Source organism: Bacillus sp. FF-1 (genome assembly GCF_028548245.1).
Classification (GTDB): Bacteria; Bacillota; Bacilli; order Bacillales; family Bacillaceae_G; genus Bacillus_A; species Bacillus_A paranthracis.
On record NZ_JAQQGG010000002.1, the window covers coordinates 57,672 to 115,342 of the forward strand.

A 57,671-nucleotide genomic window follows, 5' to 3' on the forward strand; every position below is an offset into this window, starting at 1 on the left:
ACTATATAAATTCAAAAGACTTCGATATTACGGATATAAAAAAATCGTATACGGCTGAAGAATTTGTAAAGATGGGGATTTCTCTTCCCCCAGACTTTGCCCCGGGAAAGGGTTGGTCTTATTCAAACACAGGATACGTATTACTGGGGATCCTTATTGAAAAAGTAACTGGCAACAGCTATGCGGAAGAGGTTGAAAATCGGATTATTGAACCGCTTGATTTGTCAAATACATTCCTACCTGGTAATTCAAGCGTGATTCCAGGCACTAAGCATGCCCGTGGCTATTTCCAACTAGACGGAGCAAGTGAGCTAAAAGACGTTACATATATGAACCCAGGTAGCTCGGATGGAGATATAATTTCTACTGCTGACGATTTAAATAAATTCTTCTCTTACTTACTTAGTGGTAAATTACTGAAGGAACAGCAACTAAAACAAATGCTTACTACAGTTCCTACAGATAGAGAAGGAGCGGGATATGGTCTTGGAATCGTTGAATTTAAGCTTCCGAACGGTGTCTCGGTATGGGGACACAGAGGTAGCGTTCTAGGGTTTTCCACTTTTGTTGGTGGAACACTTGGAGGCAAGCATACATTGGCCGTCAATTTGAACAGCTTTAACTTTAGTAATCCTGATCCTTTTAAAAGTATTTTACTTGCTGAATTTAGGAAGTAGGCAAAAAGGCGAAATGGATAAGTTTTGTCATAGGTTTATAGTTTAAAATATATCATTTTGGTGCAAAAAACAACTTGCTCTAAAAAAATTTAATAATCGTAATTAAGTATAAAAGAACGCTATCGTTTTAAGTAAATATTTCAGGAGGGTTTTATGAAAAAGAAAATGATTACTGCACTTGGTGTTTCTGCTATAATACTGACTAATTTTGTAGGAAGTACTTATGCAGACTCTAAAACAGGAGTTTCTGTTACAGCTCCCTACAATAAAAATCAAATAGCGGAATGGTTAGAAATGCACGCGAAGCCTTTAAAAACAACAAATCCAAATACACCTTTTAATGATTTAAAACCATTTAAGAATATGGTGGGTTCAGCTTCAATTGTAGGTTTAGGTGAAGCTACACATGGGGCTCATGAAGTTTTTACGATGAAAAACCGTATTGTAAATTATTTAGTATCTGAAAAGGGTTTTACCAACCTAGTTTTAGAAGAGGGGTGGGACAGAGCTTTAGAACTTGATCGATATGTTCTTACTGGTAAGGGAAATCCAAGCCAGCATCTATCACCTGTATTTAAGACGAAAGAAATGTTAGATTTACTTGATTGGATTCGGCAATATAATGCTAATCCAAAACATAAATCTAAAGTGCGTATCATCGGGATGGACATTCAATCAGTAAACGAGAATGTTTATAATAATATAATAGAATATGTTAAAAGAACCAATTCAAAACTTGTGCCGAGGATAGAAGAGAAGATAAAAGGTCTTATTCCTGTAACAAAGGATATGAATACTTTTGAAAGCCTTACGAAAGAAGAAAAAGAAAAGTATATTTCAGATGCTAAACAAATTAGTGCTTTATTAGAGGAAAATAAAAGTTATTTAAATGGGAAATCTAAAGAGTTCGCATGGATAAAACAAAATGCTCGTATTATTGAACAGTTTACTACAATGTTAACGTCACCTCCTGATAAACCATCTGATTTATATTTGAAACATGATATCGCAATGTATGAAAATGCAAAGTGGACTGAAGAACATTTAGGAAAAACTATTGTATGGGGGCATAATGGCCACGTTTCGAAAACAAATATGCTTCCTTTTGTATACCCTAAAGTAGCTGGGCAGTATTTAGCAGAGTATTACGGAAAACGGTACGTATCTATTGGAACATCAGTTTATGAAGGACAATACAATGTTAAGAATAGCGATGGTGAATTTGGCCCAAATGGAATATTAAAATCGGATGATCCAAACAGTTATAACTACATCTTTGGACAAGTTAAAAAAGATCAATTTTTTATTGATTTACGTAAGGCAAACGGTGTGACAAAAACTTGGTTGAACGAACAACATCCAATTTTCGCTGGAGTAACTACCGAAGGGCCTGATATACCAAAAACAGTTGATATATCATTAGGTAAAGCGTTTGATATACTTGTTCAAATTCAAAAAGTGAGTCCATCTCAACTACATCAATAAATTTAGAATAATGTACCTTAATGAAGTGTAGTGTTAAGTGTCAATAGAGTTGTTTGAATATGTCAGTTAGGTTATTTTCATTAAAGGATTATTAAATGGAATAAATGTTTTCAAATTAGAGACGATGTGGGATAGAAGCACAGTATCATCAAGTTAACAAAATAAAATTCTACCTAAAATGAAAAAAACGCTATTCTTTCTATAGAATCATAGGAAAGGATGGCGTTTTTTGATCTAATCTATTACTACAATTTGCTCATGAAATTTAAAACTTTTTGTCCCCTAACACCTTACGAAATCTTACTAAAAATGTTGAGTTTGTACAACAAACCACATACCTATTAAGCTAAATAACAAGTTACTCAAAAACTAGAAAAAGAATTTGTTTCGAAACGGATATTATGTAACTTTACCGAACGGATCCGTTATCCGTGGTTGGTTAATGGACTTAACTGAAAAATCATTTGCAGAAGGTCCGAAACTAGATGGCATTAAAGGTGTAATGAACTCTTCAGGAGAAGGAAAATGGACTGTTGAAACGGAACTTGAACTGCAAGCTGCAGCACCAGTTATCGCTATGTCATTATTTATGCGCTATCGTTCTCAGGAAGATGATACATTCCATGGAAAAGTAGTTTCAGCATTACGTAATCAGTTCGGTGGGCATGAAGTTGTGAAAAAATAGAGGATGATTTTTGAAAAGAAACTTGTGCATAAGCGCAAGTTTCTTTTTTATAGTTTAAGAAATTACTAATTTAAAAATACCAATCAATCATCGTTTTTTTGTCACAAATGACAGCTTCAACGTTCATTGATTGAATAATATATTCTATATTTTCTTCTTTAGCTAATAATAAGGTTGTAAAGGAATCGAATATACTCATAAACGCATACTCATTGTCTTCGCTAGTAATAATTAACTCATTATTGCTAATGTCCCAAATATCTAATGGAGTAGTATTATCTACTTCTAATAATCCGTTTGTATCAAGAATTGGTTCAGAGAAATATAAATTTTTTGCACCTTTAGAACCGAGGAGTTTAAGTAATTTATGTAATAAAAATATAGACGTATAATCTTCTGTTGGATAATAAAGATCTTCTTTTAAGTTTGAATGTAGTTTTTCAGCTAAATCCTCTCTTTTATATTCTTCTGTAAAAGCACCAATGGAAGTCAACATGGCCATTGCTAATTCTGCGTATGAATGTAATCCACTATAAGACATCATTTCCTTCCAAGAAACGGATTTCCCATTATGAATGATTTCTTCAGCGCTAGGATAGATGTGCTCATATAGTTTTTTTCTCACAGACTTTTCCCATTCTAAAGGCATTTGGACAAAAGGGTGTAGCAATATAGCTGCAGATTTAAAGGTGCTTGGTAGTTGTTCTAAAATTGGTGATTTGTCATCTAGCCAAATGTAATCCAACAAAATATAACCTCCTCTTAGACTTTGAAATGTACGGATTCCCGCATTATGTTTTTTGTATTGGTTGTATTAAGTATAAAGCGCTGCATGAAATATGTCCCAACATAAAAATAAGAATAAATAAAATGAAGTTTTCATAAATAGTAAAAGAATGATTATGTCATCAGTGTAGCTAAGAAATGATGTTACATATGGAGAGAGCGTGTTAAAAAAATATGAGGTGGTTAAATGGGAAATGAGCAAGTGAAGAATGTAGGGGAAGAAAAAAAGTTATGTCTTTGTATGATTGTTAAAAACGAATCTAGAATTATGGAAAGATGTTTAAATGCTACGAAATCAATTGTAGATTTTGTTTCTATTTGTGATACTGGATCAACTGATCATACGCCTGAAATTATTGAAAATTGGTGTAAGGAAAATGAGATACCTGGGACGGTTCATCATGAGCCGTTTAAAAACTTTGGTTATAACAGAAGCTTAGCTGTTTCGTTAGCGCAAAAAACATACCCAGAAGCAGATTATTTATTAATATTAGATGCGGATATGATTTTAGAGGTTGATCCGAATTTCGATAAAACGAGCTTAACGGAAGACCATTATCTTACATTACAATATGATATTCATATTAAGTATTGGCTTACACGTCTTTTAAAAGCGTCTTTACCATGGAAATCAGTCGGTGTTACTCATGAGTATTGGGATATAGATCGTTCCAAAGTTGGAGAGGATTACAATACGAGAGTAGCTAGACTGGAGACGCTTGTCGTTAATGACCCTGGTGATGGTGGGAGTAAAGCGGATAAATTTGAAAGAGATGAGAGGCTGTTGTTACAAGGGCTGAGTGATCCAGAAACTACGCCAGATTTGCATATAAGATATTTATTTTATTTAGCCCAAACGTATTTTCATTTAAGTCAATTTGAAGATTCGATTAAATGGTATAAAAAACGAGTGGAAGCAGGGGGATGGGTTGAAGAGGTATTTTATTCGTTATTGCGAATAGGATTTTGTTATGAACAATTAGCAACTCGTTCAGCAAATAAACAACTTGAAGTAACAGAAGTGGATGAAAAAGAAAATGCTAAGAAACAAGAAGAGCAATATACAGCATTAGCTGTTCTTTATTTTCAAAAAGCGTGGGAATATAGACCAACTAGGGCTGAGCCATTATATCAACTTGCAAGAATGTATCGATTAAAATCTCAAAATAATATTGCTTTGATGTATGCCCTGCAAGGGAAGGAAATTCCTTTTCCGAAAAATGATCTTCTATTTGTAGATTATCATGTGTATGATTACTTATTTGACTATGAGATTTCTATAAATGCTTTTTATATACCACATAAAAAGCATTTAGGTGCAGTGTCACAAAAATTTTTGGAATCGAAAAAAGATGAGTTACCGTTGCATATAGCAAATATGGTAGAAAGTAATGCGAAATTTTATTAAATACAATTTCGGTTAAAGGAGTAGTGGAGTAATAATGGAATTAATACGATGGGCGCTAGAACTAGGAGAATCTGTGCATGGAAATACGTATGAAGAATTGTTGCCACTACTAGATTATTATTATGATCGTGATCATTTAAAAGCGTATTGTATCGCAAATCTTCTGTTAAACATGGACGTATCAGATGAACATCAGCAAAGAATTGAATTAAGAAGGTGCATTGCTGCTTATTATGCTGGACTATATAAAGTAGCAAAAAAACATGCAAAGGATCTTTTACTGAAATATCCGGATGTAGATTTATATAAGAATAATTTAAGGCTAATGGAAGCTTATTTGAATAAAGAATATGATTATTGTTTGTTTATATGCCCAAAGACGTATGGTAGTTTTATAGATGTTGCGCGAGCTTTGAAATGGCGATTGGAGCAAGAGGGAAATACAGCAATCATATCAGAAACAATACTCGAAAATGTGGGGAATACAATTGTTTTTGGAGCGCATACATATGCACATAGCCCACATCTCCTTCCGAAAAATGCAATTATTTATAATTTAGAACAGCTATATGAAGGAAGCCCTTATGCGCATCCTCTTTATTTAATGTTATTAAAAGATAAGGAAATTTGGGATTATAGTAAACAAAATATAGAATGGTTAAAACAAAGAGGAGTAGGAAAAGAAATAAAACATGTAGGCATGAACTATGCACCAACTTTAGAAATAAAAAAAGATGCATTTGATGAAGAATTAATTGAAGACATTGATATACTGTTTATAGGTGCTCTTAACCCAAGGCGGCAAGCTATATTGGATCAATTAAAAGTCGTTGCCCCGAATTTAAATATTGTTTTTAAAAATAATGCATGGGGAATTGTTAGAAATGAGTTAATTGCCAGGTCTAAAATTATATTAAATATCCACTTTTACTTATCTGGTATTCTTGAAACTCCTCGAGTTTCTTATGCAGTGGCAAATAAGAAATTTATTATTTCGGAAAATAGCAACCCAGAGGACGAAATAGATTGGCCGGGTATTGTATTTACTCCGTATGAAAAAATAATTGAAAACGTAATGAAATATATAGAATTATCAGAAGAACGGAAAAGATTAGCGGAAAAAGCATATAACCATTTTAAAGCAAATGAAAGTTTAGGTACATTGAGCATGAGAGATGAAACAAAGTAATTGTACGAAACTCATACGAAAGTATGAGTTCTTTTTTGTTTATCATACTATTTTATGAAACAAGTTAACTCTTTATATTGTGTTTTGTGTAGAAATTTCTGATAATATATAAGTAGAAATTGAAAACAAAGGGGAGAAATAATCATGAAACTAGTTGTTATTAACGGTACACCAAGAAAATTTGGTAGAACTCGCGTGGTGGCAAAATATATTGCGGATCAATTTGAAGGGGAATTATATGATTTAGCAATTGAGGAGTTACCTTTATACAATGGAGAAGAGTCACAACGTGATTTAGAGGCAGTGAAAAAATTAAAAACGTTAGTGAAAGCTGCGGATGGGGTTGTATTATGTACACCAGAATATCATAATGCGATGAGCGGTGCGCTGAAAAACTCTTTAGATTACTTAAGTAGTAATGAATTTATTCATAAACCAGTTGCGTTGTTAGCGGTTGCTGGTGGCGGTAAAGGTGGAATAAATGCATTAAACAGCATGCGAACGGTCGCTAGAGGTGTTTATGCAAATGCAATTCCAAAACAAGTTGTTCTTGATGGATTACATGTGCAAGATGGTGAACTTGGGGAAGATGCAAAACCATTAATTCATGATGTAGTTAAAGAATTGAAAGCATATATGAGCGTATATAAAGAGGTGAAAAAGCAACTAGGAGTTGAGTGATATGTCATCTCTTTATAAAGATTCACGCTTGTATTTCATTCTAGGGGCCAATAGTCTATCAGCTATTGGTTCCGGTATTGTAATGATAACGATTCCATGGTTGTTAATTAAAGAGAGTGGAGGAGAGACAACGTTTGGTTATGTTTCCATCATCTCAACACTGATTATGTTTTTGTTAACTCCGTTTATCGGGCAAAGTATTGATCGTTTTTCAAGAAAATCTTTATTATTATGTAATGAAGGTATTGGGATAGCCGTAATCGGAATAATGGTTATATGGGGATTTGCTGGGCAATCCTATCATTCTATTCATTATATTCTTATTTATATAGCGGGCTCTTTTTACTATCTATTATTTTATCCTACAATTTTTGCGTTCAACCAAGAAATTTTTCAAGCAGAACATTATAAAAGTTTAAGTGGAACGATGGAAATACAAGGACAGTTAACACAAGTTATTTCAGGAGCAGCCGCGAGCTTTCTAATTGAAGTTGTGTCTTTGAAGTGGATATTGTTAGTAGATATGTTAACTTTTGTAGGAGCATTTTTGCTGTTTTTATGTATACCGTATGTCAAGAAAAAAGAGATTAAAAAGAAAATAACATTTAAGAAGCAATTGTTCGAAGGAATTCACTTTATGAAAAAACGTCCTAAGCTCTTTTGGTTCTTACTTGCTACTTATATGCCGTTTATAGGTGTCATGATGGCAAATTATTTAATACCAGTTTATATTTCGGATATACTTAAAGCTAATGCCTCTGTATACGCGATAGAGGGAATGATGTACGGTGTTGGAGCTGTTGTTGCAGGAATCTGTATTCCACTCATAATGAAATATGTCAAAACAGAAGTTTCAATCGTTATGACGATGTGCATTTATGTAATTTCAATTACCGCAATGATTATTGAACCTTCCGTAATGTTGTTATATGGACTAGCGATTTTTCATGCGATTGGAAATGCGGGGACAAGAGTGGCGAGAAATGTATTGATGATGGAGGAAATCCCAAACGAAGTAATGGGACGTGTTGACAGCTTATTTCGATTAATTGGTACAGGAATAAGAATTGTATTATTAATGCTGTTTACAGCTGGTGTATCTAAAGCTGGGGTAATGCTCCCGTTTTACGTACTTAGCTGTATATTGATTCTATCATTAGGAATTGCTCTTTATTATGTATATTCACAACGTAAAGTAGGGACGAAAGTTTTTAATAAATCAATCGTTTAAAAAACACTTCTGCCTTCCAATCTTTTTTTATATAATAAAAAGAAAGGGAGTGCAAACATATATATGAACAAATGGATATTACTTATAATCTTATTATTACCACCACTATACATTCTTTATATGACCTTTCGAATGAAGAAAGTTGCTCGTGAAAAGCTGAGCCATCACTCTCCGTACGTTCTTATATTAGGTGCAAAGTTATTTGGAGATAGACCGTCTTTATCTCTTCAAAACCGTTTGGATGTAGCATTGGAATATTTAGTTTCTCATCCTGAAGCGAAAGTAATTGTTTCAGGTGGTCAAGGAGAAGATGAAGATATACCGGAAGCTCATAGTATGAGGAACTATTTAATGGTACATGGTATAGATGAGAGTCGTATTTTAATAGAAGATCAATCTACAAATACGTATGAGAATTTAAAGTTTAGTATAGATTTATATGATGTGAAACATGCGGTAGTTGTAAGCAATACGTATCATTTATATAGAACGAAAATAATTGCAAAGCGTTTAGGCATGAGGATGGAGGCACTAGCTGCTGAAACGCCAATGCGCTCTAAGAGAAAAATGTATGTGCGTGAATACGCCGCTATAATGAAAACAATATTGTTAGACCGTTAGAGCTCAAATGTGAGCTCTTTTTTTGTTGAATAATGCGTATCATTTGAAATGAATTCCATATTCCATCAAAATAAAGGAAACAACGATAAAGGAGTTGTATTTGTGATTCAGTTTAATCAAGTGTCAAAATCATATGAAGATGGCACAAAAGCAGTGGATTCATTGCATTTAGAAATTAAAAAGGGAGAATTTTTTGTTCTCATTGGTCCGAGTGGTTGCGGGAAAACAACGACAATGAAAATGATTAATCGTTTAATTGAAACGACAGAAGGCTCAATTTTAATCGATGGAAAAGATATTCAAGAATACAATATTAATGAATTACGATGGGATATAGGGTACGTGTTGCAGCAAATCGCTTTGTTCCCTCATATGACAATTGCTGAAAATGTTGCAGTTGTTCCTGAAATGAGAAAGTGGAGCAAAGAAAAAATAAAAGCTCGTGTCGATGAGTTGCTCCAGATGGTCGGGCTAGATCCAGACGTATATCGCGATCGCATGCCTGATGAATTATCAGGAGGACAAAAACAACGTGTAGGTGTCGTGCGGGCATTAGCCGCAAACCCGAAAATCGTTCTTATGGATGAACCATTTAGTGCGCTAGATCCATTAAGTAGAGAACAGCTTCAGAAGGATATCGTACAATTGCAAAAGAAGATTCAAAAAACAATTGTATTCGTAACACATGATATGCAAGAAGCATTATCACTTGGAGATCGCATTTGTGTTATGAAAGAAGGAAAAGTTGTTCAATTAGATACGCCAGAAGGAATTATACATAACCCGAAAAATGAATTTGTAGAAGAATTCATTGGAAATCGTGGAAGACCTTGGTATGAGGGGAAAAGTATTGAAGATGTATTGCCACATGATGAAAGTATGCGGATAGAAGGGGAGGCACTATCATTACATTCTTCTTTACAAGAAGCATTAGTTCGCCTGCGAGCTGATGAAGTCGTTCCAGTTGAAGAAAATGGTCGATATGTTGGAGCTTTAACAAGTCGTCATATTGTCAATTATATCGTTGAACAAATGAAGGAAAGAGGCTAAACAGTGACTGATTTTATACAGACGTTCCAAGAACGAAAAATAGAATTACTAACTGCATTAAGTGAGCATTTACAAATATCGCTTATTTCATTATTTTTTGCAGTAATTATTGCGGTACCGCTTGGCATTTTATTAACGAGAAAAGAGCGAATGGCTGAATTTATAATAGGAACTTCTGCAGTAATGCAGACAGTGCCATCACTTGCATTGCTCGGACTATTAATTCCGTTAGTAGGAATCGGAAAACTTCCAGCGATTATCGCATTAGTTGTGTATGCACTATTACCTATTTTACGCAATACATATACAGGAATACGGGAGTTAGATGAATCTTTAATTGAAGCAGCGAAAGCTATGGGGATGAATAGCTGGAGAAGACTGTGGAAGGTAGAGCTTCCTCTTGCGTTACCAATTATTATGGCCGGTATTCGTACGGCAATGGTATTAATTGTTGGAACGGCTACATTAGCAGCTCTTATAGGTGCTGGTGGGCTTGGTAAACTCATATTGCTTGGTATCGATCGGAATGATCATGCGCTTATCATTTTAGGGGCCGTACCAGCCGCGTTACTTGCTTTATTCTTTGATGTAGTACTTCGGGTGCTTGAGAGTCCAAAACGTTCGTCTAAGCGTGTTATATTGACGATATGTATTGTTTGTATAATGGTTGCTTCTCCATTTCTTTGGAATACCGAAAAGAAAGATATTGTTATTGCGGGCAAACTTGGATCAGAACCTGAAATTTTAATTCAAATGTATAAGCAGCTTATTGAACAAGATACCGATTTACATGTACAATTAAAACCAGGTCTTGGAAAAACATCATTTGTATTCGAAGCGTTGAAATCAGGGGAAGTAGATATATACCCTGAGTTTTCGGGAACAGCTTTATCTACATTCGTGAAAGAAGAGCCAAAAAGTACAAATCGGGATGAAGTATATGAGCAGGCTCGCGTTGGAATGGAAAAGAAATATAGTATGGTTATGTTGAAACCAATGGAGTATAACAATACATATGCACTAGCTATGCCGAAAAAAATAGCAGATCAAAAGAATATAAGTACAATTTCTGATTTAGGAAATATTGCACAGGATGCTAAAGTAGGGTTCACATTAGAATTTGCTGATCGTGAAGATGGTTATAAAGGAATGCAAAAATTATATAACTATAAGTTCTCGAATGTTAAAACGATGGAGCCGAAGCTGCGTTATAGCGCAATTGAATCTGGAGATGTTAACGTAATCGATGCATATTCAACAGATAGTGAATTGGAACAGTACGGACTTAAAGTGTTAAAAGATGATAAAGGGTTATTCCCACCATATCAAGGTGCACCGTTATTAAGAAAAGAGACATTACAAAAATATCCTGAACTTGAAAAAGTATTAAATAAATTATCTGGAAAAATTACAGATGAAGAAATGCGAAAAATGAATTATGAAGTAAATGTGAATGGTAAAAGTAGTGAAGAAGTCGCAAAACAATTTTTACAAAAAGAGAATTTACTTCGTTAAATTTACAAAAAATATACAAATTCATATGTATGAAATGACCGTTCATTATAAAATGAACGGTTTTTTGTGCATACTTATACATTTTTTCAAAAAAGTATTCCATTTTTCTTCATTTTCTTTTAGAATAAGTAATGTTTTCCTGAAAAAATATAAGAGAAGCGTCTATTAGAGAAAAAGGTGACTTTAATAGTTGAACGAACATAACACCTAGAATGACAGATGGGGTGGTACAAATAGAAAAGAAGTTAGGATTTTTTCCATTAATTGCATTAGTAGTCGGAACAATGGTTGGTGGCGGTGTTTTTAGTTTACCGCATGATTTAGCAGTAGGAGCAAATAGCGGCTCTATCATAATTGGCTGGTGTATTACAGCGATGGGAATGATTCCACTCGCGCTCGTATATCAAACGTTAGCAAGAAAGAAACCAGAGCTTGAGGGCGGGATTTATAGTTATGCACGTGCTGGTTTCGGTGAATATATCGGATTTAACAGTGCTTGGGGATACTGGTTAGCAGGAATTTTAGGAAACGTTGCAACAATCATGTTACTGTTTAGTACATTAGGTTATTTCTTCCCCATTTTTAAAGGTGGAAATAGTGTTGCGTCTATCGTAGGAGCATCACTTTTATTATGGACACTTCATTTTCTAATTTTATTTGGCATTCGTGAAGCATCTATTATGAATGTGATTGCAACAATAGGGAAATTGGTACCAATCGTATTATTTATTGTTGTAATGGTAACAGCGTTTCGCTGGGATACATTTACACATGATTTTTGGGGAGAAGGAACTATTTCAGTTTCCTCTATACTTGGTCAAGTGAAGAATACAATGCTTGTAACTCTTTGGGTTTTCATCGGGGTTGAAGGAGCGGTAGTATTATCTGGAAGAGCGAAAAATAGTCGAGACGTCGGTAAAGCGACAGTATTAGGACTTATTTTAGTAATGTCTATTTATATTTTAATTTCTGTCTTGTCAATGGGAGCGATGACAAGAGGAGAACTTTCTGTTTTAGAAACGCCGTCAATGGGACATGTATTAGAACATGTTGTTGGGACGTGGGGCGCAGTAGCGATTAACATCGGGTTAGTTGCTTCACTTGTAGGTACATTAATAGGTTGGTTTTTACTTGTTTCTGAAATTTCCCATGTAGCAGGAAAAGATGGCGTGTTTCCGAAAGTCTTTACGAAAACAAATAAAAAACAAACACCGCATATGGCATTATGGATCTCAAATGGCGTTGCCCAAGTTATATTTATAATCGTTCTGTTTTCAGAGTCAACATATCAAATTATGTATTTCATAGCGTCAACATCAATTTTAGTACCATATTTATTATCAGCGTTATTCCAATTCAAATTAGTGATTACAAATGAACTAAAAGATGCAAAAGTGAAAAATGGTTCGCTAGCTTTAATTGCTTCACTTTACTCTATATGGCTTATTTATGCAGCTGGTTTGAAGAATTTATTACTCGTTTCAATCGTATACGGAATTGGGATCATTGTTTATGTGTACGCAAGAAAAGAAAAAGGAAATCGTTGTTTTACTCGTATAGAGAGATATGTAATGTGGGCAATTGTCGTAGCAGCTGTTACATCTCTTTATATGTTATTGACTGGAAATATAAAAATGTAAAAGTCCTTTTCATTTAAAGGGCTTTTTTCTTTGTCTATAGAATATTTAATACATAAGATATTCAGGAGGGATGAAAATGGAAGGAAAAGAACAGTTGAACAGAATTGTTGATTTAGCGAGTGAAGTAAGGAAAGTGTTAGTGCAAGAATCTTTTTTTAATCATCATCCTGAACTGCGAGGAGTGATTGAAAATTTAGCGAGTGCGGTAGAGAATTTGGCGGAATTACAGCAACATAAAGATGAAAACGCTGAAGATCGTTTACGATATGTACTTGCTAAAATGAAAATTGCTCATAATGCCATCTTACAAGAGAAAAACGCATTTCCATCTCATTAATATACGATTTCATTTTGAACCTGGCGGATAACGTCAGGTTTTTTGTTTCTAGTTTTGCGTTTCTTTCATACACTAAGAATAGTATGAAAAAAAGAAGGTGACGAAGGTGAAATTACATAAAGCTCTTCAGCCAAGTTTTATAAAACGAATGTACTATATGAGGTTTATTGGGAAGTTTACAAAAGCAGAGAGTGAGAAGAGTGGAGAGAATTTCTTTGTACAATGCCTATCGCCAATACCATTCACATTGCAAGAGCAATTGAAAAATGAACCATATGTATTTGAAGGTTTATGTAGCAATAAAAAGAATGAAAAAGTCTTTTCGGAATTAAAGAAAAGAAAACTAGAAAAGCAATTGATTATGTTTCGTCTCTATTATGAAAGAGGACATATATACGTGGAGTTAATTTGTACAGAAGAAGCGCGAGAAATAGCAAACGGTTATAAAATGATTCCAGTACCTAAAGTTTCCGATTATAAAAAGGGAGAGTCTTTAGAAAGAAAACTTAGTAATGGTTATTTGTCATTTCTAATGCCAAAATATCCGAAAGACTTTGAGCCCCCTGAGTTATTGTGGCATGAGGGAAGGTTATATGGAAATATATCTTTAAAATCATCGTCAATTAGTTCAATCGCATATTTTGAACAGCAGCGGGAATGTAAGTATATAGAACTTAATGACTGGATGAAGTATGTAGAAATAGCGGTAGAAGATCAATTATATTTTGTAAGCAATCATGTGTATGAGCAATTAAAAAAACGAATAACTGAAGAAGGTAAGCTTGTAGAGGTAGAGGAAATAAAAGTGCAAAAGGATGAATGGGAATGGGATGAGCGTGAATCCGTCTTTTTACAGTATGTGAAAAGTTTTATACGTAATAAAGGGCTATATTTGGATGAAACAGATATTTATAACTTTCATATAAGTACAAAAACAAATATGTTGACGATTCTGGGGGGGATACCAGGTGCTGGAAAATCCCGTTTTGTGCAAGCTTATGCAGAAGCACTTGGATTACAATACGGGGAAGAATTGGTTTGGATCCCGATTTCACCATCATATCAAGAACCACATGATTTACTTGGTTACCTTCATCCAAATGGTACTTTTATTGAAAGTGAAACAAAATTAGTTAGGGCGTTAATGAAGGCAAAAGAAAATCAAAATCAGCTGTATATAATCGTTTTTGATGAAATGAATATGTCACATATTGAGCATTGGTTTACTCCATTTCTATCTGTTCTTCAACTTGAAAAACAAAATCGTATTTTAAATTTATATGAAGGTGTGCAAGAAAAAGAAAATTCAATTCCGCCAACAATTGAAATTGGAGAAAATATTATATTTGTTGGTACTGTGAATTTTGATGAAACAACGAAGGAGCTCTCAGATCGATTATTAGATCGGACGAATGTAATAACTTTACGAAAGATTCCGTTTTGTGAGATGTGTATGGAGCAAGAGAAAGTTGTATTACAACCACCTCTGAAAGTAACTGCAGGAGAATTTCGCATAAATTGGGTCAGGAATAAAACGATGATTGAGGTGTTTTCTGAAGAAGAGTTAGAGCTATTAGATAAGTTACATGGTGTATTGTCATCACACGATACGTCAAAGGGAATTTCTTTTCGATGTGCAAATGCAATTGCTACTTATTTGCAAAATATACCGTTCCAAAATAATCATTCTTATATGATTAGTAGAGAGGAAGGATTTGATTTACAAATAAAGCAACGTGTATTTACGAAAATAAGAGGGACTGAAATGATGGTTGGGTCTTTACTTTCAGAGGAAGTAAAAAGGGGGGCAACATTAGTACCTCTTTTGCAATCTCCACTTGCAAACAGAGTATCTACATTTGAACACTCTTTAGCATATATAAGAGAAAAGCGTAGAGAACTGGAGTTGTATGGTTATGCAAAATGATGGGCGATACGAAACAGAAATCGTTGATACGAAAGAAACGCTTCCTTTTGTATTAAAGTTAATTATTGGAACGGAGTCAAAAGGAGAATATATTTTATTAAATCGTCTTTGTACCTCTGCAACAGCATTAGTTCAATGTATTTATAAAGTGCAAGAATTAAAACCAATTAGATTGCAATACCATTATGAAAATCCAATGAATATTACTTTTATATGGAATAAAGTCTATGAGGGACAGAAAAATATAAAAGAGACAAAATATGAAATAAATGAAAAAAAACAAAAGGTATTAATATATGAACATGGAAAAACGGAATTCTTTTATCCATGGCGTTGTGGTTTATATCATTTTGAGGTGAATATAGAAAATCGAACGTATTATGGCGCTTTTCAAGTCGTTCCAAAAAATTTTTTTGATGATCAATTTGAAATGATTCAAAACTATGTGAAGTCAATTTTAAATGAGTTGATTTTAGATAGAGGTTATTATAAAAAGACTTTCTCTGCACTTAGCGATATTGAAGATTCTTCTTATCTAGTGTTACTTAGAAAGTTGCCGCAAAAAATGAAAAAGATAAAGCAAATTTTTAAGAAAATAGAATCGAGTTCAAAATTTATACATGAATATAAATGGGAAGAAAAGGAGCGGAAAGTAACGAGGAAAGGAGCGGTAGTGGCGGAAAGAAAACCGTACGCAAAATATTATAATCGTAAGTTTATCGAACAAAAAAATAGTATAGAAAATGCATTTCTTAAATTTAAAGCGATGCAATTTTATTTTTATTTACTTGAAGCCGAAAGTTTTTTGCGTCAAACAATTGAAATATTAGAAAGAGAAAAAAAGAAGAAATCAGAAGAATTTCAAGCTGTAAAAACGATTATACAAACAATTGAGCGTAATGGATCAGTGACCGATAGAGAGAAACAAAAATATAAAAATATACATTTACTAAAAGAGGCGGATTTACGAAAAAGTTCTATGAAGATACAAGAATATAAAATTTTAGCACATTTCGTACATGATAGTGTACAATACTTTCAAACTTTAATGCATTCTCCATTTTGGAGAGAAGTTTCTGAAACGGGTAGAATGAACGCACATAATTTACCGATACCACATCAACAATTACTACAGCATTTAGATTTACTCCCACAATATACAGATCAATCTCCATCTTTATTATTTGTTTATAAACCAACTTTTTTAGTGTATGAATATTACGCTTTTTTTATCGTTATTTCCATGTTAGAGCAGATTGGTTTTGAAGCTAGAAATTCCATTCGTGAACAAATACAAGAACATTTTTATGTAGATGGATTACAAGATGGAACGACAGTAGTTTTACATCGAGATGATATGAAAGTCCATGTCGCATTTAATGATTTAATTGAAACACATCCTCTTATTGCATTAAGTAAAGGGAGTAATTTTTATAATGGAGAAGATACGAAGAAGCCAGATATTCGCTTAGACTGTTATGTAAAGGGGGAAGAGAAATACGTCTATCAATCTTCTATTATTATTGAAGTGAAGTATAGCCCAATGTACAATATTTTTCAGCACGTTGGGAATACGAAAGCAACTGAGCAAATGTATAAGTACTGGTCTATAAAATTTGTAGAAGAACAGGATGGAAAGCGAGTCTATCATCGAAGGGCCATTTATGAAGTCATTTGTGTATATCCAGGAAGTCATATGCATAGTAAAAAAATTGAGTCTGGTTGTGGTATTTTCTTACAATTATATCCATATAAAACAAAGCAAGGGGAAGAGAAATTAGCTGGAAAACATGGAATGGTACAAATTTTTGAGAAGTGGTTAAAAAGCATGAAGAAGTAAAAGAAATCCTTTTTTATAAAGGATTTCTTTAGATTAAGAAGAATTATATGCAGTAGGGGAGACGGCTTCATACGATATGAATTTGCAAGTAATATAAATATATTGTGAGAAGGATGGTACATGAGGGATAAGAGATGATTATGATGGAATTTAATTCGTTTTGCAGAATATAATAAGTCATAAATATTTTTAGTTGCATACGAAGATTTGTTCTTATATGATAGATAGTGAAAGCGTTATCAAAAACAGAGCGGCGATGGGAAAGGCGGGGAAATATGTTCCAGCGTGTTCAAACAAAGGAAGAACATTTTTGGTTCGAGCAACTATGGGGAGATTTTTGTGAAGAAAGAAACTTAATGTTCGTAGAACGTAATTTAAATCCATCACGATTTTTATTAATAGAAGATGAACATCATATCGGTACAGTAGAATGTATGAAGTATACGGTACCAGAACAATCAAATTCTGAGTTTTTCTATCCGTTTTCTAAAAATGATTTAGTGAAAGATTTGCAAAATGTATATGAAATAGGCAAGTTAAGTATTGCGAAAACGTCTCGTGGGAGAGGACACTTCAAAAGACTAACAGCTATTTTATTTATGCATGCATTAGAAACAAAAGCAGAATGGTATATCGCAGCGGTTACAAAAAGAATGTATATGTATTTATTAACACTCGGTTTCCCAATTGAACCGATAGATAAGCCATTTCAATTTCATGATACTTTACAAGGTGTACCAGTACGAATTCATGCCCGAAAAGGGGCTACGCATTTGTATTCTTTAAAAGAATTTCGAGATGTAATTCAAGGAAATGCCCATGCACAGGCATTAATCGCAGAATACAGTAAGAATATTATGTTAACCAAATAAAACGAAATGAATATGTATAATAAAGAGAATGCGATTTTAAAATGAAATTATTCTTCATGAAAAAGACCCTTATTATTTTAATAAGGGTCTAAAAAATTATAATCCAAATATACTAAAAATCATTTTACGGCGCTTCGGTTTCTTTTCACGTTCATATATTGGCTTTGTATCGGGAGTAATATAGATTGGTTCTTCTTTCTTGAGGGTAGCTTCTAGTTTTTGAATTCGCTCTAACATTTCCTCCATTTCACGGCGATGTTGTAAAAGTTGGTACGTAACAACATCATTTGCCTTATCTTGCATTTGTTCTTCCATTCGATCTAGTCTTCTCGTAATTGTGTTTAATTGAGCGGTTAATTGCTCAAAATCATGTGATGATATGTTTTGAACAATTGTATTTACTTGAGTTTTCAATTCTTCAACATCATTTGATGATGTTTTTTGAGTAGGGTGAGTGTTTTGGGACTTCTCTATTTGTGAAAGATGGTATTCTAACATTTGGTCTAAATCATCTTGTGTAAAAATAAAGTGACCATATTTATTTTTTTCTATAGTAAGATTTAATTGTTGTGCAATCCGTACAACAGCCTTTGGGCTAACACCTAATTTTTTTGCGATAAATGGTGTTTTATATTCCAAAATAATCCCTCCTATATATATCCTGTTGAATGATTTCGATCTATGAAGTAAGTTCCCTTCCAGTGTGACAAAAGAAGTGTGGAATCGGCAAAGAAAGTGTTTTTTCACGAAATGAAGCTAGGAAGAATATATCGTGAATATAAAAGTTTTTATCTTGAAATTTAGAATCATTTGACTGAGGGAAATGAATTAGATTATCATAATGATAAATATCTTTTTTATGTATGCATATAATATATAAAAAGGTGGTTGCTAATGTAGAATTTTGTTAGAGTATTAGAATGCTTACTTCACTTGAATAAAATTAAGTAGGAGGTGGCTTCCTTGCTTACAATGTAAGTAAGGAAAAGTATTTGGACATATATAGTATAAGTATAGTGATTGTTTTAATTGCCTTAACGGCATTTTTTGTTGCAGCAGAATTTGCAATTGTTAAAGTGCGAAGTTCAAGAATTGACTATTTAATTGCAGAAGGAAATAATCGCGCAACATCTGTCAAAACAGTCATTACAAACTTAGACGAATATTTATCTGCTTGTCAGCTAGGAATAACAGTTACAGCACTGGGAATTGGGTGGTTCGGTAAACCTGCGTTAAAGCAAATGTTTGACACATTTTTTGTGAATTTGAACATTTCTACTCAACTAGCAGATATTTTTGCTGTAATTTTAGTGTTTTTGTTTATTACATTTTTGCATGTTGTAATAGGGGAATTGGCTCCAAAAACATTTGCGATTCAAAAAGCTGAACAGGTGAGTTTATTTGTTGCTAAACCGTTAACTTTCTTTTATCGTATGGCGTTTCCATTTATTTGGCTATTAAATGGATCAGCCCGAATAATTACGAAGTTGCTAGGGCTGAAACCACCGAAAGGGCACGATGAAGTTCATTCAGAAGAAGAATTACGGTTATTAGTTTCAGAAAGTTACAAAAATGGAGAGATTAATCAGTCTGAATATAAATATGTAAATAAAATCTTTGAATTTGATGATCGTATAGCAAAAGAGATAATGGTACCCCGAACTGAGATGCATATTATAAGTAAAGAAATGCCTGCTGAAGAAGCGTTGCAAAAAATGTCTCGGGAAAAATATACGAGATATCCAGTTGTTGATGGCGACAAAGATCACGTAATAGGCTTTGTGAATTTTAAAGATATTTTCACAGATTTTGTGCAGCATAATGCGGTTAGTAATAAGAAAGTAGAGCAATATATTAGGCCGATTATTTTAGTTATCGACTCTATCCCAATACACGACTTATTTTTAAAAATGCAAAAAGAAAGAACACATATTGCTATATTGATAGATGAATATGGTGGTACGTCTGGACTTGTTACTGTTGAAGACATTTTAGAAGAAATAGTTGGAGATATTCAAGATGAGTTTGATACAGATGAACAGCCAGAAATTCAACAAGTTAGTGAAACGAAAACAATACTAGAGGGAAAAGTACTTGTTAGTGAAGTAAATACGTTATTAGGTTTAACGATTGATGATAATGGTGTTGACACAATAGGTGGATGGATTTTAACGAAGAATATAGAAATTGCCGAAGAGGATTTCATTGAAATCGAAAATTATAAGTTTTGCGTAAAAGAATTAGATGGACACTATATAAAGAGACTAGAAGTTACAAAAACTGTAGAATCAATTGTTATTTTAGAAGATGAAAAACAAATTTCATTACAAGAACAAATTAGTTCGTAGACTCTGCTAGATGGCAGAGTTTTTTTTGAGCATAATGTTTTTGGCAGAATAAGGGCTATGTTACAATGAAATAAGTCAGACCTTTCACTAGGTGAAGTATTGTTGTATACATATATTTGAAAGGGGAAGAATTATGAAAAAGCATTTATATATAAATGGAGATTGGAAGTCTGTAAACACGTATAAACCATTATACGCACCATACTCTGAAGAAACATTAGCGGAAATTGCACAAGGAACGGAAGTAGATGTAAAAGAGGCTGTTACTGCCGCAAAAAATGCAATGAAAGAAATGAATACATTATCTGCATATGATCGAGCGACTATTTTAGAGAAAGTCGCACAAAAAATGGATGAAAGAAGAGAAGAATTTGCAGAAATTATTGCAAAAGAGGCTGCAAAACCAATACGTGCTGCAAGGGGGGAAGTAGATCGTACCGTTCAGACATACAAATTTGCAGCTGAAGAAGCGAAGCGTATATACGGTGAGACACTGCCACTTGATGCGGCACCTGGTGCAGATGGGCGTATTGCATACACAATACGAAAACCGATTGGGGTTATAGGAGCTATTACACCATTTAATTTTCCATTAAATTTAGTGGCACATAAAGTGGGCCCCGCAATTGCTGCTGGAAATACAGTTGTATTAAAACCAGCTGATCAAACGCCTCTATCATCTTATGCATTAGTTGAACTATTTGAAGAAGCAGGATTGCCAAAAGGGGCTTTAAATATTGTTTCTGGTCCTGGTTCAACTGTAGGCGAAGCAATAGTTACAAATGATGATGTTGCTTCCATTACTTTTACGGGAAGTCCGAAAGTTGGACTTGGAATTAAGGCAAAGGCTGGGTTAAAGCGAGTTACGTTAGAACTAGGATCGAATGCCGCTGTTATTATTGATGAAGATGTTGAATTAACAGATGAATTAATTGAACGAGTAAAATGGGGAGCATTTGTTAATAATGGACAAGTTTGTATTTCGGTACAACGCGTTTTTGTACATGAAGAGAGACTGGATGAATTTTTATCTAAGTTACAGAAAGCGATGGAAACAGTTGTTGTTGGTGATCCGTTGCTTGAGGAAACGGATGTATCAGCTTTAATTTCGAAAAAAGATGTCGAGCGTATCGATAACTGGGTGCAAGAAGCAGTTAAAGAAGGAGCGAACGTTTTGTATGGTGGTAACAAACGTGATGAAAGGATTTTTGAACCAACTGTATTAACGAATGTTCCAGAGCATGTATCTGTACAGTGCCAAGAAGTGTTCGGTCCACTTATGACAGTAAATACATTTAAAGAATTTGATGAGGCTATAGAGCAAGTAAATCATTCACGTTACGGTCTGCAGGCAGGTGTATTTACAAATAATTTGTTTAAAGCTATGCGTGCAATTGATGAGCTTGAAGTTGGTGGTGTCATGATAAATGATATTCCAACGTTCAGAGTAGACCATATGCCTTACGGGGGTGTGAAAGAAAGTGGTACGGGGCGTGAAGGAATTAAATATGCAATCGAAGAAATGACAGAAATGAAATTAGTGTGTATTAAAAAATAAAGGAACTAGAACTTAAACATCGAAAAAAAACGAGTAGGAAATGTTTACGATTCCATACTCGTTTTTTTTGTTTATTTGACGTTTCTTAGAATGATTTCATTTAATCAAGTGTACCTTTTACTTCATTTCTTGTTTGAAAATAGCATCTTCTACATAAATTTGTTCTTTGTCGACAGCAGTGCTATGAGATAATACTAAACCGATTGGTGTTTCTGTACCTTTATTTTGAACAATTGTAAAAGGAACATTTTTTTCGTTCGCTAATTTAATGTATTTTGATAAATGTGGGTAAGCAATGCCACCATTTAGGAATATTTGTAATGATTGAGAAGAGCGCATGCTACTAGCTACTTCAGAATATACATTACTTTGCATTACTTGACCGATAGTTAAAGCGATTTCTACACGCTCACGTAATGTAGTTAAATACATATTACGTTCTTCTGGTTTGTTTTGCTTTTGGCCGTAAATGCCTTCTTGGAGATAATCTTCCACATTTTTATTTACCATATTTTTCACACCTTTCCTTTTCTATTGTACGAAAGAATGAAGCAGGATGCAAAAAAAGTCGCATCGAATATAAAAAATTTGAATGAAAGGAAGGAAAATGGAATGTAACAATCTAAACAATTAATAAAGTTATAAAAATTTTATCAACACATATTAACAAAATGTGACAATAATCTATTAACGAATCATGTTTTTTGTGTTAATATTCAAAATATAAAGGGTGTTCGTCGCATGGAAATGGAGGAATGGAGGTTTTTCCAATCGATAAGGATATTAAAGAAGTATTTTGTTCGCACTTGAAAAACAACAGGCACCAATTCGTTGAGAACTGGAAAAACAAAATGATAATTTCCGATAAAGATCCATTTAGACTAGAAGCAGTTCAAAATGGAGAGGATTTATTAGAGTTTATTATTGAACTTACTATGGAAGAAAAAGATATAAATTATCTTCAGCCATTATGCGAGAAAATTGCTATTGAGCGTGCAGGAGCAGATGCGAATATAGGTGATTTTGTTTATAATGCAAATGTAGGAAGAAATGAGCTTTTCGAAGCGATGTGTGAATTAGATGTTAGTGCACGTGAATTGAAACCAATTATGGCCCAAATACATACTTGTTTTGACAAATTAATTTATTACACTGTTTTAAAATACTCGGAAATTATATCAAGAAATTTAGAGGAAAAACAGCAATATATTAACGAAACACATAAAGAAAGGCTGACAATTTTAGGGCAAATGTCAGCTAGTTTTGTACATGAATTTCGTAATCCGCTTACTTCCATTATGGGGTTTGTCAAATTATTAAAGGCAGACCATCCTAGTTTATCGTATTTAGATATTATTTCTCATGAATTAGACCAATTAAATTTTCGCATTTCGCAATTTTTACTCGTATCGAAAAAAGAAATGTGGACTGAATCTGAACGGTTTTGGCTAAATGATTTGTTTCAAGACATTATACAGTTCTTATATCCAAGTTTGGTCAATGCAAATGTTTCTATTGAAAAGAATTTGCCATACCCAATTCCGCTTACTGGTTATCGGAGTGAAGTGAGACAAGTATTTTTAAATATATTAATGAACTCAATTGACGCTCTTGAATCAATGAAAGAAGAACGAAAAATTATCATTGATGTATTTGAAGAAGATCAATCGATTCGGATTGTAATAAAAAATAACGGGCCAATGATTCCAGCTGAAAATGTAGAAACGATTTTTGAACCATTTGTAACTACTAAAAAGTTAGGAACTGGTATTGGGTTATTTGTATGTAAACAAATTGTAGAAAAGCATAATGGGTCCATCATGTGTCGTTCAGATAATGATTGGACAGAATTTCAAATTGCATTTCAAAAATAAACAGTCTACACCAAATGAATGGTGTAGACTGTTTTAATTCGTAAGTATAACGGCTACTAATTTAGGATCTTTCGTTGAATAACCTAAAATTGAAATTGTATAAATAATGTTCGGTTCGACTTTGAAATCCGGTATAGTTAGTAAGACACTTTGATGATCTGCGAGTGAAACTTCTATATCCGCTGTACCAGGGCTAACTTCTAAAAAATCTGTTATTTGTTTAAAGAGTACATTTTCAAATAAATGATCGCCAGCTTTTAAACTTACATTTACAACAGGGGTATCAGGAGAAAAGTGTGCAAAGCGTATTTTTGCCTGGCCTGCTGGTAAATGAGTATTATCAAGCATAGGTTGTAATTGTAGATGATTATCACTATTTATTGCGGCAAAAGTATAAGTGTGATTTCCCATTATTGGTACTAAAGCTGAAAAGATGGGCGTTTCATTTCCAACAGGAACGATATCTATTCGGTACTTACCTTGTACTAATGTTAAATAAGGACTAAATTGTTTAAATGAAATATTTTTAATTACCTTTTGCCCGTTTACTAAAATGTCAACGGCAGGTGTATTTGAAGCAGAGTGAAAAAATCTTATGTGCGATGGTAAAGCAGCTTCTTGTGAATTTCTTTTTTCGTATGCCTGTACAAGATTCGTAAGCGCATCATAATATTTCATATATAGTTCTACATATTTTTTTGGATTATGAAATTGATAGTAACGAGCGAGCTGTTCGTAACGTGCAGCTTCTTGTCCATATTTTTCGATTTCAGGTTGAGACATAAACATTCCTCCTTTGTCATCATTAAAACTATATGCTTAGCAAGAATGAGGTTATGCGAAAAAATTGTTTTTTAAAGGAGAAAGGTTGAAAATTAATAATAAGTATTTTTTAAGGATAAGATAAGTTTAGGTGAACGAAAGTTATAATTTTCTAGAGGATACAAAAATATATCATCCATATTGGCAGAGGAAGTGTGTATTTCGAAATGAAAAATTTGAGAGCATAACACGTGACATGTCGAAACCATGTCCTGAAACCCTTAGGAAACTAGGGATTTTTTTAATTATGGGCAAATACACATACAAAGTAATAATTGTCCTACATAAATTATAAAGGAAAGGTAGTTTGAAATTAAGGAAAGGAATGAAACCTGGGATGGGGATATCCCGCAAGGAATTGTGAATGGAGTTATGGACGGTTTTGTGCTTTATACTGTAGGATGAATCGTGATTTTGTAATACTATTGTTTCTATTTATGTTAGCAAGTGACGGTATTAACTGATAAAAGAGCGTCGTGCCGAACTGATTAATGTGGTTAATCGGTTCTTTTTTTATTGTATAAAACGGATGGAGTTGTATGTGAAATATTGATTTCTTTAAAATAATTGCTATGCATTTAGTAGGATTAATTGTCGAGTTTTGTTTAAAAATATGCAATATAAAGTAGGAGAACAGGAAGGAGTTTAAAGGGAGTTTCGTCGAAGTTTACACAATGTCGGCATTTGAGGGAAGCTGACATTATGTTAGAAAAACATTTAGTGAAGCGTTAATTTTATATAAGGGAGGGTTATTTGAGCGTATAGATAAGGGTTGGTCTTTAATTTAAGTTCTGAATTTTCTGTTTTTAAAATGATATTTAGCACTCATTTGTATATTTTATAATAGTTTTTTGATAAATTCACTGCTTTCGCAGAGGGTTCTTTTTTATGAAAGAAACGTCAATTTTCTTCATATATATATACAAATTGGAGAAATGGGGGAGCGCTATGCGCGATTACTTAATTAAACCACTTGTTGGTCAGCCGTATCCAATGATTTCACATGGAAAAGGTGTGTATTTGTATGATCAAAACGGAAATAAATATTTTGATGGCTCGTCAGGGGCAATTACGGCAGGTATTGGGCATGGCGTAAAGGAGATTGCGGACGTTATCAAAAAGCAAGCAGAGGAGATTGCTTTCGTTTATAGATCACAGTTTACGAGTGAACCAGCTGAAAAATTAGCGAAGAAATTAAGCGATTTAAGTGTAGGAGATTTGAACTGGAGCTTTTTTGTGAATAGTGGTACGGAAGCAAATGAAACAGCTATGAAAATTGCAATTCAACATTTTCAAGAGCGAGGTATTCAAGGGAAACATAAAATTTTGTCACGATGGATGAGTTATCACGGTATTACGATGGGAGCCTTATCAATGTCTGGGCATCCACTGCGTAGACAACGTTTCGTGTCAATTTTAGAAGATTATCCAACTATTCCAGCTCCATATTGTTTTAGATGTCCGGTACAAAAGGTATATCCAACTTGTCAGCTTGCTTGTGCGACTGAACTAGAAAGATCAATTGAAAGGATTGGAGCAGAACATATTGCGGCTTTTATTGCTGAACCGATTATTGGAGCAGCTGGAGGTGCAGTCGTTCCGCCGAAAGAATATTATAAAGTTATTAAAGACATTTGTAGTCATTACGATATTTTATTTATTGCTGATGAAGTAATGACTGGGCTTGGGCGTACTGGTGCATGGTTTGCGATGGAGCATTGGGGTGTAGAACCGGATATTATGACCCTTGGTAAAGGTTTAGGAGCTGGATACACACCGATGGCAGCGACGGTTGTAAGTGACCGTGTTATGGAGCCAATTTTACGAGGATCGCGTTCTGTTATGAGTGGACATACGTTAAGTGCAAATCCATTATCTGCAGCAACAGCTCTAGCTGTTATTGAATATATGGAGAAACATAATCTACCTGAAAAAACAGCGGAAAAGGGAGATTATTTAATAAAAGGATTACAGAAAGTTCAGCAACAATCGACAATCATTGCTGATGTGCGTGGAAAAGGATTGCTGATTGGAGTAGAATTGCAACCGTTTACAAAAGCGTCGGAACTTATTTCGGTTGCAGCTAAAAATGGTCTTCTTTTATACCAAGCTGTTTCAGGGCAAGCAGGAAAAGAAGATAGCGCACTGCTTGTAGCACCGCCAATGACAACTACATATTCCGAGTTAGATGAATTACTTTCAATTTTTGCAAAAAGTGTTGAAGAAATGATGCAAAAAGGAGGGCATAGTATCGCATGACAACTATTACGAATACATTCAGTAAATTAAAAGAGATAGAGGAGGTAATTTCTTTATTCCACGATGATATGACATTAATGTTTGGGGGATTTGGGGGGATTGGCTCCCCTCCATCTTTAATACAGGCCATTTTAGAAAAAGGAGTTACAAATTTAAATTTAATTGGAAATGATACAGGATTTCCTGATGTAGGAATCGGTCGTCTCGTTACGAATGAAAGAGTAAAATCATTAATTACTTCTCATATTGGATCAAATCCAAATGCAGGAAGACAGCTAAACGAAGGAAGGTTACAAATTGAGTTTTCTCCTCAAGGAACATTAGCAGAGCGTATTCGCGCTGGTGGTGTAGGACTTGGTGGCGTATTAGTTGATGTAGGTGTTGATACGATTGTAGAAGAGGGAAAACGTACTGTTGAAATGAATGGTAAAACATATTTAGTTGAAACAGCATTAACTGCTGAGGTTGCGATTGTATATGCGAAAAAGGCAGATCCGTTCGGCAACCTTGTGTTTGATAAGAGCGCTCGTAACATGAACCCTCACGTTGCTATGGCCGGGGATATAACGATTGTAGAAGCAGAAGAAATCGTTCCACTGGGAAGTTTAGATCCAGAAGAAATTGTTGTCCCAGGAGTATTTGTAAATTATATCGTACCGTCGGAAGGAGTGAATTGGAAATGGGTATGGGCGTAGAAGTGAGAGATAAGATTGCTAGACGTGCAGCGAAAGAAATACAAAATGGTATGATTGTAAATTTAGGAATTGGTATACCATCGCTTGTACCGAATCATTTGCCTGACGATATAAACGTTATGTTTCATGCAGAAAATGGAATTGTAGGTATGGGACCTACGCCAAGCAAAGGAAATGAAGACGAAAATTTATGTAACGCAGCAGGTTTGCCAACTTCTCTTATTACAGGAGCAAGTTATTTTGATAGTTGCACAGCGTTTGGGATGATTCGAAAAGGTTTACTAGATATAACGATTCTTGGTTCATTACAAGTAAGCGAGAATGGTGATTTAGCAAACTGGATTGTTCCAGGAAAACGTGTTCCAGGTATTGGAGGAGCAATGGATTTAGCTCAAAAAGCGAAGCGGGTCGTTGTTGTGATGAATCATGTCGATAAATACGGAAATGCAAAAATTGTTTCGGAGTGTACATTACCATTAACTTCAAAAAAATGCGTAGATTTAATTATTACGGATATGGCAGTAATGGAAGTAACGCAGGATGGACTTATTTTACAAGAATTGATGAGCCCATACACAGTGGAAGATATAAAACAACATACAGAAGCGGATTTTAAAATTGGCTCTAACTTACTAGTAATTGAATGAGGGGAGATGTAATATATGGAGCAATTAAAAAAACAAGTTTGTGATTATATTGAGAGTCATGAAGAAGAAAGTGTAAAATTTTTAAAACGATTAATTCAAGAAAAGAGCGTATCTGGTGATGAAAGTGGTGCGCAGGCAATTGTGATTGAAAAATTACGTGAGCTAGGTTTAGATCTTGATATATGGGAGCCATCATTTTCTAAAATGAAAGATCATCCTTATTTTGTATCACCGCGTACAAGTTTTGCAGATAGCCCGAACATTGTGGCAACTCTTAAAGGAAGCGGCGACGGGAAATCCATGATATTAAATGGGCATATTGATGTCGTACCAGAAGGAGATGTGAATCAGTGGGACCATCATCCTTATAGTGGTGAGAAAATAGGAAATCGTATATATGGTCGTGGAACGACAGATATGAAGGGCGGCAATGTCGCACTAATGCTTGCGATGGAAGCAATTATTGAATCTCGTATTGAATTAAAAGGAGATATTTATTTTCAAAGTGTAATAGAAGAAGAAAGCGGTGGGGCAGGAACATTAGCGACTATACTACGAGGATATAAAGCGGATGGTGTCATTATTCCAGAGCCAACAAATATGAAGTTTTTCCCGAAACAACAAGGGTCCATGTGGTTTCGTCTACATGTCAAAGGGAAAGCTGCACACGGTGGGACGCGTTATGAAGGAGTAAGTGCAATTGAAAAAAGTATGTTTGTTGTAGATCATTTGAGAAATCTGGAAGAGAAGAGAAATGAACGAATTACAGACCCATTATTTAAAGGAATCCCGATTCCGATTCCAATTAATATTGGGAAAATTGAAGGTGGGAGCTGGCCAAGTTCTGTTCCTGATTCGTTAATTTTAGAAGGAAGATGCGGTATTGCGCCGAATGAGACTATAGAGGCAGCAAAAGAAGAGTTCGAGAATTGGATCGCTGAATTAAATGATGTGGACAATTGGTTTGTTGAAAATCCTGTAGAAGTGGAATGGTTTGGAGCAAGATGGGTTCCTGGTGAACTAGAAGAAAATCATGAGTTAATTACAACACTTGAACATAACTTTGTTGAAATCGAAGGGAACAAACCGATTATTGAAGCATCTCCGTGGGGGACAGATGGAGGTTTATTTACACAAATCGCAGGTGTACCAACGATAGTATTTGGCCCAGGAGAGACGAAAGTAGCGCATTATCCAAACGAATATATAGAAGTTGATAGAATGATAGCTGCCGCAAAAATTATTGCATGTACATTACTAGATTGGTGTGAGGTGAAAAAATGAAATACTATGAATCTTTTAGAGAACAGACGAATGGCTATACAGTAGAAGGCGTTTTGGACTATTTTAATAAACGTATTCGAGTAGACCACTACACAGGAAATGTTGAGAGAATCATCCAAACAATTGACGAATTAGCAGAGAAACATTCTTTCACTAAATGTATTGTTAAAGGAAAGGGAGAGCATGTTTCAACATGGCTCTCTTTCGGTTTTTTATTAGAAGCAACATTACCACATTATTTTCAAGGTCACGATGCATACTTCTTCGTGAAATTTAATAATGATGAAAGACGAAATAGTATACATTGGGTTGAGGAAGATACCATTTTAAGCGGTGTAAAAGCAAAAGAAGTAAAGGAAAAAATAGTCCCAGAGAAATTTCTATTAAGAAAAGCGACAGAAGAGGACGCAGAAGAATTAGCAGCTGTCTTTGGAGAAGTATTTGAAGTGTATCCAACTCCTTTAAACGAAGCGAGTTATGTAAAACAAACGATGAAAGAAGACGATACAATTTACTATGTGTATGAATTCGAGGGGAAAATAATTAGTACAGCGTCTGCAGAAATGAATATAAAAGAAGGAAATGCAGAATTAACGAATTGTGCGACCTTACCCGAATATCGTAAACATGGGTTTATGAAAAGTTTATTAATTAAGTTAGAAGAAGAACTTCAAGAAAAATCGATTTTCTGTTCTTATACAATTGCTCGATCGCTTTCTTTCGGAATGAATGCAGCCTTTCATCAGTTAGGCTATACGTATACAGGAAGATTGGCGAACAATTGCTACATTTTTGATAAGCTAGAAGATATGAATATATGGGTAAAAGATTTGTCTAAATAGTACGTTATAAAAATAGAACGGAATCGTCATGCTTATAATCGCACATAGGTATGCCGGAAATTCGGCATAGTATTTGCTGGATTTTCGGCAAGAGGGGGGATGACATTGCTAGCAGTTTCGACACAAGAAGTCATTGAGGCGATTTTGGGCAGTATTGATGAGGCTATACACGCAGTAGATGAAAATGGTATTACAATTTTCTATAATACTGTAGCTGCAAAACACGATGGATCAAAAATTGAAAAAGTGTTAGGTAAACATTTGTTAGAAGCGTTTCCTTCTTTATCTAGGGAAACAAGTACGTTGATGAAAGTATTAGATACAAAAAAGCCAATCGTTCATCAAGTGCAGCATTATCAAAACTTAAATGGGGAAGACATTTGTACAGTAAATACGACGTTACCTATTTTCATAGATGGAAATATTGCTGGAGCTGTTGAAATTGCAAAAGATTATTCCACAGTACAAAAACTTACCGATACAATAGTCGATTTGCAGTCGAAAATAAAGCGGTCATCTAGAAAAAAAGCGGTCAAAAAGGATGTTGCATTTGAGACGATCGTGACGAATGATGCTCGGTTTAAACAGACGAAAGAATTAGCACAAAAAGTAGCCCCAACTGATGCGAATGTTTTAATATATGGGGAAACAGGAACAGGGAAAGAATTATTTGTACAAGCGATTCATGAAGCCTCTAAGCGGAAGAACAAGCCGTTTATTGCACAAAACTGTGCAGCTTTGCCAGAGTCTCTATTAGAAAGTTTATTGTTTGGAACGACGAAAGGTAGTTATACGGGGGCAATTGAACGAGCGGGATTATTTGAACTTGTAGATGGAGGGACATTGTTTTTAGATGAACTGAATTCAATGCCACTCGATTTACAAGCGAAAATGCTACGTGTATTAGAAGATGGTGTTATTCGTCGTATTGGTGATAATAAGACGAGAAAAGTAGATGTTCGCGTTATTACCGCAATGAATCAGCCACCAGAAATATGTTTAAAAGAGAATAAAATTCGCACTGATTTATACTATCGATTAAATGTCTTTTCATTATATATTCCGCCGCTCCGTGAAAGAACGGAGGATGTATTATTGTTAGCGTCTTATTTTTTGAAAGAATATAATAAAAGTTATAAAAAAGGTGTACTTCAAATGGATAAGGAAGCGAAAGAAAGACTACAAGCTTACCAATGGCCTGGAAATGTTCGAGAGTTAAAACATACGATTGAACATGCTGTCATTATTGCAGAAGGGAATACATTAACAGCCAATTGTTTACCGCGTACATTTCGGAAAGAGAGTTTTCCAAAGAAGAAGGGCATATTGCCTCTTAGAGAAGCACTTCATCAAACGGAAAAAAAATTAATAGATCAAGCGTTAATTGAAACAGAAGGGAATATATTACAGGCTGCAAAAATGTTAGGTATCCCTCGTCAGACGCTTCAATATAAACTGAGTAAGTACGACAAAACCGCCGAATAATTGGCGGTTTTTGTGTGTTTGCACCAATAAAAGAGCGTTTACATATATAAAAAGTAATGAATATGATAGTATGTATGGATTTCATACAGTGCTTAAAAATATTTTTTTCGCTTATATAATAGGGTTATCCGTACGTTTACTTATCAATAAAGTAAAGTTGGCATAACTATTGCTTATATAAAGGATGAGCGTATAAAAAGGGGGAATAGCAATGTTACATGATGTATACAAACCAAATCGTCACTGGAAGGATATCGAATTATGGAAAGATGTTACTGAAGAGCAATGGAATGATTGGGTTTGGCAATTAACGAATACGATCAAAACGTTAGATGACTTAAAGAAAGTGATTAACTTAACACCTGATGAAGAAGAGGGCGTTAAAATTTCAACGAAAACGATCCCGTTAAATATTACACCGTACTATGCTTGGTTAATGAATCCTGATGACCCACGCTGTCCGATTCGGATGCAATCTGTACCGATCTCGGAAGAGTTATATAAAACAAAATATGATTTAGAAGATCCGCTTCATGAAGATGAAGATTCACCAGTTCCAGGGTTAACACATCGTTATCCTGACCGCGTACTATTCTTAGTAACGAATCAATGTTCTATGTATTGTCGTTACTGTACACGCCGTCGTTTTAGTGGACAAATTGGAATGGGTGTGCCGAAGAAACAATTAGATGATGCAATTGCTTACATTCGTGAAACACCACAAGTACGAGATGTATTAATCTCTGGTGGTGATGGTCTTCTTATTAACGATAAAATTTTAGAATATGTATTAAAAAATTTACGAGAGATTCCGCATGTTGAGATTATTCGTATCGGAACGAGAGCGCCGGTAGTATTCCCGCAGCGTATTACAGAAAACTTATGTAACATTATTAAAAAATATCATCCAGTATGGTTAAATACACATTTCAATACATCTATTGAAATTACTGAAGAATCGAAAAAAGCATGTGAAATGTTAGCGAATGCTGGTGTTCCAGTCGGAAACCAAGCAGTAATTTTAGCTGGTATTAATGACAGTGTTCCAATTATGAAAAAACTAATGCATGACTTAGTAAAAATCCGTGTACGTCCATATTATATTTATCAATGTGACTTATCTGAAGGTATTGGTCATTTCCGTGCACCAGTTTCTAAAGGTCTTGAAATTATTGAAGGTTTACGCGGACATACGTCTGGTTATGCAGTACCAACATTCGTTGTTGATGCACCAGGAGGAGGCGGTAAAATTGCGCTTCAACCAAACTATTTAATTTCGCAAAGTGCAGATAAAGTTGTACTTCGTAACTTTGAAGGTGTTATTACAACGTATCCAGAGCCAGAAAGCTACATTCCAGGAAGAGCAGAAGGGTACTTTAAAGAAATTTATCCAAACTACGAAGAAAAACGTTCAGATGTTGGTATCGCAGGCCTTATGAGTGATAAGAAATTTAATCTTGTTCCAGACGATTTACAGCGTATGAACCGTCGTAAAGACTATGAGGATAATGAAACGCATGCAACATTAAAAGATAAACGTGATAAGCGCGACCAATTGAAAGATAAAAAATATCAAGCACAAATGGCTAAATTAGAAGAAAACGACAAAAAAACTGAGGGTGATGCAGTATGAATTGTATGTGGTGTGACAGTACAGAAGCAAAAGAAAGCTTAAATACTGTATATTGGGAATTACCAGATGGTACGAAAGCCATTGAAATCCAAGAGACACCATGCATTTCTTGTTCCTCATGTGGTATGGACTATCAATCAGATCAAACAGTGAAAGAAATAGAAGATCAATTGTTTCTAATTTATACGAAAGACTTACCAAAACAACTAACATATGAAGAATTAATGGGAAGACCACGTCTATTAAAAAGAAATTATTTCGACTTTTAACCAGCTTTTATGCTGGTTTTTTTCTTTTTTGCCTTGTATAATGTACCCAAGCTAGAAAGGTAGGGAATATTTTTGAAAAAGACATTTTACCACTATATGATGAAGCATCGTGCAGCTTTATTTAGTAATGAAATATCGAATTTAGCAGAGGCAATGTATGATGATTTAAGTTTTCCGAAGCAATCTGAAGATTACGATGAAATTAGTTCATACTTAGAGCTAAGTGGAATGCTAGAAAGTATGTCTATATTTGATGAAGCGTGGGATTTATACATACAAGATAGATAAAAACTATTTGAAAACATACAGAATACATTACTTTATTTAAAGTGAAGTATTCTGTATGTTTTTTTATTATGAAATTTGTTGATTTGAAGCTAGTCTAGTTACTAGCTTTTTTTGAGTGTAATGTAAATTTTATAAGATTATATTTTTTATTGAAAAAATTTATGAATATAAGCTTCTGTGATAAGCGTTTTTATGTAGGTTGCATATACTGTTATCAAAATCACGACGTCAAAAAAAGGAGAGATATAGATGGCAAGGAAAAAGCAACCTAAATATAACGTAGGGGACATAGTCGTGATTACGCTATATGGAACCGTTGGTAAAATCACAAATATGAAGGTTTTAGATGGAGTTTACGTATACGAAGTCAATAATCACGATGGATTTTACGTAGAGCAAACATTGCAGCACGTTACAGAGCAAGATATGAAAAAAGGTGAAACTGAGTGGATTGAATTAAACTATAATTTCACATTTGGTGATCTCGTGCAAGTAACAGGATATGATAAAGATGTTTTCCGTATTGTTGGTTTTCGTACAGAAGTATGGAGATATAAAAATGATGCATGGGAAGATACAATATATGAACTGTCACGAATTACGGATGGTGAATGGTTAGAAGCGGATGAGTCAGATTTAACGTTACTTGCCAATGCTCAAACGGCAAATGCAATTTTGAAGAAAATGAAACAAGATAAAGCAGGTATGAATAAATTAGATTTAGGAAAATTAAAGTCAATTAACAACTCAAAAAAAGTGAGTGTTAAGACAAATCGTCAAGAAATCATTGATGGATTACTTGATATTTATAACGATTACCAATTGTTATTTGATACATTTAAAGATGAAGAATACAAAATTGTTATGGATGTTGTTCATAATTATTTAGTTAAATTGACAGAGAAAAAATAGTTAACTAGAAAGAGAGAATGAATTGAACAACAACATATGCAGTATAAGGTATGCCTACAATTATTAAAAAAATAAAAAGCCATTTAATAAGAGAGTCTGCCCATTGATCTTCATGCATGAACTCTTCTTTTGTTTGTCCTACTTCTTGCTTTACCTCGTATTGATATTCCATAATTATATCCCCCTTTTTGATAGCTTGTACTACCATCGTATGCACCTTGTCCAAAGGATATGACCTATAAAAAAGAAAAACTATTTTTCTAATCTCATATACATATTTTTGAGATTTTTTCATAAAACAGAAATAAAGGAGTGATGCTCATGAAGGAAATTGAAGTCGTAATTGATACGGAAGAGATTGCGGAGTTTTTTTATGAGCAACTAATTGAAAGAGGATACGTCCCAAAACGAGAAGAAATTGAAGATCTCGCAGATATTACATTCGAGTATTTATTAGAGAAATGTATGATTGATGAAGTGTTTGATGAAGAGGATGAGTGAAAGTAACGACGGGCTTAACTCGTCGTTTTTTACTCTTTACAAACTTGTCACAAATGTAGCCAGCAATACTTGGTATAATTAAAAGAAAATTTTACTCAAGAGGTGAAGGGATGTTCAAAAAAATTATTGATTCTTTATTAGGAAAGAAAAAATATCGTTCGTATTCTAGTAGTGATTATCGCCATAGAGGTCGCTCTTATTCAAGTAGCGATTATAAACGACGTTCATCTGGTTATGGGCATCATCATTATAAAAGAAAACGTAAAAGCCGTAGCTTCTTTTCAAGTAGTTGATGAAATGGCGTCGTATACTAGCTTTATTTGATAGACCACTGCGAAAAAATACAATTGTTGTAGAACGTTATAAAATTGAATCAGTAATTGGAATGGGTAGTTATGGGGTTACATATGTCGTTAATGATTTACAAATAAATAGATATAAAGTCTTAAAACAATTAAGACAAAGTAAACAAAGATATGAGTCTGGTAGAAAATCATTTGAACAAGAGAAAATGATTTTACAAACATTAAATCATCATGCAATTCCTAGTTTATATGATCATTTCGTATGGGAGAAAAAAAGCTTTTTTGTGATGGAATATATGCCTGGTAAAAATTTTGAAGATTATATTTTCTTAGATGGACATGTATATACAGAACGTGAAGTTTTAAAAATTTTATATAAAATATTAGAAATTGTATCAGTGTTTCATAGTAAAGGTATTATTCACCGAGATTTACGCATTCCAAACATATTAATGAAAGAAAACCAAATTAGTATTATTGATTTTGGGTTGGCGAAATTGAAAGGTGAGGGTGATGAACGAGCTACAACGTATGAAGGTGAACAAGCTTTGATGCGAGAAGTTCACTTTCGTAGCGATTTTTATGCGCTTGGTCATTTCTCATTATTTTTATTATATGCAGGCTATGAATCTAATGAAAAATATGAAAAACCATGGTATGACGAATTAACTTTGGAAAATTATAACCGTGAAATGCTGATGCGTATGTTACAAATAAAAACGCCGTACTATGAGAATGTACGAGATTTAAAAAAAGATGTAGCTTTTGCTTTAGAAAGGATGGAGGATCCATGTTTCAAAAGTTTTTAGCAAGCGTTGGTATCGGTAATGCAAAAGTAGATACAGTTCTTGAAAAAGATGAGTATATTGTTGGTGAAGAGATATACGGAAAGGTTCACATAACTGGAGGTTCCGTTAGCCAACAAATTGAAAGCATTTACTTAACGCTATCAACATCGTATGTACGAGAAGTAGATGATAAAAAAGTAACAACAACATATGATTTAGAGCGAGTTCGTTTAACAGAACCTTTTTCTGTTGAGCCGAATGAAAAAAGAGAAATTCCATTTTCATTTAAAATGCCGCTTGAAACACCGCTTACTCTTGGAATGAAAACAGTTTGGGTTCACACAGGCCTTGATATTAAACGTAGTATAGATCCAAGTGATCGTGATTACATTCAAGTGTTGCCAAATGCACTATTAAATAGTGTGTTAGAAAGTGTGAATCAATTAGGTTTTAAAGCGCGTCATATAGAATGTGAAGAATTACCGTATCGATTACGTAAGCAAGTTCCATTTGCACAAGAATTTGAGTTTGTTCCTGTTTCCGGACAGTATTATGGGAAATTAGATGAACTAGAATTATTAATTTTACCAAGTGCTTACGATCGCCTAGAGATTATTATGGAAGTAGACAGAAAATCTCGTGGATTAGCAGGTTTATTTGCAGAAGCACTTGATCTTGATGAGAAAGTGATGCGCTTTACAGTAACGAATGAAGATATTCCAATGATGAAAGAAACAATTAACAATTATATTTTTTAATAAACTATGCATAAAAAAGAAATGGAGAGGAAAACTAAAACAACCGCTCCATTTTTTTGCATAGTGAGGTTATGTATGTGAAACGATATCGACATTTATACTTGTTAAGTTCAACGCTACTCATTTGTTTTGTCGTATTATCACTTTCGTATCATACCGCTTGTATTGAGAAATTTGACAATATAGTCGCACATTTTATTCGAAGTTTTCGAAACGATTATTTGACAGCCTACTTTACTTGGGTGTCGTTTATCGGTTCCAAAAGAATATATTTTCCGTTACTCATTATTCTTGTAATGTATTTTCTCGTTAGAAAAAAGTTGCTTAGCGCATTACTTCTAACAATTAATTATTATGGATCTCGTTATTTAAACAGTATGCTTAAACTATGGTACGAGCGAGCAAGACCTGATGTGTCGCAGCTTGTTACTGCAACTGGATATAGTTTTCCGAGCGGTCATACGATGAATGCTACTGCTTTTTTAGGATTTATTGCATACGTCACGATTACAGAAGAACGTATTACATTGCATAAAAAATTGTTGATTATTTTTATAGCGAGCTTTGTTGTATTATCTATTTCAGTTAGCCGAATATATCTTGGCGTTCACTATCCATCTGACATATTAGCAGGATGGGCAGCTGGCGGTAGCTGGCTCGTTTTATGCGTAATATTTCATAAAACGTTCATTAAAAAAGAACCTATGTCATAATAGGTTCTTTTTCCATTGGCTCAACATGAATGTGCGCATGATAAATGCCAAACTTTTTCCGAAGCATAGCCTCGATGTTGTCAGTGATACAATGACTTTCTCCAACATCCATACGAGCATCTACCTCGATTGTAATATCAACGTACGTTTGATTCCCGTACATACGCGCTCTAATATCTACGATGTTTTCCACGCCACCAATATGTTCAATCGCATCAGCATACTCTTCCATCTTATCTGGATCGATTCCATCCGTTAACATATGAGAAGCTTCTACGAAAATTTCCCATGCAGTTTTACAAATAATAAGACCGACAATTAAAGCAGCAATAGGATCTAAAATAGGCATTTGGAACTGCGAACCGACAATACCTACTACTGTACCGATACTTACGAGAGCATCTGATAAATTATCCTTTGCAGCTGCTTCTAATGATTTACTTCTTGTTCGTGCTGCAATCTTTTTCGTATACAAATACACACAGTACATAACGACAGCAGAAAATAAAGCTACCCATGCAGCAAGTACATTAGGTGCTGCTTGTTTCGGATTTAAAAAAGATTGAATGGCACTAATAACAACTTCTAATCCGACCGTTGCCATAATAAAAGAAGCAACAAGTGATGCAATTTGTTCTGCACGCGAATGCCCATATGGATGATCTGGATCACGAGGTTTCCGAGAGATTTTTAGACCAATTAATATCGCTAAAGAAGCACCGATATCGGTTAAGTTATTTAAACCGTCAGCACGTAATGCGCTAGAGAGGGTAATATAACTGATGATGATTTTCATAGAGGATAAAAATATGTAGGCCAAAATGCTGACAATAGCACCTTTATCAGCTTCTTTATGAGAAAGAGTATCCATTTTAATCACTCACCTTTCTACAAGGAATTTCTTTCTATAAATAGAGTATCAAACGAAAGTCGTGTGGGTCTATACAAACATTGTTGACGTTTTATAGCTTTTTAAGAAGTGGATAACAAAGTTTCGTGAAGGAAAAATATGTTGTAAAGTGCAAAGTTAGGGTATGCAAGCGATTTAGATCTATGTATAACCGGGGAAGGAGAAGGGAGTACAAATATGTACACTTCTGACAGCTGATTTGGAAAAAATAAAAAACCCTCTAGAAAATATTTTTCAGAGGGTTTTCATCTTAGTATGCTTCTAAAAACTCAGTAACTTGCTCTTCAGTTTTTGCGTTAGCACTATGTAAGTGGCCTAGCTTCTCGCCATTTTGATATACAAGTAAACTTGGAATACCCATTACTTGATACTCTTCAGCGATATTTGGGAACTCATCTTTATTAATAGAATACCATTCAAACTTATTGAACTCTTCCATCACATCTCCGATAAAGTTGTCCATACGCACGCAATCTGGGCACCATGTAGTAAAGAACTTAACAACTACTGGCTCCTCGCTTGCGATGATGTCTTTAAATTCCTGTTCAGATTTGATTTCTTTCATGTTAGTTTCTCCTTTTTCACTATCAATATTTTTGGTTATTTAGTTGGTGTATTTGCTGTGAAAGGAAAACTTATAACGAGAACCTTTCTTTTCGGAAAATTCGTTAGCAAATTGATCCACCGCAGTTTCTTGAAGTCCTGGTACATATGAGTAGATATCCAGTGTGATTCTACTTTTTATGTCCTAGTCTTATATGCATCTTAAATCTAGAAATGAATATTAGGAACCTCACTTTTCTTTATAAGCTTTTTCGTGAGCTGTGTCAAACTTCTGAAATTGTAAGGCTACTATTTATTAGTAAGGTAAATTGTATTCATGATAGCCATTGCTATAAAGTTCTTTTCCCCATATATTTTTATGAGGTGTTGTGAGAGAAGAGATTAAGTGGCGTTAGCGGAGTTCCAGCAACAATTACAGCTAAATAAAGTAATGCAGGTAAAAGAGCAAGGCTAACTAGAAGGGGAAATTGCGGCACTGTATAGAGTGAAAGAAAAACATGATATAGAGCGAGAAAGGAATCGTAAGAACATGTTAGGAAGTATTTAGCGGTAGAAGTCAGGGGGAATGTAGATGTGATAGAAAGACAGTATTACATTATTCTTTCAAAGGGGTAACTAGGATGGTGAAATGGGTAAAGAAACTATTTTTTTTAAAATGCCCACCCTGCATTGTTTGTGAGAAACAAGAAGGTGAGCTTCAATTAAACGAAATGAATGTAGTTTGTGAAAAATGTTCCTAAATTACGCATGAACAAGACATATAAAGAGATTCCTACACCCTTTATATCTTATTCCATAAATAACAAAGCTGGTGAGCTTCTGATTCAAGAGCTATTACATGATCATTATTAATAGAGTTATTCGTATACATTTTGTTCTTTTGTATATTAAGGACCGTATAATTCACATTGTTATGTTCATTCGAAAATGTTGATTCGTTTAATAATGTTAATGTTGAGTTGATGTTATATTTATCAATGCGCTCTTTTTTTCCTTTGAAAAACAGTTTAATAAGATGTGGCTCATCATTAATGAGCAAACCAAGTTCAGGTGATGAGCGGACGATTAAATTATGTGATAACCAATGTGATTTACCTGGATCAAACCAAGAGACGTCTTTGTTTTTAATAAATTTTTTATACTGCTTTATAACATCAATGTAGTTTTGCTTTTTCTTCTGGTCAACAGTTTGTACTAATGTTTCAAAACAGTCAAAAGCTAGTTCGTTTTTATGAAATTTAATAACGGTTTCTCGTAATTGTTTCCAGTAATCAAAAACTGGGTGATATTCAGGTTGAGATTTAAGATTCTTTACAAAATTTGTTTTAGCTGCACTACTTTTCAGTGTAAAGTCTAAAAATTGTGTAAGTCCTACCTTAATTTCCGCCATGTTACACCCCCTTTCCGAACATTACTAATTCGATAGTGGAAAGGGAAATCCTGCATTTTGAAGGCGGTGAACGAGATGCTAGATGATGAAGAGTTGACGGAACAAGAACGGCTCTTTTGTTTGTATTATGTGAAATACTTTAAAGGGAAACAAGCTGTACGGAAAGTTAAGTATGTAAAGAGAAGCATGCATAGTACGAGTAGTCGATTACTTAGAAGAGAACGTATAGCATTTCAGGTCAGAGAGCTTAAAGCAAAAATGGTTGAAACTATATTTGGGGAAGTAATGAGTGGGTTAAATGAGTAAATCAAGATTGCTTTTACTAATACGAAAAAAGGTCCTATTGTTTCCAACAGGACCTTTCCTAAAATGGCAAAGAGTAACTCTTACCTTACTCTTCTCGTATATAATACATGAAAAAGATAGATGTGTATACAACAAGAAATTCCAATATAATTATTCGAATATAGTGTTTAAAAATAAAAGGGGGAATTTCAAATAAGGAATTAAATTACAAACGCTGATTTATCAGGTGATACAAATGAATTTCTATCAAATTGTAGTTAATAAAGTGATATTGAGATAATAAGATATGTAATTTTGCATACCGGATTGTAAAAGCGAACAAGGGTATAAATGATTTAAATAATACGGAAGTTGAGGGAGAGTAATACTAAAATTTCATTTGTTTTTTTACTGTAATAAATTCATTTGAATTGAAGTAAAAAATAGAGGTTTGCCTTAGTCATTTATGAAAGTCAAGAATATTTATAACCATAGGAGTAAATACACAGGTCCGATTTTTGTAATGATGGAGGGAATTGATGTGGACATAACTCAAAGCATGGCAAGAATAGTAGTTAATGGGAAAGATCTTCCGTTTCGTTTAGTTAGTACTTCTGTATGGAATCAAGGGCCTGTAAATGATTTAATTGTTTCAACAAACGAAAGAGTCGAGGATTTTTATCAATTTATGTGGTCGCAAGTACCAGTAATGCTTGCGATGTATTTTCTTCAAGGGGCAGACTTAATGAGATTTGCTAGAATTACTGGGATTAATCAAAATGTAACGGGAGAATATATTTATCATTTCTCTTGGGGATAAAATGAATGTAAAGTAGCGTAACAGCTACTTTTTTAATTTGTAAAGGAATTTAATGAGGTTAAGAAAATAAGATTAGAGCGTGATATAGATAATTTGTGACTGTTTTTAAACTCATAAATATAATTAGTTGCTTCTTTTAACACAAGGGAGCGATTGATAGACTAGCTTAAAAAATAAGATTGTAACTATCTTTTAAAATAATAAATGGTAATTTTTACTTTTTTGGATGAACTATTTTTATATAAAAATCATATAATATGTTGCGGGACAAGCAAACAGCTTATAAACTATTGAATACTCAATGAGATTACCTTTTGTATATCTTCGTATTTACTGATCCAGATGTTCTTTTTTATCGAACAAAACGCCCATTATGATAGGAGGTTAATAATGGGGATGACATTAGAGGAATTAGAAAAGTGTTATATTAAAGCCTTAATTGAGGGAGCAGAGTACGTAGCTGTTCAGATTGAAATAGATGGATTTCATAGTGAGGAAGTAATTATTAACGACAAACATAATATAGATTCTGAATTAAAGTATTATAAGAAAACATACAATGAAAATTTAGAACATAGATGGACCCCAGGGATTCGTATTATAGGTTTTGCATATGGCTATTCGTTCTCAGAAATTCTACATGAATTAGGGTTGCTAGTGAAGTAATGATAAAACAAATCGCAATTATTGTACGTGATGCCGTGATTTTAATGGCGTCTTTTTTTGTTGTGAAGGAAAGGTAAAAATAAAAAAGAGGGCTTAAGCCCTCTTTTTATAAATGCCTAACTTTTATGCACAGATTGGAATTCCTAATGCTATTAAAGTCAATGCTACTTGAAGAGAAAGTTCTAATCTAGCAATTTCGATTCCAGCAACTGATACCACTAAAAGAGGTTGTCCATTAACGAACAAAACACAACTTTCCATATTTACACCTCCCTTCTAGTAATCTACTACAATATATGAATTAAATTTAAATAACGTTATAGTTAAATTAATGAATTTTATAAAATTGATAAATTAATCTATCATATAAAATGAATTTTTATTGGTCTAACAACTGCTTCTTTATCACCTTATATAAAGGGTATGAATATATTAGTAGTATATAAAAGCATAGGAGTGATAGATATGTTTTTTGCAAAGCTACGTGGTAGAAATGAAGTTCCACCAGTAGAAACAGACGCTCGAGGGGAGGCTTTCTTTAAATTAAGCCAGGACGAGCTTAGCCTAAAATTTAAGTTGGATTTATTTGATATAGAGGATGTAGTAGTTGCCCATCTGCATATTGGAGCAAAAGGAACTAATGGTCCTGTTGTAGCTTTTTTATTTGGACCTATAACAAATCCGGTTTCAATAGAGTGTGCAACGCTTACGGGAATAATTACTCAAGAAGATTTGGTTGGGCCGTTAGCGGGTCAAACATTAGCTACTCTTGTAAATGAAATCATATCTGGAAACATTTATATTAATGTTCATACAGTACAACATCCTAATGGTGAAATTCGTGGACAATTGAATTATTGCTAAGAAATTATAGTAGTGAAAAATAAAGCATCCGTTTAGGGTGCTTTTATTTTGTGGAGGATGTATAGATAGATAATTTACCTTTAATAATCTTAAAAATTCATTTGTATAGTTTTGAAGGTAATCGAATGGAATTAGAAATAGTGAATTTTTTACCTTTTTAGTTTGTAAAATAATTATCGAAAACTTATAAATGAAATGCCCCTCCGAAAATTAAATTAGTATTAGGAGATAAACTTTGTAAATGAAATATGAAAGTGTAAGAGAGAATAGAAATTTTTAAACCTAATCAAAGCTAATAGACTAACTTTCAGCACCCACTGAAATAAAGAATCATAACATAATTTGTAATAACTTATATGAAAGTGAGCTGAAAAAAATGTTTTATTCGTATTTTTATTCTCAAGCGGGTATGCGACCAGCATATGGTACATCAATAACGTTTAGCGGAGCACAAAGTACAGTTCAAGCTGTTCAACAAGCGTTACAAATGCAACAACAAATGCAAATGCAACAACAAGGTATCCAGCCGTATTATTCATCTATGGAGTATTTTTATCCAGTGCATCAAATCACACCGTATGGAAGTTCTTTTCTTACGATTCCATATGGAACTGTCTTCAATCTATAAGCTGAAAATTTTATGAATAGGAGCAGGTATCCCAAACCGATTATTAACCTAACCATTACCAATTGGATATATACGGGAAACCCAGCTCCCACCTACCTTTATCACAGATGCCGAATTTTGAGGTATCTGCAAATAGCGGAAATAATTGAGGGGGGTGAGTGTATATGTAAGCGTCAAATAGTTCCATCTACAATTTGTAAATAGCTGATGAGATAATCTTTGTACATACTCTACAAGTTGTTTTTTGGTAAGAAAATATCGTCGATCGAAGAAAGAATGAGAATTATCTTATCATGACAAATGATGGATAGTGGCACTATATGAAAAGATACATGAACATTTACTAACGCGAACCAGGACGAGAGGTAGCGACGAAATCCTATCTGTGGTTATATCGTACAGGAAGATTGTCCTATGACTATCAATTTACAAGAGCAGGAGAACATTCGGACCGTTTTTCCCCATTTTGAAGTATATTTATAGCCATAACATCTTATGTTTTGTTTATAATTGTAAATAGTTATTGAAATGTATAAATATTTTTTATGAATAAAAAGGAAAAATAATGCAACTTTTTAATTTGTTTATTCGTGTTATATATGAAAGGAGGAGGGGGATGGAGATTGAAGAAATATATAAAGTTTATATAAACGATGTGTACCGGTATTTATTTTCCCTTTCTCGTAGCCATCATGTAGCGGAGGACTTGATGCAGGAGACTTTTTATCGGGCGTTTCTTTATCTAGAAGACTATGAAAACCAAAAGGTGAAATCATGGCTTTTTAAAGTGGCATATCATACCTTTATTGATTTTGTTAGGAAAGAGAAAAAAGTAGCTTTTGTAGGAACGGAGGAATTAGAAACAATTCAAGCAGGTGAATCTACAGAAGAGTATGTAGTCGCAAAAAATAGTTATGAAAAATTAATTCAGATTATTCATACTTTACCGGTGGTAGAGGCGCAAGCTATTTTATTATGTGACGTACATCAATTAACGTACGAAGAGGGTGCTTCTGTATTAGATTTAAAGTTAAACACGTATAAAAGTCACATATTTCGCGGGAGAAAGAGATTAAAAGAATTGTTAAAGGAGGAAAAGAGTCAAAATGACAAATGATAAACCTCATTCTGAACAAGATGATTATAAAGAATTGTTACAAGAAGCTCTTCATCAAAGGCCGGATACACTTTCTAATGGAAAACAGGAGCAAGTGATGAAAATAGGGAAAAAAAGAGCGCGTATTACGAATGTTTTAATTGTATTTACTTTTTTATTACTTATTCAACCTATATTATATATATCTACTCTCGCATACTATGTATTTGCACCTACAAACGCAATGGAGATACGGAATGTAGTAAATCAAACATTAAGTGTAACAGAACCAAATGTATTTTTGAAAGATAGGGACATGGAGCAAACATTGTTACCGCTTAGTTTACAATTGCATTTTGATTTGTATAAAAGGGTAGGGAAGAAAGATATTCGAATAGGAGAAGAGAAAACAGATTATATATTTAGTAGAGCAACGAAAGTTAGCCGTGAATATACAACAGATGAAAAAATTCCGGAAGTCCCATATATAGATAACGAGGTATTGTCTCATCCTAATAATTATAATTCATCCTATAATAGTAGTGAAGAAGCGCAAGTATTAAAGGGTCTTCCGCAAGAATCTGTTGTAGAAGCATTTATATCTTTTAGAGAATTGTTGAGTGTACAAGAGGTAACGAATATGTTTCCCACTATTGATATCGTCTGGTATGCCGTTAATACAGGGTTAGAGGAGAAGCAAACGAATGACGAGGGTATGTATGTTGCTCCGATTGGCTTTCCAGCAGATATGATTTCAAGACCAAGTGGTGCTTTTGTGAGTGATTCACCTCATGAGGAACAATTTATTGATGTGTTAAAGTCATTACAGAAGCATGAAAATTTAGCAGTGAAGCTATCTAGAGCGAAAGTATTAGAGTTGTCAAAGCGTATTTCTTTCCTTGAAAAGAATGGGGTAAAAACATATGGGGCAGTTGTAACAGGACCTAAAGCAGAAGTTGAAAAATTAATGAGCCACGAAAAAGTTAGAAAATTGAAAGTAGGTGAAGCGAGGTTATGGAATTGGCATTCTTAAAAAAAAGAAAGAATCATATTTATAAACAGGAAACGTGGATGGGGACTATTTCATTAATTATTGCCTTTCTGGCGTTATTATATTTGAACATTATATTGCTTATACAAGAAACATTTATAGGTAAAGGTTTTCTGCAAATAGTTGGTATTGGATTGGTATGCTCAGTCATAGGAATGATCACAAAAAGAAAAAGTCGGAAATATGCATTGTGGGCATGTAGTTTATATCTTTTTATGCTACTGTTTTCTATATTTGGATTTATGTTAGGTTGGATGATAAGCTTTGGACCATAAAAATGTGTGAAAGGACGAATGTAGGTTCGTTCTTTTTTATGCATAAAAAGTAAAGGGATTTATCAAATTTGAATAGAGATCACTATACTACTAGGTTGTTGTGTTATTGAAATGTCTTCCGCCTACGTGTATATAAATAGGCGACAAGTATAGGGGGAAAACAATAGTTCGTCCAAACATTGTGACTCTCTTTTACATAATATGGAGTAATAAGCATAAAAGGGGAACGAGTATGTCTTGCTATTACTACTGTAAGTATTGTAAAGAATATAAAAAGAAACAGCATAACTGTTGTAAGAACGATAGTAAGTGTAATGACAACAAGGATAGTCTTGTTAGGGCATCAGCATTTAGAGCTAGAAATACGGTGAATCAACCTGTTCCTGCTAATACTTTTGTAAAAGTATTGTTCCAAAATGAACAATTTGATTTAGCAAATGAGTATAATCCAGCAACGTCTATTTTTATTCCGAAGACTAAAGGAGTATACTCTGTTATTGGAACGATTGGTTTTTTTCCAAACGATCCTAGCTTAAATTATAGAGCTCGTGTAGAAATTCGTGTGAATGGAAACGCGACAATAGCTATAGATAATGACTTTTTTGGTCCAATCGGTTTTGGAAATGTAGTAAGTGTTTCGACGATTATTCAATTGCATGCAGGAGATCAAGTTGAGGTTTATGCACAAAGTAGCATAGACGGAGTTTTAAGTCCTTCGGAAGACGGCTCACATTTTGAAGCTGCTAGATTCCCTTCACCAATTAAATAAAGTTGAGTATACAGCAGATAAAGGGTAATCCTCACCGAAATGGTGGGGTTTTTTCTATTAAAAGGAGTATCAGTTTGTCCAAACGATTCTAATCTATATTGCATAGTATGTAATAATAAATTTAAGGGGGATTTACTACGTCTTATTATTACTGTAAGTATTGTAAAGATTATAAAAAGAAAAGTCATAATTGTTTTAGAGAAAATAGTAAATGTGATAAAAAGTATGTAAAAGAAAATTGTTGTGAGGATAAGAAGGAAAAACTTGTAAGGGCATCTGCCTTTAGAGCTGTTAATACAATGAATCAACCTGTCCCGGAAAATACTTCTGTTAAAGTATTGTTCCAAGATGAACAGTTTGATTTAGCGAATGAATATAACCCAGCAACATCTATTTTTATTCCGAAGACTAAAGGGGTATATAGTATATTAGGGAATATAACATTCTCTCCAAATGATTTTAATGTGAACTACAGAGCTAGAGTTGAAATTCGTGTGAATGGAAATCCAGCGATAGCAATAGATAATGATTTCTTTGGGACTGGAGTATTTTTTAACAATGATGTTTCAGTAACTTCTATTCTTCAATTAGAAGCAGGGGATTCAGTTGAAGTTTTTGCTGAGAGTAGTGTCGCCGGAGTAATTGTTCAAAATGTTAATGGCGTGAATACGGTTCATTTTGAAGCTGCAAGATTTCCTTCTCCAATTAAATAACGAAGAGAATAAAATACTTTTCAGTAGGTTTAGTTAATCCCCTGTACCGAATGGTGGGGGATTATTATTGTTATTTTTTTATAAGTAAATCGGTTAAATAGAGTTTGTTTCATGAGAATTTCACATGCTAAAGATGTAATGATGAAAGGTAAAGTTTTAAAATTATTTTTTACAGTTTTGATGTTGAAAGGGCTATCTTATTTTAAGTATTAGATTTTCTGCAGGTAATAAAAAGAGTAAGTAACAAGGGTGTAAAAGTTCTTTGGCGTTACATTTGCTAGTTGCCTAACGGTATAAAAAGACATCTTAATTTATGTCCGTATAATTAAAGGCTTTTTCATTACTATATAGAAATTACATATTTAACATCGGTTTGTGCAGGTATTACTATTGTATGGAAAGGAATAACATGAAGGCAAGTACACTATATAAAAATAAAATAAAACCTAAGATGAGTAGTATGGGATGCAACTTGAACATATTTGACCTCCTTGAGTATATAAAGAATTTTAATACATCTTTGGTGAATTTAGAAGGAAAATATATTAGATAAATGGTGCTTGAATGGATACACGAATTTAATAGAGTAGTGAATGTCTAATAAATAAAGAAGTATTATGGGGGACACCTTGACTAGATTATTTATAAAGGGCAGGTCGATTTACCCGACGTGAAATATAAAAGTGATCAGATTTATATGTACAGAATAAGGGATAAATAAAAAAAGAGCATACATAAAAAGTACGCTCTAAAGAAAGATAGGTTTTATGAGTGGATAATCTCCATACGATAATATATGTTCGGTTGATGTAAATGTGTGAAAAATCAATAAATTATCAATGAAATATCATGAAATGAGTAATCTTAGTCTATTAATAAGGTTTTGTAGTTAACCAAATTGTAAGGATTTTGTATAGAATGGATTAACAACTCGATAATAATCGTACTTCAGTTTCATATTTCGTATAGTTTGGATATTGTGTAATAGTTTGACATTTAGGTGTGGAAAGTTGATTAATTATAGAAACATTTGTAATTACTTCGTTACAAGGACCGAAAAATGTAACTTTTAATTTTGAATTTGGTGGGACTTTGAAAACAATAGGTTTTTTCTCCATGAAATCAGCTCCTATGATGCAGAATTGTATACTGCGTTTTTTCGTTCATATTATAAAGACGTACTAATATAATATGAAATTTTAGTTGAGTTGATAATGATATGGAGTTCTATGGCATGGTGAAAATGTGGAAAATACAGTAAAAACTGAGAATGTTCTATACAATGTATAATCAATATAATAGGTAAAATTAAAAAATAAGTAATTTATCTAATACGCTTTTTTTCTTGCTACATATTATAGTAGTAAGAATTGTATTAGGAGGTAATGAAAGATTGCAAGAAAATGTACAAGCTCAACCTCAGCTTTCACCACCATGGATCACATATTTCAATGAGTTAAAAAATTCAATTGGTGCTGATCCAACAGTTACAGTTGGTCCGCTAATTCCAGTTGGAGGGAATTATATTATTTTAGTGCACGCGTTAAGTGATGAAAAAGCGAGAGCGTTAGCAACGCTCCTAAAATCTTTTGTAGAATTTGGGAATGTAAGTGTAACAGTTATTGTAACTAATAATGAAAATGACATTGTAAATCCACTGCCATGTCCACTAGATGCATTTGAAATTGCCCATTTATTTCAAGTGGCGCTAGAAAATAATCCTTATTTCGAACAAGTTGTTGTACAGCCTCAACTCCCTGGTGGGGCAAATGTTGTCTTTCCTGTTTTTGCTGCACAAGTAATTCAATTTTTTAATGATGATATTTCAAATTTATGTCAAACATTTACTGGTGTTGCTGCAGATGTATTTCATGATGTAATGAACGATGATGTTTGTGGTATCCCAATATTATTCTCCACAAGCTGTGTTCCGAGCAGTGAAAGTGCACAATTACAAAATACAGATTTAACACCAAAACTGTTTTATTAAATTGTGAGAAGACATTTTCATTAATAGAAAATGTCTTTTTCGTATGCATTAACGTTATTTTGTAGAGTTATTGCGGACGATAAACGAGGCTTCCACTGATAAAATTGTTACTGAATCTTATATAGAGTGTAAAGATAGTATTTTTGAATTGAAATATAAAAGAAATGAGAGGTAAATTGTTTTCGTTAATATAGAATAATCACAAAAAATACAGTAAATTAACTTTCATACATATGTTTCATAGTATAAAGAAGATTAATTACAAAAAACGAAGATTAGTAATAGAGAAAATGGTTCTAATATTAGCGCAAAAGATAGATTGATTAACTAATGTTATCTACTGATACATAGTTTTTTTACATGAAATGAATTACATGAAATGAATTACATGTAGAAAACACATTGTTTACACAAGGTTATTGTATAGTTATTCTTATATAATAATAAAAGTGAGGTATTTTGAATTGAAAAAGAAAAAGTTATTTTTAGGAACAATTATTTCATGTGTAGTACTGGCATTATCTGCATGTGGTTCCTCAGACAACGTAGTAACATCAAAAGTAGGAAATGTTACAGAGAAAGAGTTAAGTAAAGAATTAAGACAAAAATATGGGGAAAGTACTTTATACCAAATGGTGTTAAGTAAGGCGTTGCTAGATAAATATAAAGTTTCAGATGAGGAAGCGAAAAAACAAGTTGAAGAAGCAAAAGATAAAATGGGCGACAATTTCAAATCGACTCTAGAGCAACTTGGATTGAAAAATGAAGATGAATTAAAAGAAAAAATGAAGCCAGAAATTGCATTTGAGAAAGCGATTAAAGCGACTGTTACAGAAAAAGATGTAAAAGATAACTATAAACCAGAAATGAAGGTAAGTCACATTTTAGTAAAAGATGAAAAGACTGCTAAAGAAGTGAAAGAGAAAGTAAATAACGGAGAAGATTTTGCGGCTTTAGCGAAGCAATACTCAGAGGATACTGGTTCAAAAGAACAGGGCGGGGAAATAACTGGTTTTGCTCCAGGGCAAACGGTAAAAGAATTTGAGGAAGCTGCATATAAATTAGATGCAGGACAAGTAAGTGAACCAGTAAAAACAACTTACGGTTACCATATTATTAAAGTGACAGATAAAAAAGAATTAAAGCCATTTGATGAAGTAAAAGATTCAATTCGTAAAGAGATAGAACAGCAAAGACTACAAGAGACGACAGGTAAATGGAAACAACAAGTAGTCAATGAATTATTGAAAGATGCTGATATTAAGGTGAATGATAAAGAGTTTAAAAATACATTTGAATTTCTAGAAAAGAAATAATGACTGTAATTAGAAAAGGGAACCTTTAAAGGTTCCCTTTTCTAGTTAGTGTGTGAGTTATAAATAGATAGTAAGACAATACAATATTACATATAAATATTAAGAATTACAATGGAAATTTATGTAATTGTCTTGAAGTAGGTTAATCATAACTTCATAGAATGTTGATATTATAATGTTCGGTTTCATCTCATTAAATATAAAACGAATTAATTAATTTTAGCCCATTATTTGTAGGCAGTAAGATTTGCGTAGGCTAATTATTAGTCAGGAATGAACAAAGCTTGAGTGGATTAAAGTTTCACTTTATAGAAGTGGATAAACATAATTTGCAGAATGAAACATACAATAAGATTGAAATATATTGACGTTAAATGAAGTGAAAAGCAGAGCATTCTATTAAGATGGATGTTCTTTTTCGTATGAAATTTTAAGGTGAAGAATGAATTATTGGATAGATAAATAAATGATGTAGGGGGAGAAAATGTGAAAGTAATTTTTCAAAGAGAAGACGGAGGGAAAATTTTTGAATCGTATGATGAAGATATAAATAACCTATTAGCTATTTTAAAAGAAACGAAAGGGATTAAGATTGGGATGGTTGACTATAAAGTATTAAAATATGAATTAGAGTATTTTCGGAATCCTAAAAAAGCAGTAACGGAGAGGGAGTTACATATAATAGTACAACCGAAATATATTTAATAATTAGAGTGAATTATAAATAAATAAATAAATAAATAAATAAATAAATAAATAGTTTGACGCAGTATGTACGAACAGAGAGTGTTTAAATTGCTCTCTTTTCATAGAAATTTATAAGGAACGAGTTTTGATTCTTTATAAATCTCATAGATTTTTTGAATTTAGGTAGGGATTTTATATTTGGGTAGATAAATGTTCATATAAGTTATTTTTATGTGAATATTGGAGGAGTAAAAATGAGTTTAGCAAGTTATATAGGGTGTAATGTAGAAATTCCATTAACGGATCCAGATTCTAATGATGTAATTGTTTTTGCGCCATGTTTTTCAGATGAAAGTATGCTTGAAATTGTACAAGAGTTTCAATTTCAAACAAGTTACACGTATGAAATTTCAACAATGTGAGGTATTGAACTTGATGAGTGGCAAACAGAAAGGGAGAAGAAGGAAGCTAAAAAAAAGCTAATAGCTTTATGCACGATTATGGAAGGTTATTTAAATGATGGGGACTATTTTGAATTATTCAGTTGTTGGGTTGGTAATGAAGATAAGGAACGATTGGGAGAATTAAAATTAAAAATAAATCATTTTCATATAGATGAGATTCGTATTCCAGAAAGAACACTTGTCAGGATAGAAAAATAAATATAGAAATATAGGTGATTAGAAAAAACGACTTCTCTTTAAGTGAAGTCGTTTTTTAGTTGATACGTGAACTTCCTATTAAATGGGAAAAAGGCTCATTTGATGAAGAAAAAATAAATTCCTTCTCAAAAGAACGTAGGTTCGTGTATAATTAGAACGAATGTTCTTGTATGTGTAGATAGTATACGATTTAGAAATAAAGTGAAAATGTAATTAGTGGGTGTTCATCATCCACTAATTACATTTTCACCAATCGGCTGTTTACGGGGAGTTGATTTTCGACTTACTTTCCTTGTATGTTGTGAATTTTGAGGTGGGAGATTTCCTATCTGTTCATGCGGTGGAAATATGAGCCGAGCAATTATTAAAGAATAATCGAAGCGCAATATGTTTGAAATAGAATGGATAAATAATCGAGGAGATAGAGAAATGAATGATGTAAAGATACAAAGAGCAAAAAGAGAATGGGTTCCATTTACAGTAATGTCGGAACAGTTATTAAGTATGCGAAAGGTTATTGGGGAGAAATGTAAAGTACAAAAACCATTTTTAACAAAAGAAGCAAAAGAGGGAATTTCTGATAAATTATTAATGTCATTATTGTCTGAGAAAGAAATATTGGTGACATATTTTGAAGATGGATACATACTTACAAGCTACATGACAGTTGTACATATAAATCCGCTAAAGCGCATTGTAATGTGTACTGACGCGTTTTATAAAACTTACGTATTTAATACCACGGATATTATTGAAATAGCGTAAAGTAAGCTATGTTAGATGTGAAACAGAAAAAATGAAACGGAAAAGCAGCTAGCTTCATACTAGCTGCTAAGCCCCAGGGAAAGGGAGAAAAAGATAGGGTACTCCAAAAATCAACAATAGCTGTATAACAGCCTGATTATAGTATGGACAAATTAAAAATTCTTAAACAGAACGATGAAAAAATAGGGTTAAGCTGTACCGACTTGGTTTTGATCCGCAAGGTCAGAATCAAACGTATTAGTCGCACTCACACCATTAAAAGTATTAACAACAAAACCAACGTTGGAAGCACCAGATCCATTATAAGCCTTCGTGTTTTCTTTTGGAGAAACGTTATAGAAATCACCTAAATTAAATGAACCGTTACTATTTTGTACAACTAAATTCCCTACAACTGAGGGCATAGTTCTCACCCACTTTACAATCATTTGTTAACACTACTATATGGTCTTATAGTCCAAAGGGTTCATCTAACGAAAATTGCGGAATAATAAAACGTTTGAAGTGTAGCTTAATCCCATAATAAAAGTGTGTTAAACTGAATGTAAGGTTACGTAATTAAAAATGGAAATTGTATAATTATCATATATGAAAACAAAGGAGGCAAAATGTAATGAATAATGTTATAAAAAAAGTAGATTTAACAGATGCAAAGTCAAGTAATCTTGTTGCACTTATTTATAGCAATGAAGTTATATTGGTGGAAGAAGCATTTTGTCCAAAGGAAATAAAATTAAAGTTTAATGAAATTGCAATTTTATCGGCTATTAAAACAGCGCATATAATGAAAGTATCCATTAGAAAAGAGCTTGACGCGTTTTTTCATGACACGGGTGTTTTATTGGTGAAGCATAGTGCTGAGTATGGAAACAGTCAATCTATCACTATGCATTTTGAACAATTTAAAAAGTTACAACATGAGATTGAGTATTTAAGTAAAAGTATGTAATAAGGCAAGATGAAGATTCTTTCATAGAGGTGAACAGTTCTATGTTGAAAAAATGGTTTGAAAATTTTTTAGACGAATCTCACTGTAAACATAAATATAGTTTTATTAAGATGTAGGATATGGTAGAACAGTTATTAGTGGGTAATAAAAATATCGGAAATGTAAAAGTTACTGGTTTTTATAGTGTATGGAGAGAGAAAAATACAAAACAAGGAGTTTTCAAGAGATGATGTATTTGTTGGCAATTCTTCTTCCACCTGTAGCCGTATTATTTTGCGGAAAACCATTTCAAGCAGTAATTAATTTCATATTAACATTAATATTTTGGGTTCCAGGTGTTATTCATGCGATATTAGTTGTACATGATAAAAAAGCAGATCGGCGTTTAAAAAAACAAATTCAAGCATATGATGAAATAAATAAAAAGAACAGAAGATAGCTGAGTTGTGAAATGATTTAAAAAAGAAAGGGGGGACTACCTCCTTTCTTTTTTCATTCTAGTTAAGTTTAAATTTTAGTGTAGCGGTAAGAATTTTTAATATAAGTATTGTGATAATTCGTTTTAGAGTGTGCGTTTAATAAACCGGTGTAAATGTTTTCAGGAACGTTAAAGAAATCATACAGTCCATGCTTTAATTGAATGCGTAAAATCATAGAAAAAGGATTATAGCCAACAGCAACTATAGTTTTGGAAATCACGGGAGATAACTCCATCATTACGCAACTCCTCACTTTTCATTTTTAATAATTTCTTATAGATGTTGAGGTTGTGATGTTGAAATCTTTATAATTAAAGAGGTATTATACTTATATGCAATATATTAAATGTTCGTTATACGTAATTATAAGGAAGTTCACACGAAGTACATATCGTTGTGCTATTTTTATTTCACCTTTGATTTATAAATAAGAAAATATTGACCATTTGAAAAAAAGGTATATTATTTATACGAGGTATTAAAAATTCACTTTTTACATTCTATGCTTAAAGGGGCAGCATTATTAGAAAAATAGAAGTGAAAATACTTTGTATAAGAAGCATTCTAAAATTTATAATCTGTGAATTAGGAAAATATTGAATGCTCCAGGTCAATATACTTTCTTAATTAAATTCATTTTAGAAAGTGACCTCAATATTTTTTAGTAAATCAACGGGAGAATTGAAAGGCAGGAGAAAGTAACATGTCAGAAAATTATCGTTCTCGAGAGGAGCGACGACAAGTTAAAAAGAAAAAACAGCCAGCTTCTAAAACACAAAAACCAAAAGGTAAAACATCATTCTTTCGCAAGTTTTTAATTACTTGTTTATTACTTGGTATTGTTGGTTTAGTGGCGGGGGTTGCTACCTTCTTCGTAATGATTAAGGACGCACCGAAACTTGAGAAAGCAAAACTTGTTAATCCGTTATCCTCAAAAATTTATGATAAAAATGGCGAGTTGGTATATGAATATGGGAAAGAGAAACGGACGAATGTTACGTATGATCAAATTCCTAAATTAGTAGAAAATGCATTTTTAGCAACAGAAGATGCACGATTTTACGAGCATAGCGGAGTAGACTTTAAAGGTACTGCACGTGCTGTTTTGGTGAGTCTTAAAGGAGATTACGGTTCACAAGGTGGAAGTACGATCACGCAGCAAGTTATTAAAAACTACTTCTTATCGATGGAAAAAACATCAAAACGTAAGGTTCAGGAAATTTATTTAGCGTATAAGCTAGAACAACAGTATTCAAAACATGAGATTTTAGAAATGTATTTAAATAAAATTAATTTAGGTAATCGTTCATATGGGATCGCAACAGCAGCACAGAACTACTACGGTAAAGAATTAAAAGAGTTAACTTTACCAGAAGTTGCGATGCTTGCAGGTTTACCAAAAGCACCGAATAACTATGATCCAACGAAGACAGAAAATATTCAAAGAGCAACAGAAAGAAGAAATGTTGTCCTAAAATTGATGAATCGACATGGTTATATTACGAAGGCAGAAATGGAAGAAGCTTCGAAAGTTGAAGTGACAAAGGGACTTAAGACAGCAACGGAACTTCAAACAATGCCGCATACTGCATTTATGGATGCCGTAGTGAAAGAAGTAGAAAAAGAAATACCAGATGTTAATATTGGATCTGATGGCTTAGAAATTTATACAACATTAGACCCGAAAGCACAGGAATTTGCTGATAAGATTTTAAATGAAAATATTATTAATTATCCAAATGATAAATTCCAAGGTGCTTTCACATTTATGGATACGAAAACAGGTGAGATTCGTGCTATAGGTAGTGGTCGCGGTGAAAATAAAGCAGTATTTAAAGGGCATAATATGGCAATTGAATTAGATCGTGCAGCTGGTTCAACTATGAAGCCAATCTATGATTATGGCCCTGCAATTGAATACTTAAAATGGGCTACGTATCATCAAATTGATGACTCTCCATTTAAATATTCAACTGGACAAGAAGTTCGAAATGCGGACAGAAGTCATTTAGGATCAATTACGATGCGTGAAGCGTTAAAAATGTCGCGTAACGTCCCAGCAGTTAAAACTGCAAAAGAAGTAGGGTTTAGTAAGTCGAAGGAGTTCTCTGAGAAATTAGGTATTACACTTAGCTCAACACCGAAAGAATCTACAGCTATTGGTACAAACGAAGTGTCACCAACTGAAATAGCGGGTGCTTATGCGACATTTGGTAATGGTGGTAAGTATGCAAAACCGCATTTTGTTAAGAAAGTAGTTTATCCAGACGGAAAGTCACAAAGTTTTGGACAAAAACCAAAACAAGTTATAGCTGACTCTACAGCATATATGATTACTGATATGCTTCGTTCAGTAGTGACATCAGGTACTGGTACAGCAGCAAATATAAGTTCTTTAGATGTAGCTGGAAAAACAGGTACAACAAACTATGATTCAAAACAATTAGCGAAATTTAACATTCCAGAAAGTGCAACTCGTGATAGTTGGTTTGCAGGTTATACACCGCAGTATACGATGGCAGTATGGACTGGATATATGAAAGATGGTAAAGACGAGTATATTAGTAGTAAAAATACGAAAATTGCACAGTTGATCTTTAAAGCAATGATGAGTCAGTTTGCTACTGACAAATCAAGATTTAAAATGCCAAGTAGTGTAATTCAAGAAGGTAGTGAGCTGCGTATAAAAGGTGAAAAACGTGATTCTTCTCCAAATACGAGCGTACCGGATACGACAGAAAAACCAAAACAAGATCAACAGCAAAAAACTGAAGAAGAGAAAAAGCAAGAAGAATTAAAGAAACAGGAAGAACTGAAAAAACAAGAAGAAGAAAAGAAACAAGAGGAACTTAAGAAGCAAGAAGAAC

Annotated in this window: 60 protein-coding genes and 4 pseudogenes (2 of these 64 cut by a window edge); 51 read left to right on the plus strand and 13 right to left on the minus strand. The window is 33.5% G+C overall.

The window, feature by feature from the left end; all coding sequences use genetic code 11:
* The 3 genes and pseudogenes from PQF83_RS05695 to PQF83_RS05705 all read left to right on the plus strand — a co-directional run.
* Positions 1-677, plus strand: the 3' portion of a protein-coding gene (locus PQF83_RS05695) for a serine hydrolase domain-containing protein (RefSeq protein ID WP_000857777.1). 481 nt of this gene lie to the left of the window's left edge; 677 of the gene's 1,158 nt are visible here — the last part of the coding sequence; its start codon lies off the left edge, out of view; the stop codon is at positions 675-677.
* A gap of 153 nt (positions 678-830) precedes the next feature.
* Positions 831-2,162 (plus strand): erythromycin esterase family protein, encoded by a 1,332-nt coding sequence (locus tag PQF83_RS05700; RefSeq protein ID WP_000728409.1) that lies wholly within the window; start codon positions 831-833, stop codon positions 2,160-2,162.
* A gap of 415 nt (positions 2,163-2,577) precedes the next feature.
* Positions 2,578-2,847: pseudogene (locus PQF83_RS05705) on the plus strand (hypothetical protein); the annotation flags it as partial.
* 70 nt (positions 2,848-2,917) lie between these two features.
* On the opposite strand, the pseudogene PQF83_RS05710 reads toward PQF83_RS05705, so the two are convergent.
* A pseudogene (locus PQF83_RS05710) lies at positions 2,918-3,681 on the minus strand (DUF2711 family protein).
* Positions 3,682-3,820: 139 nt separating this feature from the next.
* On the opposite strand from PQF83_RS05710, the gene PQF83_RS05715 reads away from it, so the two are divergent.
* From PQF83_RS05715 to PQF83_RS05770, 12 genes are all read left to right on the plus strand, one after another.
* The gene (locus PQF83_RS05715) at positions 3,821-5,041 is read left to right on the plus strand and encodes a tetratricopeptide repeat-containing glycosyltransferase (RefSeq protein ID WP_000526212.1); all 1,221 of its coding nucleotides are present in this window, start codon (positions 3,821-3,823) and stop codon (positions 5,039-5,041) included.
* Positions 5,042-5,075: 34 nt separating this feature from the next.
* A complete protein-coding gene (locus PQF83_RS05720; protein ID WP_000420435.1) occupies positions 5,076-6,230 on the plus strand; it encodes a hypothetical protein in 1,155 nt (384 codons plus the stop codon).
* A gap of 144 nt (positions 6,231-6,374) precedes the next feature.
* Positions 6,375-6,911 (plus strand): NADPH-dependent FMN reductase, encoded by a 537-nt coding sequence (locus PQF83_RS05725; RefSeq protein ID WP_000780354.1) that lies wholly within the window; start codon positions 6,375-6,377, stop codon positions 6,909-6,911.
* Position 6,912: 1 nt separating this feature from the next.
* On the plus strand, positions 6,913-8,142 hold the full coding sequence (locus PQF83_RS05730) for an MFS transporter (protein WP_000097178.1): 1,230 nt from the start codon (positions 6,913-6,915) through the stop codon (positions 8,140-8,142).
* 63 nt (positions 8,143-8,205) lie between these two features.
* Positions 8,206-8,763: a YdcF family protein gene (locus PQF83_RS05735; RefSeq protein WP_001045793.1), complete on the plus strand. Its 558-nt coding sequence runs from the start codon at positions 8,206-8,208 to the stop codon at positions 8,761-8,763.
* 102 nt (positions 8,764-8,865) lie between these two features.
* Entirely contained in the window at positions 8,866-9,813 is a 948-nt protein-coding gene (locus PQF83_RS05740; RefSeq protein WP_000614093.1) for an ABC transporter ATP-binding protein, read from the plus strand.
* Positions 9,814-9,816: 3 nt separating this feature from the next.
* Positions 9,817-11,328: an ABC transporter permease/substrate-binding protein gene (locus tag PQF83_RS05745; RefSeq protein WP_000129131.1), complete on the plus strand. Its 1,512-nt coding sequence runs from the start codon at positions 9,817-9,819 to the stop codon at positions 11,326-11,328.
* A gap of 212 nt (positions 11,329-11,540) precedes the next feature.
* Positions 11,541-12,968: an arginine-ornithine antiporter gene (gene arcD, locus PQF83_RS05750; RefSeq protein ID WP_000129462.1), complete on the plus strand. Its 1,428-nt coding sequence runs from the start codon at positions 11,541-11,543 to the stop codon at positions 12,966-12,968.
* A gap of 76 nt (positions 12,969-13,044) precedes the next feature.
* Positions 13,045-13,305: a hypothetical protein gene (locus PQF83_RS05755; protein ID WP_000398576.1), complete on the plus strand. Its 261-nt coding sequence runs from the start codon at positions 13,045-13,047 to the stop codon at positions 13,303-13,305.
* A gap of 106 nt (positions 13,306-13,411) precedes the next feature.
* Complete coding sequence (locus PQF83_RS05760) at positions 13,412-15,232, plus strand: AAA family ATPase (protein WP_000766180.1); 1,821 nt, start codon at positions 13,412-13,414, stop codon at positions 15,230-15,232.
* Positions 15,222-17,072 carry a hypothetical protein gene (locus PQF83_RS05765; RefSeq protein ID WP_001178635.1) on the plus strand — a complete coding sequence of 617 codons (1,851 nt, stop codon included), beginning with the start codon at positions 15,222-15,224 and terminating at the stop codon, positions 17,070-17,072. The genes PQF83_RS05760 and PQF83_RS05765 overlap by 11 nt, the downstream gene beginning before the upstream one ends.
* A 275-nt stretch (positions 17,073-17,347) precedes the next feature.
* Positions 17,348-17,944 (plus strand): hypothetical protein, encoded by a 597-nt coding sequence (locus PQF83_RS05770; protein WP_000487805.1) that lies wholly within the window; start codon positions 17,348-17,350, stop codon positions 17,942-17,944.
* Between the two features lie 96 nt (positions 17,945-18,040).
* Here the strand turns inward: PQF83_RS05770 and racA are convergent, their stop codons facing one another.
* Positions 18,041-18,583, minus strand: a complete 543-nt coding sequence (racA, locus tag PQF83_RS05775; RefSeq protein WP_000456007.1) for a chromosome-anchoring protein RacA — start codon at positions 18,581-18,583, stop codon at positions 18,041-18,043.
* Between the two features lie 353 nt (positions 18,584-18,936).
* Here racA and PQF83_RS05780 point away from each other — a divergent pair, with 353 nt between their 5' ends.
* Positions 18,937-20,292: a hemolysin family protein gene (locus tag PQF83_RS05780; protein ID WP_002163665.1), complete on the plus strand. Its 1,356-nt coding sequence runs from the start codon at positions 18,937-18,939 to the stop codon at positions 20,290-20,292.
* A 133-nt stretch (positions 20,293-20,425) separates the two neighbouring features.
* Positions 20,426-21,850: an aldehyde dehydrogenase family protein gene (locus PQF83_RS05785; RefSeq protein ID WP_000716475.1), complete on the plus strand. Its 1,425-nt coding sequence runs from the start codon at positions 20,426-20,428 to the stop codon at positions 21,848-21,850.
* A 117-nt stretch (positions 21,851-21,967) separates the two neighbouring features.
* Here PQF83_RS05785 and PQF83_RS05790 read toward each other — a convergent pair whose 3' ends face one another.
* Entirely contained in the window at positions 21,968-22,360 is a 393-nt protein-coding gene (locus tag PQF83_RS05790; RefSeq protein WP_000247572.1) for a YueI family protein, read from the minus strand.
* A gap of 245 nt (positions 22,361-22,605) precedes the next feature.
* On the opposite strand from PQF83_RS05790, the gene PQF83_RS05795 reads away from it, so the two are divergent.
* On the plus strand, positions 22,606-23,724 hold the full coding sequence (locus PQF83_RS05795; protein WP_000451748.1) for a BA2291 family sporulation histidine kinase: 1,119 nt from the start codon (positions 22,606-22,608) through the stop codon (positions 23,722-23,724).
* 33 nt (positions 23,725-23,757) lie between these two features.
* Here the strand turns inward: PQF83_RS05795 and PQF83_RS05800 are convergent, their stop codons facing one another.
* The gene (locus PQF83_RS05800) at positions 23,758-24,507 is read right to left on the minus strand and encodes a DUF4397 domain-containing protein (protein ID WP_000081833.1); all 750 of its coding nucleotides are present in this window, start codon (positions 24,505-24,507) and stop codon (positions 23,758-23,760) included.
* A 987-nt stretch (positions 24,508-25,494) separates the two neighbouring features.
* Here PQF83_RS05800 and PQF83_RS05805 point away from each other — a divergent pair.
* From PQF83_RS05805 to PQF83_RS05850, 10 genes are all read left to right on the plus strand, one after another.
* Complete coding sequence (locus tag PQF83_RS05805; protein WP_001205892.1) at positions 25,495-26,805, plus strand: aspartate aminotransferase family protein; 1,311 nt, start codon at positions 25,495-25,497, stop codon at positions 26,803-26,805.
* Entirely contained in the window at positions 26,802-27,500 is a 699-nt protein-coding gene (gene atoD, locus PQF83_RS05810; RefSeq protein WP_000208119.1) for an acetate CoA-transferase subunit alpha, read from the plus strand. Before PQF83_RS05805 ends, atoD begins: the two co-directional genes overlap by 4 nt.
* The gene (locus PQF83_RS05815) at positions 27,485-28,147 is read left to right on the plus strand and encodes a CoA transferase subunit B (protein WP_000525280.1); all 663 of its coding nucleotides are present in this window, start codon (positions 27,485-27,487) and stop codon (positions 28,145-28,147) included. The genes atoD and PQF83_RS05815 overlap by 16 nt, the downstream gene beginning before the upstream one ends.
* A gap of 15 nt (positions 28,148-28,162) precedes the next feature.
* Positions 28,163-29,431: a peptidase gene (locus PQF83_RS05820; RefSeq protein WP_000436683.1), complete on the plus strand. Its 1,269-nt coding sequence runs from the start codon at positions 28,163-28,165 to the stop codon at positions 29,429-29,431.
* Entirely contained in the window at positions 29,428-30,273 is an 846-nt protein-coding gene (ablB, locus tag PQF83_RS05825) for a putative beta-lysine N-acetyltransferase (protein ID WP_000878623.1), read from the plus strand. The genes PQF83_RS05820 and ablB overlap by 4 nt, the downstream gene beginning before the upstream one ends.
* A gap of 99 nt (positions 30,274-30,372) precedes the next feature.
* The gene (gene rocR, locus PQF83_RS05830; RefSeq protein ID WP_001997445.1) at positions 30,373-31,758 is read left to right on the plus strand and encodes an arginine utilization transcriptional regulator RocR; all 1,386 of its coding nucleotides are present in this window, start codon (positions 30,373-30,375) and stop codon (positions 31,756-31,758) included.
* 211 nt (positions 31,759-31,969) lie between these two features.
* Positions 31,970-33,391 carry a lysine 2,3-aminomutase gene (gene ablA, locus PQF83_RS05835; protein WP_000902136.1) on the plus strand — a complete coding sequence of 474 codons (1,422 nt, stop codon included), beginning with the start codon at positions 31,970-31,972 and terminating at the stop codon, positions 33,389-33,391.
* On the plus strand, positions 33,388-33,660 hold the full coding sequence (locus PQF83_RS05840) for a YokU family protein (RefSeq protein ID WP_000995764.1): 273 nt from the start codon (positions 33,388-33,390) through the stop codon (positions 33,658-33,660). Before ablA ends, PQF83_RS05840 begins: the two co-directional genes overlap by 4 nt.
* Before the next feature lie 72 nt (positions 33,661-33,732).
* Positions 33,733-33,948, plus strand: coding sequence for a YozE family protein (locus PQF83_RS05845; protein WP_000750724.1), 216 nt, complete (start codon positions 33,733-33,735; stop codon positions 33,946-33,948).
* A 249-nt stretch (positions 33,949-34,197) separates the two neighbouring features.
* A complete protein-coding gene (locus PQF83_RS05850; protein ID WP_000101501.1) occupies positions 34,198-34,860 on the plus strand; it encodes a hypothetical protein in 663 nt (220 codons plus the stop codon).
* Positions 34,861-34,864: 4 nt separating this feature from the next.
* On the opposite strand, the gene PQF83_RS05855 is transcribed toward PQF83_RS05850, so the two are convergent.
* Complete coding sequence (locus PQF83_RS05855; RefSeq protein ID WP_000456537.1) at positions 34,865-35,032, minus strand: DUF3930 family protein; 168 nt, start codon at positions 35,030-35,032, stop codon at positions 34,865-34,867.
* Positions 35,033-35,181: 149 nt separating this feature from the next.
* Between PQF83_RS05855 and PQF83_RS05860 the strand changes: the two genes are divergently transcribed.
* The 5 genes from PQF83_RS05860 (at position 35,182) to PQF83_RS05880 (ending at position 37,925) form a co-directional block, all read left to right on the plus strand.
* Entirely contained in the window at positions 35,182-35,361 is a 180-nt protein-coding gene (locus PQF83_RS05860; protein WP_000658451.1) for a YozD family protein, read from the plus strand.
* Positions 35,362-35,471: 110 nt separating this feature from the next.
* Positions 35,472-35,654 (plus strand): hypothetical protein, encoded by a 183-nt coding sequence (locus PQF83_RS05865; RefSeq protein WP_000473370.1) that lies wholly within the window; start codon positions 35,472-35,474, stop codon positions 35,652-35,654.
* Positions 35,654-36,475, plus strand: a complete 822-nt coding sequence (locus PQF83_RS05870; RefSeq protein ID WP_000872046.1) for a serine/threonine protein kinase — start codon at positions 35,654-35,656, stop codon at positions 36,473-36,475. Before PQF83_RS05865 ends, PQF83_RS05870 begins: the two co-directional genes overlap by 1 nt.
* Positions 36,457-37,212: a sporulation protein gene (locus PQF83_RS05875; protein WP_000486605.1), complete on the plus strand. Its 756-nt coding sequence runs from the start codon at positions 36,457-36,459 to the stop codon at positions 37,210-37,212. The genes PQF83_RS05870 and PQF83_RS05875 overlap by 19 nt, the downstream gene beginning before the upstream one ends.
* Before the next feature lie 77 nt (positions 37,213-37,289).
* A complete protein-coding gene (locus PQF83_RS05880; RefSeq protein WP_002163663.1) occupies positions 37,290-37,925 on the plus strand; it encodes a phosphatase PAP2 family protein in 636 nt (211 codons plus the stop codon).
* Here PQF83_RS05880 and PQF83_RS05885 read toward each other — a convergent pair.
* The 4 genes and pseudogenes from PQF83_RS05885 to PQF83_RS05895 form a co-directional block, all read right to left on the minus strand.
* The gene (locus tag PQF83_RS05885; protein WP_000380376.1) at positions 37,915-38,796 is read right to left on the minus strand and encodes a cation diffusion facilitator family transporter; all 882 of its coding nucleotides are present in this window, start codon (positions 38,794-38,796) and stop codon (positions 37,915-37,917) included. The genes PQF83_RS05880 and PQF83_RS05885 overlap by 11 nt on opposite strands.
* 289 nt (positions 38,797-39,085) lie before the next feature.
* On the minus strand, positions 39,086-39,427 hold the full coding sequence (locus tag PQF83_RS05890) for a thioredoxin family protein (RefSeq protein WP_255256062.1): 342 nt from the start codon (positions 39,425-39,427) through the stop codon (positions 39,086-39,088).
* Positions 39,428-39,439: 12 nt separating this feature from the next.
* Positions 39,440-39,675, minus strand: a pseudogene (locus PQF83_RS28475) (hypothetical protein); the annotation flags it as partial.
* A 505-nt stretch (positions 39,676-40,180) separates the two neighbouring features.
* The gene (locus PQF83_RS05895; protein WP_000807968.1) at positions 40,181-40,789 is read right to left on the minus strand and encodes a hypothetical protein; all 609 of its coding nucleotides are present in this window, start codon (positions 40,787-40,789) and stop codon (positions 40,181-40,183) included.
* Between the two features lie 75 nt (positions 40,790-40,864).
* On the opposite strand from PQF83_RS05895, the gene PQF83_RS05900 reads away from it, so the two are divergent.
* The 3 genes from PQF83_RS05900 (at position 40,865) to PQF83_RS05910 (ending at position 42,560) form a co-directional block, all read left to right on the plus strand.
* Positions 40,865-41,095, plus strand: coding sequence for a terminase small subunit (locus tag PQF83_RS05900; protein WP_002163661.1), 231 nt, complete (start codon positions 40,865-40,867; stop codon positions 41,093-41,095).
* A 445-nt stretch (positions 41,096-41,540) separates the two neighbouring features.
* Complete coding sequence (locus PQF83_RS05905) at positions 41,541-41,894, plus strand: hypothetical protein (RefSeq protein WP_033670822.1); 354 nt, start codon at positions 41,541-41,543, stop codon at positions 41,892-41,894.
* A gap of 390 nt (positions 41,895-42,284) precedes the next feature.
* A complete protein-coding gene (locus PQF83_RS05910) occupies positions 42,285-42,560 on the plus strand; it encodes a hypothetical protein (protein ID WP_000525899.1) in 276 nt (91 codons plus the stop codon).
* Positions 42,561-42,683: 123 nt separating this feature from the next.
* On the opposite strand, the gene PQF83_RS05915 is transcribed toward PQF83_RS05910, so the two are convergent.
* Positions 42,684-42,821, minus strand: coding sequence for a DUF3956 family protein (locus tag PQF83_RS05915; protein WP_000443219.1), 138 nt, complete (start codon positions 42,819-42,821; stop codon positions 42,684-42,686).
* Between the two features lie 204 nt (positions 42,822-43,025).
* Between PQF83_RS05915 and PQF83_RS05920 the strand changes: the two genes are divergently transcribed.
* The 7 genes and pseudogenes from PQF83_RS05920 to PQF83_RS05950 all read left to right on the plus strand — a co-directional run.
* On the plus strand, positions 43,026-43,424 hold the full coding sequence (locus tag PQF83_RS05920) for a CHRD domain-containing protein (RefSeq protein ID WP_000464534.1): 399 nt from the start codon (positions 43,026-43,028) through the stop codon (positions 43,422-43,424).
* Between the two features lie 376 nt (positions 43,425-43,800).
* Positions 43,801-44,052: a DUF3947 family protein gene (locus PQF83_RS05925; RefSeq protein WP_000500111.1), complete on the plus strand. Its 252-nt coding sequence runs from the start codon at positions 43,801-43,803 to the stop codon at positions 44,050-44,052.
* Between the two features lie 616 nt (positions 44,053-44,668).
* Entirely contained in the window at positions 44,669-45,169 is a 501-nt protein-coding gene (locus PQF83_RS05930; RefSeq protein ID WP_000401919.1) for a sigma-70 family RNA polymerase sigma factor, read from the plus strand.
* A complete protein-coding gene (locus tag PQF83_RS05935; protein WP_000180323.1) occupies positions 45,159-46,181 on the plus strand; it encodes an anti-sigma factor in 1,023 nt (340 codons plus the stop codon). Before PQF83_RS05930 ends, PQF83_RS05935 begins: the two co-directional genes overlap by 11 nt.
* Positions 46,163-46,474, plus strand: a complete 312-nt coding sequence (locus PQF83_RS05940; protein ID WP_000417668.1) for a hypothetical protein — start codon at positions 46,163-46,165, stop codon at positions 46,472-46,474. The genes PQF83_RS05935 and PQF83_RS05940 overlap by 19 nt, the downstream gene beginning before the upstream one ends.
* A 232-nt stretch (positions 46,475-46,706) precedes the next feature.
* Positions 46,707-47,243: a C1q-like domain-containing protein gene (locus PQF83_RS05945; RefSeq protein WP_002163660.1), complete on the plus strand. Its 537-nt coding sequence runs from the start codon at positions 46,707-46,709 to the stop codon at positions 47,241-47,243.
* Between the two features lie 140 nt (positions 47,244-47,383).
* Positions 47,384-47,956, plus strand: a pseudogene (locus PQF83_RS05950) (C1q-like domain-containing protein); the annotation flags it as partial.
* A gap of 923 nt (positions 47,957-48,879) precedes the next feature.
* Here PQF83_RS05950 and PQF83_RS05955 read toward each other — a convergent pair.
* On the minus strand, positions 48,880-49,074 hold the full coding sequence (locus tag PQF83_RS05955; RefSeq protein WP_000412567.1) for a hypothetical protein: 195 nt from the start codon (positions 49,072-49,074) through the stop codon (positions 48,880-48,882).
* A gap of 275 nt (positions 49,075-49,349) precedes the next feature.
* On the opposite strand from PQF83_RS05955, the gene PQF83_RS05960 reads away from it, so the two are divergent.
* The 5 genes from PQF83_RS05960 (at position 49,350) to PQF83_RS05980 (ending at position 53,376) form a co-directional block, all read left to right on the plus strand.
* Entirely contained in the window at positions 49,350-49,946 is a 597-nt protein-coding gene (locus PQF83_RS05960; RefSeq protein ID WP_001157704.1) for a hypothetical protein, read from the plus strand.
* Positions 49,947-50,410: 464 nt separating this feature from the next.
* Entirely contained in the window at positions 50,411-51,262 is an 852-nt protein-coding gene (locus tag PQF83_RS05965; protein ID WP_000727488.1) for a peptidylprolyl isomerase PrsA, read from the plus strand.
* A 486-nt stretch (positions 51,263-51,748) separates the two neighbouring features.
* The gene (locus PQF83_RS05970; RefSeq protein ID WP_000864284.1) at positions 51,749-51,967 is read left to right on the plus strand and encodes a hypothetical protein; all 219 of its coding nucleotides are present in this window, start codon (positions 51,749-51,751) and stop codon (positions 51,965-51,967) included.
* A 236-nt stretch (positions 51,968-52,203) separates the two neighbouring features.
* On the plus strand, positions 52,204-52,371 hold the full coding sequence (locus PQF83_RS05975; protein WP_000050501.1) for a hypothetical protein: 168 nt from the start codon (positions 52,204-52,206) through the stop codon (positions 52,369-52,371).
* Positions 52,372-53,040: 669 nt separating this feature from the next.
* Entirely contained in the window at positions 53,041-53,376 is a 336-nt protein-coding gene (locus PQF83_RS05980; RefSeq protein WP_001000610.1) for a YolD-like family protein, read from the plus strand.
* A gap of 188 nt (positions 53,377-53,564) precedes the next feature.
* On the opposite strand, the gene gerPF is transcribed toward PQF83_RS05980, so the two are convergent.
* Positions 53,565-53,780, minus strand: a complete 216-nt coding sequence (gene gerPF / locus PQF83_RS05985) for a spore germination protein GerPF (protein WP_001141565.1) — start codon at positions 53,778-53,780, stop codon at positions 53,565-53,567.
* A 209-nt stretch (positions 53,781-53,989) separates the two neighbouring features.
* Between gerPF and PQF83_RS05990 the strand changes: the two genes are divergently transcribed.
* Entirely contained in the window at positions 53,990-54,325 is a 336-nt protein-coding gene (locus PQF83_RS05990; RefSeq protein WP_001066866.1) for a hypothetical protein, read from the plus strand.
* Positions 54,326-54,551: 226 nt separating this feature from the next.
* Positions 54,552-54,764 carry a YqaE/Pmp3 family membrane protein gene (locus PQF83_RS05995; RefSeq protein ID WP_000990231.1) on the plus strand — a complete coding sequence of 71 codons (213 nt, stop codon included), beginning with the start codon at positions 54,552-54,554 and terminating at the stop codon, positions 54,762-54,764.
* Positions 54,765-54,832: 68 nt separating this feature from the next.
* Here the strand turns inward: PQF83_RS05995 and PQF83_RS06000 are convergent, their stop codons facing one another.
* Positions 54,833-55,042 carry a KTSC domain-containing protein gene (locus PQF83_RS06000; protein ID WP_002163658.1) on the minus strand — a complete coding sequence of 70 codons (210 nt, stop codon included), beginning with the start codon at positions 55,040-55,042 and terminating at the stop codon, positions 54,833-54,835.
* Between the two features lie 465 nt (positions 55,043-55,507).
* Here PQF83_RS06000 and PQF83_RS06005 point away from each other — a divergent pair, with 465 nt between their 5' ends.
* Positions 55,508-57,671: the 5' portion of a PBP1A family penicillin-binding protein gene (locus PQF83_RS06005; RefSeq protein ID WP_048519959.1), read on the plus strand. It continues 347 nt past the right edge of the window; the window shows 2,164 of its 2,511 coding nt (coding positions 1-2,164); it begins with the start codon at positions 55,508-55,510; its stop codon lies off the right edge, out of view.

What these genes read in the sequence shown, in the direction of transcription:
- PQF83_RS05765 (WP_001178635.1), top strand. Translation starts at nt 15,222, where the DNA reads ATGCAAAATGATGGGCGATACGAAACAGAAATCGTTGATACGAAAGAA.
- PQF83_RS05870 (WP_000872046.1), top strand. Translation starts at nt 35,654, where the DNA reads ATGAAATGGCGTCGTATACTAGCTTTATTTGATAGACCACTGCGAAAA.
- gerPF (WP_001141565.1), bottom strand. Translation starts at nt 53,780, where the DNA reads ATGCCCTCAGTTGTAGGGAATTTAGTTGTACAAAATAGTAACGGTTCA.
- PQF83_RS05885 (WP_000380376.1), bottom strand. Translation starts at nt 38,796, where the DNA reads ATGGATACTCTTTCTCATAAAGAAGCTGATAAAGGTGCTATTGTCAGC.
- PQF83_RS05770 (WP_000487805.1), top strand. Translation starts at nt 17,348, where the DNA reads ATGTTCCAGCGTGTTCAAACAAAGGAAGAACATTTTTGGTTCGAGCAA.
- PQF83_RS05850 (WP_000101501.1), top strand. Translation starts at nt 34,198, where the DNA reads ATGGCAAGGAAAAAGCAACCTAAATATAACGTAGGGGACATAGTCGTG.
- PQF83_RS05990 (WP_001066866.1), top strand. Translation starts at nt 53,990, where the DNA reads ATGAATAATGTTATAAAAAAAGTAGATTTAACAGATGCAAAGTCAAGT.
- PQF83_RS05900 (WP_002163661.1), top strand. Translation starts at nt 40,865, where the DNA reads ATGCTAGATGATGAAGAGTTGACGGAACAAGAACGGCTCTTTTGTTTG.
- PQF83_RS05925 (WP_000500111.1), top strand. Translation starts at nt 43,801, where the DNA reads ATGTTTTATTCGTATTTTTATTCTCAAGCGGGTATGCGACCAGCATAT.
- PQF83_RS05935 (WP_000180323.1), top strand. Translation starts at nt 45,159, where the DNA reads ATGACAAATGATAAACCTCATTCTGAACAAGATGATTATAAAGAATTG.
- PQF83_RS05860 (WP_000658451.1), top strand. Translation starts at nt 35,182, where the DNA reads ATGAAGGAAATTGAAGTCGTAATTGATACGGAAGAGATTGCGGAGTTT.
- PQF83_RS05800 (WP_000081833.1), bottom strand. Translation starts at nt 24,507, where the DNA reads ATGTCTCAACCTGAAATCGAAAAATATGGACAAGAAGCTGCACGTTAC.
- PQF83_RS05795 (WP_000451748.1), top strand. Translation starts at nt 22,606, where the DNA reads ATGGAGGTTTTTCCAATCGATAAGGATATTAAAGAAGTATTTTGTTCG.
- PQF83_RS05720 (WP_000420435.1), top strand. Translation starts at nt 5,076, where the DNA reads ATGGAATTAATACGATGGGCGCTAGAACTAGGAGAATCTGTGCATGGA.
- PQF83_RS05735 (WP_001045793.1), top strand. Translation starts at nt 8,206, where the DNA reads ATGAACAAATGGATATTACTTATAATCTTATTATTACCACCACTATAC.
- PQF83_RS06000 (WP_002163658.1), bottom strand. Translation starts at nt 55,042, where the DNA reads ATGATGGAGTTATCTCCCGTGATTTCCAAAACTATAGTTGCTGTTGGC.
- PQF83_RS05730 (WP_000097178.1), top strand. Translation starts at nt 6,913, where the DNA reads ATGTCATCTCTTTATAAAGATTCACGCTTGTATTTCATTCTAGGGGCC.
- PQF83_RS05995 (WP_000990231.1), top strand. Translation starts at nt 54,552, where the DNA reads ATGATGTATTTGTTGGCAATTCTTCTTCCACCTGTAGCCGTATTATTT.
- PQF83_RS05905 (WP_033670822.1), top strand. Translation starts at nt 41,541, where the DNA reads ATGAAAGTCAAGAATATTTATAACCATAGGAGTAAATACACAGGTCCG.
- PQF83_RS05815 (WP_000525280.1), top strand. Translation starts at nt 27,485, where the DNA reads ATGGGTATGGGCGTAGAAGTGAGAGATAAGATTGCTAGACGTGCAGCG.
- arcD (WP_000129462.1), top strand. Translation starts at nt 11,541, where the DNA reads ATGACAGATGGGGTGGTACAAATAGAAAAGAAGTTAGGATTTTTTCCA.
- PQF83_RS05980 (WP_001000610.1), top strand. Translation starts at nt 53,041, where the DNA reads ATGAATGATGTAAAGATACAAAGAGCAAAAAGAGAATGGGTTCCATTT.
- PQF83_RS05820 (WP_000436683.1), top strand. Translation starts at nt 28,163, where the DNA reads ATGGAGCAATTAAAAAAACAAGTTTGTGATTATATTGAGAGTCATGAA.
- ablA (WP_000902136.1), top strand. Translation starts at nt 31,970, where the DNA reads ATGTTACATGATGTATACAAACCAAATCGTCACTGGAAGGATATCGAA.
- PQF83_RS05790 (WP_000247572.1), bottom strand. Translation starts at nt 22,360, where the DNA reads ATGGTAAATAAAAATGTGGAAGATTATCTCCAAGAAGGCATTTACGGC.
- atoD (WP_000208119.1), top strand. Translation starts at nt 26,802, where the DNA reads ATGACAACTATTACGAATACATTCAGTAAATTAAAAGAGATAGAGGAG.
- PQF83_RS05700 (WP_000728409.1), top strand. Translation starts at nt 831, where the DNA reads ATGAAAAAGAAAATGATTACTGCACTTGGTGTTTCTGCTATAATACTG.
- PQF83_RS05910 (WP_000525899.1), top strand. Translation starts at nt 42,285, where the DNA reads ATGGGGATGACATTAGAGGAATTAGAAAAGTGTTATATTAAAGCCTTA.
- PQF83_RS05945 (WP_002163660.1), top strand. Translation starts at nt 46,707, where the DNA reads ATGTCTTGCTATTACTACTGTAAGTATTGTAAAGAATATAAAAAGAAA.
- PQF83_RS05975 (WP_000050501.1), top strand. Translation starts at nt 52,204, where the DNA reads ATGAGTTTAGCAAGTTATATAGGGTGTAATGTAGAAATTCCATTAACG.
- ablB (WP_000878623.1), top strand. Translation starts at nt 29,428, where the DNA reads ATGAAATACTATGAATCTTTTAGAGAACAGACGAATGGCTATACAGTA.
- PQF83_RS05805 (WP_001205892.1), top strand. Translation starts at nt 25,495, where the DNA reads ATGCGCGATTACTTAATTAAACCACTTGTTGGTCAGCCGTATCCAATG.
- PQF83_RS05785 (WP_000716475.1), top strand. Translation starts at nt 20,426, where the DNA reads ATGAAAAAGCATTTATATATAAATGGAGATTGGAAGTCTGTAAACACG.
- PQF83_RS05915 (WP_000443219.1), bottom strand. Translation starts at nt 42,821, where the DNA reads ATGGAAAGTTGTGTTTTGTTCGTTAATGGACAACCTCTTTTAGTGGTA.
- PQF83_RS05875 (WP_000486605.1), top strand. Translation starts at nt 36,457, where the DNA reads ATGTTTCAAAAGTTTTTAGCAAGCGTTGGTATCGGTAATGCAAAAGTA.
- PQF83_RS05865 (WP_000473370.1), top strand. Translation starts at nt 35,472, where the DNA reads ATGTTCAAAAAAATTATTGATTCTTTATTAGGAAAGAAAAAATATCGT.
- PQF83_RS05920 (WP_000464534.1), top strand. Translation starts at nt 43,026, where the DNA reads ATGTTTTTTGCAAAGCTACGTGGTAGAAATGAAGTTCCACCAGTAGAA.
- PQF83_RS05715 (WP_000526212.1), top strand. Translation starts at nt 3,821, where the DNA reads ATGGGAAATGAGCAAGTGAAGAATGTAGGGGAAGAAAAAAAGTTATGT.
- PQF83_RS05840 (WP_000995764.1), top strand. Translation starts at nt 33,388, where the DNA reads ATGAATTGTATGTGGTGTGACAGTACAGAAGCAAAAGAAAGCTTAAAT.
- PQF83_RS05930 (WP_000401919.1), top strand. Translation starts at nt 44,669, where the DNA reads ATGGAGATTGAAGAAATATATAAAGTTTATATAAACGATGTGTACCGG.
- PQF83_RS05755 (WP_000398576.1), top strand. Translation starts at nt 13,045, where the DNA reads ATGGAAGGAAAAGAACAGTTGAACAGAATTGTTGATTTAGCGAGTGAA.
- PQF83_RS05955 (WP_000412567.1), bottom strand. Translation starts at nt 49,074, where the DNA reads ATGGAGAAAAAACCTATTGTTTTCAAAGTCCCACCAAATTCAAAATTA.
- PQF83_RS05855 (WP_000456537.1), bottom strand. Translation starts at nt 35,032, where the DNA reads ATGGAATATCAATACGAGGTAAAGCAAGAAGTAGGACAAACAAAAGAA.
- PQF83_RS05725 (WP_000780354.1), top strand. Translation starts at nt 6,375, where the DNA reads ATGAAACTAGTTGTTATTAACGGTACACCAAGAAAATTTGGTAGAACT.
- rocR (WP_001997445.1), top strand. Translation starts at nt 30,373, where the DNA reads ATGACATTGCTAGCAGTTTCGACACAAGAAGTCATTGAGGCGATTTTG.
- PQF83_RS05940 (WP_000417668.1), top strand. Translation starts at nt 46,163, where the DNA reads ATGGAATTGGCATTCTTAAAAAAAAGAAAGAATCATATTTATAAACAG.
- PQF83_RS05895 (WP_000807968.1), bottom strand. Translation starts at nt 40,789, where the DNA reads ATGGCGGAAATTAAGGTAGGACTTACACAATTTTTAGACTTTACACTG.